Annotated in this window: 53 protein-coding genes and 1 tRNA gene (2 of these 54 running past the window's edge); 36 read left to right on the top strand and 18 right to left on the bottom strand. The window is 64.1% G+C overall.

Translation table 11 applies throughout. The annotated features are described in order from the left end of the window. The 3 genes in view from ACIPY3_RS13290 to xerD are tightly spaced (at most 27 nt apart) and all read left to right on the top strand, a layout consistent with a single transcriptional unit that may run on beyond the window. Positions 1–1074: the 3' portion of a CTP synthase gene (locus ACIPY3_RS13290; RefSeq protein WP_400334728.1), read on the top strand. 672 nt of this gene lie to the left of the window's left edge; the window shows 1074 of its 1746 coding nt (coding positions 673–1746); its start codon lies off the left edge, out of view; its stop codon occupies positions 1072–1074. A 27-nt stretch (positions 1075–1101) separates the two neighbouring features. Continuing rightward, a complete protein-coding gene (locus ACIPY3_RS13285) occupies positions 1102–1764 on the top strand; it encodes an NUDIX domain-containing protein (protein WP_400334727.1) in 663 nt (220 codons plus the stop codon). A 2-nt stretch (positions 1765–1766) separates the two neighbouring features. After that, a complete protein-coding gene (gene xerD, locus ACIPY3_RS13280) occupies positions 1767–2726 on the top strand; it encodes a site-specific tyrosine recombinase XerD (protein WP_400334749.1) in 960 nt (319 codons plus the stop codon). A 4-nt stretch (positions 2727–2730) separates the two neighbouring features. On the opposite strand, the gene ACIPY3_RS13275 is transcribed toward xerD, so the two are convergent. Further along, positions 2731–3543: a hypothetical protein gene (locus tag ACIPY3_RS13275; RefSeq protein ID WP_400334725.1), complete on the bottom strand. Its 813-nt coding sequence runs from the start codon at positions 3541–3543 to the stop codon at positions 2731–2733. Positions 3544–3599: 56 nt separating this feature from the next. Between ACIPY3_RS13275 and ACIPY3_RS13270 the strand changes: the two genes are divergently transcribed. Then, positions 3600–4094: an 8-oxo-dGTP diphosphatase gene (locus ACIPY3_RS13270; protein WP_400334723.1), complete on the top strand. Its 495-nt coding sequence runs from the start codon at positions 3600–3602 to the stop codon at positions 4092–4094. 101 nt (positions 4095–4195) lie between these two features. Here the strand turns inward: ACIPY3_RS13270 and ACIPY3_RS13265 are convergent, their stop codons facing one another. From ACIPY3_RS13265 to ACIPY3_RS13240, 6 genes are all read right to left on the bottom strand, one after another. Beyond that, the gene (locus tag ACIPY3_RS13265) at positions 4196–5335 is read right to left on the bottom strand and encodes a bifunctional 2-methylcitrate synthase/citrate synthase (RefSeq protein WP_400334721.1); all 1140 of its coding nucleotides are present in this window, start codon (positions 5333–5335) and stop codon (positions 4196–4198) included. A 73-nt stretch (positions 5336–5408) separates the two neighbouring features. Next, on the bottom strand, positions 5409–6314 hold the full coding sequence (prpB, locus tag ACIPY3_RS13260) for a methylisocitrate lyase (protein ID WP_400334719.1): 906 nt from the start codon (positions 6312–6314) through the stop codon (positions 5409–5411). Further along, the gene (locus ACIPY3_RS13255; RefSeq protein ID WP_400334717.1) at positions 6315–7835 is read right to left on the bottom strand and encodes an MmgE/PrpD family protein; all 1521 of its coding nucleotides are present in this window, start codon (positions 7833–7835) and stop codon (positions 6315–6317) included. 23 nt (positions 7836–7858) lie between these two features. Then, entirely contained in the window at positions 7859–8500 is a 642-nt protein-coding gene (locus ACIPY3_RS13250) for a GntR family transcriptional regulator (protein WP_400334715.1), read from the bottom strand. A 76-nt stretch (positions 8501–8576) separates the two neighbouring features. Further along, positions 8577–9290, bottom strand: a complete 714-nt coding sequence (locus tag ACIPY3_RS13245) for a response regulator (RefSeq protein WP_400334713.1) — start codon at positions 9288–9290, stop codon at positions 8577–8579. Beyond that, a complete protein-coding gene (locus tag ACIPY3_RS13240) occupies positions 9287–10951 on the bottom strand; it encodes an ATP-binding protein (protein ID WP_400334711.1) in 1665 nt (554 codons plus the stop codon). Before ACIPY3_RS13240 ends, ACIPY3_RS13245 begins: the two co-directional genes overlap by 4 nt. A gap of 141 nt (positions 10952–11092) precedes the next feature. Here ACIPY3_RS13240 and ACIPY3_RS13235 point away from each other — a divergent pair, with 141 nt between their 5' ends. The 10 genes from ACIPY3_RS13235 to ACIPY3_RS13190 all read left to right on the top strand — a co-directional run bounded on the left by ACIPY3_RS13235 (position 11093) and on the right by ACIPY3_RS13190 (position 20804). Further along, a complete protein-coding gene (locus tag ACIPY3_RS13235) occupies positions 11093–12436 on the top strand; it encodes a cation:dicarboxylate symporter family transporter (RefSeq protein ID WP_400334709.1) in 1344 nt (447 codons plus the stop codon). Positions 12437–12678: 242 nt separating this feature from the next. Beyond that, positions 12679–13578, top strand: a complete 900-nt coding sequence (locus ACIPY3_RS13230) for a ParA family protein (protein WP_397322929.1) — start codon at positions 12679–12681, stop codon at positions 13576–13578. A gap of 38 nt (positions 13579–13616) precedes the next feature. Beyond that, on the top strand, positions 13617–14483 hold the full coding sequence (locus tag ACIPY3_RS13225; protein WP_400334747.1) for a segregation and condensation protein A: 867 nt from the start codon (positions 13617–13619) through the stop codon (positions 14481–14483). Next, positions 14476–15132 (top strand): SMC-Scp complex subunit ScpB, encoded by a 657-nt coding sequence (locus ACIPY3_RS13220; protein ID WP_400334707.1) that lies wholly within the window; start codon positions 14476–14478, stop codon positions 15130–15132. Before ACIPY3_RS13225 ends, ACIPY3_RS13220 begins: the two co-directional genes overlap by 8 nt. A 134-nt stretch (positions 15133–15266) precedes the next feature. Further along, positions 15267–16478, top strand: coding sequence for a pseudouridine synthase (locus tag ACIPY3_RS13215; protein WP_400334706.1), 1212 nt, complete (start codon positions 15267–15269; stop codon positions 16476–16478). Positions 16479–16480: 2 nt separating this feature from the next. Then, positions 16481–17587: a prephenate dehydrogenase gene (locus ACIPY3_RS13210; RefSeq protein ID WP_400334704.1), complete on the top strand. Its 1107-nt coding sequence runs from the start codon at positions 16481–16483 to the stop codon at positions 17585–17587. Next, positions 17587–18300, top strand: a complete 714-nt coding sequence (gene cmk, locus ACIPY3_RS13205) for a (d)CMP kinase (RefSeq protein WP_400334702.1) — start codon at positions 17587–17589, stop codon at positions 18298–18300. Before ACIPY3_RS13210 ends, cmk begins: the two co-directional genes overlap by 1 nt. Further along, a complete protein-coding gene (locus ACIPY3_RS13200; RefSeq protein WP_400334701.1) occupies positions 18290–19024 on the top strand; it encodes a lysophospholipid acyltransferase family protein in 735 nt (244 codons plus the stop codon). Before cmk ends, ACIPY3_RS13200 begins: the two co-directional genes overlap by 11 nt. A gap of 11 nt (positions 19025–19035) precedes the next feature. Then, positions 19036–20586 (top strand): ribosome biogenesis GTPase Der, encoded by a 1551-nt coding sequence (der, locus tag ACIPY3_RS13195; protein WP_400334699.1) that lies wholly within the window; start codon positions 19036–19038, stop codon positions 20584–20586. 141 nt (positions 20587–20727) lie between these two features. Continuing rightward, positions 20728–20804: transfer RNA gene (locus ACIPY3_RS13190), tRNA-Pro, on the top strand. A 110-nt stretch (positions 20805–20914) separates the two neighbouring features. Here ACIPY3_RS13190 and ACIPY3_RS13185 read toward each other — a convergent pair. After that, positions 20915–21361 (bottom strand): MarR family winged helix-turn-helix transcriptional regulator, encoded by a 447-nt coding sequence (locus ACIPY3_RS13185; RefSeq protein ID WP_400334697.1) that lies wholly within the window; start codon positions 21359–21361, stop codon positions 20915–20917. A gap of 172 nt (positions 21362–21533) precedes the next feature. On the opposite strand from ACIPY3_RS13185, the gene ACIPY3_RS13180 reads away from it, so the two are divergent. After that, the gene (locus tag ACIPY3_RS13180) at positions 21534–22742 is read left to right on the top strand and encodes an MFS transporter (RefSeq protein WP_400334695.1); all 1209 of its coding nucleotides are present in this window, start codon (positions 21534–21536) and stop codon (positions 22740–22742) included. A gap of 106 nt (positions 22743–22848) precedes the next feature. Here ACIPY3_RS13180 and ACIPY3_RS13175 read toward each other — a convergent pair whose 3' ends face one another. Beyond that, positions 22849–23439 (bottom strand): hypothetical protein, encoded by a 591-nt coding sequence (locus tag ACIPY3_RS13175; RefSeq protein WP_400334693.1) that lies wholly within the window; start codon positions 23437–23439, stop codon positions 22849–22851. Between the two features lie 117 nt (positions 23440–23556). Between ACIPY3_RS13175 and gcvH the strand changes: the two genes are divergently transcribed. The 5 genes from gcvH to ACIPY3_RS13150 all read left to right on the top strand — a co-directional run bounded on the left by gcvH (position 23557) and on the right by ACIPY3_RS13150 (position 26632). Continuing rightward, positions 23557–23943, top strand: coding sequence for a glycine cleavage system protein GcvH (gcvH, locus tag ACIPY3_RS13170; RefSeq protein ID WP_400334692.1), 387 nt, complete (start codon positions 23557–23559; stop codon positions 23941–23943). A gap of 139 nt (positions 23944–24082) precedes the next feature. After that, the gene (locus ACIPY3_RS13165; protein WP_397322917.1) at positions 24083–24559 is read left to right on the top strand and encodes an FHA domain-containing protein; all 477 of its coding nucleotides are present in this window, start codon (positions 24083–24085) and stop codon (positions 24557–24559) included. Between the two features lie 23 nt (positions 24560–24582). Next, complete coding sequence (locus ACIPY3_RS13160; RefSeq protein WP_400334690.1) at positions 24583–25299, top strand: MerR family transcriptional regulator; 717 nt, start codon at positions 24583–24585, stop codon at positions 25297–25299. Beyond that, positions 25299–25802: a bifunctional nuclease family protein gene (locus ACIPY3_RS13155; RefSeq protein ID WP_397322914.1), complete on the top strand. Its 504-nt coding sequence runs from the start codon at positions 25299–25301 to the stop codon at positions 25800–25802. The genes ACIPY3_RS13160 and ACIPY3_RS13155 overlap by 1 nt, the downstream gene beginning before the upstream one ends. 236 nt (positions 25803–26038) lie before the next feature. Continuing rightward, positions 26039–26632 (top strand): MerR family transcriptional regulator, encoded by a 594-nt coding sequence (locus ACIPY3_RS13150; protein ID WP_387438600.1) that lies wholly within the window; start codon positions 26039–26041, stop codon positions 26630–26632. An 82-nt stretch (positions 26633–26714) separates the two neighbouring features. Here the strand turns inward: ACIPY3_RS13150 and ACIPY3_RS13145 are convergent, their stop codons facing one another. After that, positions 26715–27524, bottom strand: coding sequence for a ParA family protein (locus ACIPY3_RS13145; protein ID WP_400334688.1), 810 nt, complete (start codon positions 27522–27524; stop codon positions 26715–26717). Between the two features lie 307 nt (positions 27525–27831). Here ACIPY3_RS13145 and ACIPY3_RS13140 point away from each other — a divergent pair, with 307 nt between their 5' ends. Further along, complete coding sequence (locus ACIPY3_RS13140) at positions 27832–31227, top strand: pyruvate carboxylase (protein WP_400271606.1); 3396 nt, start codon at positions 27832–27834, stop codon at positions 31225–31227. Between the two features lie 78 nt (positions 31228–31305). On the opposite strand, the gene ACIPY3_RS13135 is transcribed toward ACIPY3_RS13140, so the two are convergent. Beyond that, entirely contained in the window at positions 31306–33117 is a 1812-nt protein-coding gene (locus ACIPY3_RS13135) for an AMP-dependent synthetase/ligase (protein WP_400334686.1), read from the bottom strand. A 186-nt stretch (positions 33118–33303) separates the two neighbouring features. On the opposite strand from ACIPY3_RS13135, the gene ACIPY3_RS13130 reads away from it, so the two are divergent. Beyond that, complete coding sequence (locus tag ACIPY3_RS13130; protein WP_400334684.1) at positions 33304–34362, top strand: ROK family protein; 1059 nt, start codon at positions 33304–33306, stop codon at positions 34360–34362. Positions 34363–34388: 26 nt separating this feature from the next. Here the strand turns inward: ACIPY3_RS13130 and ACIPY3_RS13125 are convergent, their stop codons facing one another. From ACIPY3_RS13125 to ACIPY3_RS13115, 3 genes are read right to left on the bottom strand one after another with little or no spacing between them, the layout of a single operon-like run. Further along, positions 34389–34916: a hypothetical protein gene (locus tag ACIPY3_RS13125; RefSeq protein WP_400334683.1), complete on the bottom strand. Its 528-nt coding sequence runs from the start codon at positions 34914–34916 to the stop codon at positions 34389–34391. Beyond that, positions 34903–35706, bottom strand: coding sequence for an alpha/beta hydrolase (locus ACIPY3_RS13120; RefSeq protein WP_400334681.1), 804 nt, complete (start codon positions 35704–35706; stop codon positions 34903–34905). The genes ACIPY3_RS13125 and ACIPY3_RS13120 overlap by 14 nt, the downstream gene beginning before the upstream one ends. Beyond that, the gene (locus ACIPY3_RS13115) at positions 35703–36491 is read right to left on the bottom strand and encodes an alpha/beta hydrolase (protein WP_400334679.1); all 789 of its coding nucleotides are present in this window, start codon (positions 36489–36491) and stop codon (positions 35703–35705) included. Before ACIPY3_RS13115 ends, ACIPY3_RS13120 begins: the two co-directional genes overlap by 4 nt. A gap of 106 nt (positions 36492–36597) precedes the next feature. Between ACIPY3_RS13115 and ACIPY3_RS13110 the strand changes: the two genes are divergently transcribed. After that, positions 36598–37389, top strand: coding sequence for a lysophospholipid acyltransferase family protein (locus ACIPY3_RS13110; protein WP_400334678.1), 792 nt, complete (start codon positions 36598–36600; stop codon positions 37387–37389). Between the two features lie 66 nt (positions 37390–37455). Next, on the top strand, positions 37456–38859 hold the full coding sequence (locus ACIPY3_RS13105) for a class II 3-deoxy-7-phosphoheptulonate synthase (RefSeq protein ID WP_400334677.1): 1404 nt from the start codon (positions 37456–37458) through the stop codon (positions 38857–38859). A gap of 67 nt (positions 38860–38926) precedes the next feature. Here ACIPY3_RS13105 and pknB read toward each other — a convergent pair whose 3' ends face one another. Both pknB and ACIPY3_RS13095 read right to left on the bottom strand, forming a co-directional pair. Next, on the bottom strand, positions 38927–40966 hold the full coding sequence (pknB, locus tag ACIPY3_RS13100; RefSeq protein ID WP_400334675.1) for a Stk1 family PASTA domain-containing Ser/Thr kinase: 2040 nt from the start codon (positions 40964–40966) through the stop codon (positions 38927–38929). Positions 40967–41041: 75 nt separating this feature from the next. Further along, positions 41042–42391: a LysM peptidoglycan-binding domain-containing protein gene (locus ACIPY3_RS13095; RefSeq protein WP_400334673.1), complete on the bottom strand. Its 1350-nt coding sequence runs from the start codon at positions 42389–42391 to the stop codon at positions 41042–41044. 260 nt (positions 42392–42651) lie between these two features. Here ACIPY3_RS13095 and ACIPY3_RS13090 point away from each other — a divergent pair, with 260 nt between their 5' ends. Next, positions 42652–43005, top strand: a complete 354-nt coding sequence (locus ACIPY3_RS13090) for an Rv2175c family DNA-binding protein (RefSeq protein ID WP_400334671.1) — start codon at positions 42652–42654, stop codon at positions 43003–43005. Positions 43006–43078: 73 nt separating this feature from the next. Here the strand turns inward: ACIPY3_RS13090 and ACIPY3_RS13085 are convergent, their stop codons facing one another. Both ACIPY3_RS13085 and ACIPY3_RS13080 read right to left on the bottom strand, forming a co-directional pair. Beyond that, on the bottom strand, positions 43079–44164 hold the full coding sequence (locus ACIPY3_RS13085) for a polyprenyl synthetase family protein (RefSeq protein WP_400334669.1): 1086 nt from the start codon (positions 44162–44164) through the stop codon (positions 43079–43081). Positions 44165–44172: 8 nt separating this feature from the next. Further along, positions 44173–44730, bottom strand: coding sequence for a hypothetical protein (locus tag ACIPY3_RS13080; RefSeq protein ID WP_400334668.1), 558 nt, complete (start codon positions 44728–44730; stop codon positions 44173–44175). Between the two features lie 74 nt (positions 44731–44804). Here ACIPY3_RS13080 and dinB point away from each other — a divergent pair, with 74 nt between their 5' ends. The 11 genes from dinB to ftsW form a co-directional block, all read left to right on the top strand. After that, entirely contained in the window at positions 44805–46067 is a 1263-nt protein-coding gene (gene dinB / locus ACIPY3_RS13075; RefSeq protein WP_400334666.1) for a DNA polymerase IV, read from the top strand. Between the two features lie 241 nt (positions 46068–46308). Continuing rightward, on the top strand, positions 46309–46677 hold the full coding sequence (locus ACIPY3_RS13070; protein WP_397322898.1) for a DUF3040 domain-containing protein: 369 nt from the start codon (positions 46309–46311) through the stop codon (positions 46675–46677). Positions 46678–47146: 469 nt separating this feature from the next. Continuing rightward, positions 47147–47578: a division/cell wall cluster transcriptional repressor MraZ gene (mraZ, locus tag ACIPY3_RS13065; protein ID WP_397322897.1), complete on the top strand. Its 432-nt coding sequence runs from the start codon at positions 47147–47149 to the stop codon at positions 47576–47578. A 164-nt stretch (positions 47579–47742) separates the two neighbouring features. Then, a complete protein-coding gene (rsmH, locus tag ACIPY3_RS13060) occupies positions 47743–48741 on the top strand; it encodes a 16S rRNA (cytosine(1402)-N(4))-methyltransferase RsmH (protein WP_400334663.1) in 999 nt (332 codons plus the stop codon). Beyond that, the gene (locus ACIPY3_RS13055) at positions 48738–49403 is read left to right on the top strand and encodes a hypothetical protein (protein ID WP_400334662.1); all 666 of its coding nucleotides are present in this window, start codon (positions 48738–48740) and stop codon (positions 49401–49403) included. The genes rsmH and ACIPY3_RS13055 overlap by 4 nt, the downstream gene beginning before the upstream one ends. A gap of 42 nt (positions 49404–49445) precedes the next feature. Next, positions 49446–51242: a peptidoglycan D,D-transpeptidase FtsI family protein gene (locus ACIPY3_RS13050; protein WP_400334660.1), complete on the top strand. Its 1797-nt coding sequence runs from the start codon at positions 49446–49448 to the stop codon at positions 51240–51242. A gap of 104 nt (positions 51243–51346) precedes the next feature. After that, the gene (locus tag ACIPY3_RS13045; protein ID WP_400334658.1) at positions 51347–52978 is read left to right on the top strand and encodes a UDP-N-acetylmuramoyl-L-alanyl-D-glutamate--2,6-diaminopimelate ligase; all 1632 of its coding nucleotides are present in this window, start codon (positions 51347–51349) and stop codon (positions 52976–52978) included. Positions 52979–52984: 6 nt separating this feature from the next. After that, entirely contained in the window at positions 52985–54475 is a 1491-nt protein-coding gene (gene murF / locus ACIPY3_RS13040) for a UDP-N-acetylmuramoyl-tripeptide--D-alanyl-D-alanine ligase (RefSeq protein WP_400334656.1), read from the top strand. Further along, positions 54472–55581, top strand: a complete 1110-nt coding sequence (gene mraY, locus ACIPY3_RS13035; protein ID WP_400334654.1) for a phospho-N-acetylmuramoyl-pentapeptide-transferase — start codon at positions 54472–54474, stop codon at positions 55579–55581. Before murF ends, mraY begins: the two co-directional genes overlap by 4 nt. Further along, positions 55563–57143, top strand: a complete 1581-nt coding sequence (gene murD / locus ACIPY3_RS13030; protein WP_400334652.1) for a UDP-N-acetylmuramoyl-L-alanine--D-glutamate ligase — start codon at positions 55563–55565, stop codon at positions 57141–57143. The genes mraY and murD overlap by 19 nt, the downstream gene beginning before the upstream one ends. A gap of 2 nt (positions 57144–57145) precedes the next feature. Continuing rightward, positions 57146–57268, top strand: the 5' end (the start) of a protein-coding gene (gene ftsW / locus ACIPY3_RS13025) for a putative lipid II flippase FtsW (protein WP_400334651.1). 1188 nt of this gene lie beyond the right edge of the window; only the first 123 of its 1311 coding nucleotides appear in the window; it begins with the start codon at positions 57146–57148; its stop codon lies beyond the right edge, outside the window.

Below are 57268 nucleotides of genomic sequence, written 5' to 3'. Positions count from 1 at the left end.
CGCTCCATCGGCATCCAGCCCGAAGCAATCGTGATCCGTTCGGACCGCGAAGTTCCCGAAGCCATGCGGGAGAAGATCGGCCGCATGTGCGACGTCGACATCGACGCCGTGGTCAACGCCGCCGATGCTCCGAGCATCTACGACATCCCCAAGACCTTGCACTCCCAGCAGTTGGACTCCTATATCGTCCGTGCCCTGGACCTGCCGTTCAAGGACGTGGACTGGAGCAAGTGGGACAAACTGCTTGAAGCCGTGCACAATCCGAAGCACGAGGTCGAGGTTGCCCTGGTGGGCAAGTACATCGACCTTCCGGACGCCTACCTTTCGGTGACCGAGGCACTGCGCGCAGGCGGATTCGCCAACGAGGCGAAGGTCAAGATCCGTTGGGTTCCCTCCGACGAATGCGAAACCCTCGCAGGTGCCACCAAGTCCCTGGCGGGCGTGGACGCGATCTGCGTTCCGGGTGGTTTCGGCATCCGTGGACTGGAAGGCAAGCTTGGCGCCCTGAAGTTCGCCCGCGAAACCAAGCTTCCTGTTCTGGGCCTGTGCCTTGGCCTGCAGTGCATGGTGATCGAGTACGCCCGCAACGTGGTTGGCCTGGAGGGTGCTTCCTCCAGCGAGTTCGAGCCCGACTCCAAGTTCCCGGTCATCGCCACGATGGAAGAGCAATTGGACATCGTGGACGGCAAGGGAGACCTCGGCGGCACCATGCGCCTGGGGCTCTACGAAGCCAAGCTCGACGAAGGCTCCGTGGTAGCCGAAACCTACGGCACCACGTCAGTGAGCGAACGCCACCGCCACCGGTACGAGGTCAACAACAAGTACCGTGACCAGATCGCGGCCGAGGGCCTGGTGTTCTCCGGTACCTCACCCGATGGCAAGCTGGTGGAGTACGTGGAGCTTCCCCGCGACGTGCACCCGTACTACGTCGCCACCCAGGCGCACCCCGAGCTCAGCTCGCGTCCTACGCGTCCGCACCCGCTGTTCGCAGGCCTGGTGAAGGCTGCACTGGATCGCCGTGAAGGTGGAGCTGTCGAAGCAAAGCAGGCCGCCGACGCGGTAGCTGCCAAGTAAACAACCGCACAAGCAAAGGACGGCGCGATGCCCGGTACTTCTGAAACCCCCAGCACAACACGGCAGGTTTCGGACGTGCCGAGCCCGCGCCGTCTTTTGTCGTCCAGCAAGGTCTATGAGGGCCGCATCTGGGATGTGGTCAGCGATTCCTTCCAGCTCGGCGAGGACACCGACACACTGGTGCGAGACTATATCGACCACCCCGGTGCCGTGGCCGTGTTGCCCATGAACGTGGACGGCGAAATTCTTCTGTTGAAGCAGTACCGCCACCCGGTGGGCATGGACCTCTGGGAAATTCCCGCAGGCCTCCTGGACGTGGAGGGTGAAGACTTCGTGGTGGGGGCTGCCCGTGAGCTGGCGGAAGAAGCGGACCTCACCGCGGCAACCTGGAACGTCCTTGTGGACTTCTTCAACTCGCCGGGCTCTTCCAGCGAGGCCGTCCGAATCTACCTGGCCCGCGGCCTCAGCGACGTTCCGGAAGCCGAACGCCATGTCCGGACGGACGAAGAAGCCGAGATTGAGCTGCACTGGATTCCGTTGGACGATGCCGTGCAGGCCGTCCTTGAGGGCCGGCTGCACAACCCCTCCGCGGTCCTTGGCATCCTTGCCGCGGCCGCTGCTAAAGCTGACGGCTTCCGCAGCCTCCGCCCGGCCAATGCTCCTTGGCCGGCACACCCGAGCCAGCGCTGAGCATGGCCGAGGCCGCCACCCGGACTGCCACAGCCATTGACCGTGGAATCACCGATTACCTGCAATACGTGGGAGTGGAACGCGGCTTGGCGGCGAACACCCTTGCCGCGTACCGCCGGGACCTGGGCCGCTATGCCAATTTCCTTGCCGCGCAAGGGGTCGGCGAGCCCGGCGGGGTAACCCGTCACCATGTCACGGCGTTTGTGCAGGCCCTGTCCGACGGCGCCGACGGTGCATCCGTCCTGGGTGTGCGTTCGGCGGCCAGGACCGTGGTTGCGGTGCGGGGTTTGCATAAGTTTTGGGCTCTTGAAGGCCTGACCGCCTCCGACCCCGCGGGCGACGTCCACCCACCCATGCCCGGGAAGAGGCTTCCGAAGGCCATCAGCGTGGATGAGGTGACCCGGATCCTCGAAGCTGCCGGCACGGAGACAGCCACTGGCCTGCGGGACCGCGCCCTCCTGGAGTTCCTCTACTCCACGGGTGCCCGCATCAGCGAGGCCGTGGGCCTGGACGTGGACGACGTGTCCCTGCAGGAAACGGGCCCCGGCCCGGCCATTGTCCGGCTGTTCGGCAAGGGATCCAAGGAACGCCTGGTACCCCTCGGCTCCTACGGCGCCCGGGCAGTCGGAGCTTACGTTGTCCGCGGCAGGCCGCTCCTTGCGTCCAAGGGCAAGGGCACGCCGGCCCTGTTCCTCAACGCGCGCGGCGGCCGGATCAGCCGGCAGAGCGCCTGGACCATCCTGAAGACCGCGGCTGAGAAAGCGAATATCACCAAGGATGTTTCGCCCCACACACTGCGGCATTCCTTTGCCACCCACCTCCTGGAAGGCGGAGCGGATGTGCGCGTCGTGCAGGAACTGCTGGGCCATGCCTCGGTGACCACCACGCAGGTGTACACCCTGGTGACGGCGGATACGTTGCGTGAGGTTTACGCTGCAGCGCATCCCCGGGCGCTCGGGTAGCAGCCTAGCCAATCACGCTGAACGTCAACTCTACAGCGTCCACGAAGACGGCCAGCAGCGATGTTCCCAGGCCGGCCACCAGGAGCAATCCGGGGTGGGCCAGGCCCACTACGACGCGCTTGAGGGCGGGCCGTCCGCGGAGGAACTTCTTGGGCACCCGGGTCTTCACCGGTATTTGCCGCCAACCACGCAGCCTCCGCAGGAACCAGGCACAGCGCACAATGAAGGCCATCCACAGCACGGACAACACCAACGGTACCGATGCCACCATCAGGTTGAAGCCCAAGGCCGTGACTTCCTTTTCGGAATCACCGATCACCGTTTGGACGGTGGTGGAGATGGAAGCGCTCATCACCACGGAGGCGGCCCACACCATGAAAGCGGCCACCAGCGCCAGGAAACGCACGAAGAAGTGGCCCAGCACGGTCGAGTCCACTGCTTTTAGGTGGCTGCGCGGGGTCGCGTGAAGGACCACCAACGTGGACACCAGCGTGGGCAGCGCGGCTACCAATACCAGCAGATACCAGGTCCAGCCAGCCAGGTCCACCACTTCGTCCAGGACGATCAGCCCGGACCACAGCACCGTCCAGGCCCACCCGGAGTACAGGGGGTGCGCCACCAGCCAGCGCGGCAACCACGCGTCGCGGTCCGGAGCGGCCGTGGAAACCGGACCATCCGTTGGAGCCTCTGGACCTGCCACTTGGGTCACCGGATCTGGTACAGGGACCACCGCTTCGGCCGGCGGGGTCCCGGGTACTACGGCAGCATGCTCGACGGCGGCCGTCGCCGCCCGCGGTTTACCCCCGGCTTCGTTCATGGGCTCACTGTAGCAATGGCGGCCGGACGGGGGGAGATCGGGTTAAGGTGGGCAGCATGACTGCAGCCCAAGTGACGTTGTGCTTTCTCCTCCGCGATGACGCGGAGGGCCAGTACGTCCTTCTCGGAACCAAGAAGACCGGATTCGGCAGCGGCAAGGTGGTGGGTGTCGGCGGCCATGTCGAGGCCGGTGAAACGGCCATCGAAGCCGCATGCCGGGAGGTTATGGAAGAGATCCACGTGGTGGTCGATGCCGCTGACCTCGTCCCCGCAGGAACCGTGGACTTCATTTTCCCCGCCAGGCCCGAGTGGAACATGGCCACCACCGTCTTCCTCACCCGGAACTGGGAGGGCGAACCGTCCGAGAGCGATGAAATCGCGCCCGGCTGGTACCCGGTGGAGCAGCTGCCGGTGGAGCGGATGTGGGCCGATGCCGAGCATTGGCTTCCGGCCATGATTTCCGGCCGCCGCATCGCCGTGCGGGTGGAACTCGCGCCGGACAACCAGAACGTGGCGGGCGTCCAGACCAGGGAATGGACGGGCGTCGAGTGACGGTACGGCGCCGACTCACCCCCACAGAGGCGCACGACGGCGGGCCGGTCACCCCAGGTGACCGGCCCGCCGTCGTGTGTCATGCCGTGGTGCTTGACCCGTTAGGGGACGTGCCGCTCTTCCGGTCCGTTGTATTCGCTCAGTGGGCGGATGAGTGAGTTGGACGCCAACTGCTCCATGACGTGGGCGGTCCAGCCGGTGATGCGGCTGGCGACGAACAGCGGCGTGAAGGTCTGGGTGTCGAATCCCATGAGGTGGTACGTGGGACCGGCCGGGTAGTCGAGGTTGGGTTTGATGGCCTTGGCCTCGTCCATGGCCTGCTCCAGGCCGTTGTAGAGTCCCAGGAGTTCAGGCCGTCCGTAATGGGCGATCATCTTGTCCAGGGCGGCTTTCATGGTGGGAACGCGGGAGTCGCCGTGCTTGTAGACGCGGTGGCCGAATCCCATGACCTTCTTCTTCTGCGCCAGGGCGTCTTCCATCCACGTACGCGCCCGGGCTGCGGCGTCCTCCAGGGATTCCTCCGGGCGGATGCCGATTTCGTCGAAGGTGTGCATGACGGCCTCGTTGGCGCCGCCGTGCAAGGGGCCCTTGAGCGCGCCAATCGCCGCCGTCACGGCGGAATGAAGATCCGAAAGGGTCGAGGTGACCACGCGGGCGGTGAACGTGGACGCGTTGAAGGAGTGCTCGGCGTAGAGGATCATCGAGACGTTGAAGGCCTCAACCACCTCGTCCACCGGTTCCTCGCCGAAGGTCATCCAGAGGAAGTTTGCCGAGTAGTCCAGATCGTCCCGTGGTTCCACCACGTCCTGGCCGCGCCGCCTGCGCTGGTCATAAGCCACCACGGCAGGCATGGCTGCCCACAGATCCACGGCCTTCTTCTGGTTGGCAACAGGTGAGGAATCCTCGGCAAGTTCGTGACGGGCGCCCAGGACCGAGGCCGCGGTCCGGCAGACATCCATGGGATGTGCGCTTGTCGGGAGCGTGTCGATGACCGACTTGACGACGGGATCCAGTGCGCGGCCGGCGCGCTCGCGGGCCGTGAACTCTGCCAGTTGCAACTCGTCCGGCAGTTCGCCGTTCCACAGCAGGTAGGCGACTTCCTCGAAACTGCACTTGGCTGCCAGTTCCTGCACCGGGTACCCGCGGTACAACAGGGAGTTGGTGTCCGGATTGACCTTTGAAACGGCGGTGTAGTCCACCACGACTCCGGCGAGGCCCTTTTTGATGTCTTCAGCTGCCATGCTGAACTCCTTCGTTCTTGTGCAGGCCACCGGAGGGATCCCGGTTGCCTGCGTCCCCTATGTTGATCCGGACCTAGCGGATGCCAGGAACCTGGAAGTTGAAAACGCCGGTATCGAATTGGTTGTATGCCTCGTAATCCACGAGGTCGTAGAGGCGAGCACGCGTAAGCATGGAGTCGACGTGTGCCTCTTGGGTCCCCGCAGCCTTGATCGATTCCAGAGTACGCTCTGCAGCGCCCATGGCAATGCGGAGGAGCGTCACGGGGTAAATCACCATGTTCACGCCGACGCCCTGGAGCTGTTCGGTGGTGAAGAGCTCGCTCTTTCCGAACTCGGTCATGTTGGCCAGGATGGGCACGTCCACGGCGTCGCGGATGGCCTGGAACTCGTTGAGGTCCCGCATCGCTTCGGGGAAGATCGCGTCGGCGCCGGCATCCACCAGGGCTTTCGCGCGGTCCTGCGCCGCTTGGAGGCCATCCACGGCCCGGATGTCGGTGCGGGCCATGATGAGGAAGTTCGGGTCCCGGCGGGCGTCGGCGGCGGCGCGGATGCGTTTGGTGGCGGTATCAAGGTCCACCACGTTCTTGCCGTCCAGGTGTCCGCAGCGCTTCGGGTTGAACTGGTCCTCGATGTGGCAGCCGGCCAGTCCCGCGTTTTCGAGTTCCTGGATGGTGCGGGCCACGTTCATCGGTTCACCGAAACCGGTGTCCGCGTCCACCAAGGCGGGCAGGTCCGTCATGCGGGCGATCTGCCCGGCCCTCGTGGCGACTTCGGTGAGGGTGGTCAGGCCGATGTCCGGCAGGCCAAGATCGTTGGCCAGGACGGCGCCGGAGATGTAGACCCCGGCGAAGCCCTTTTCCTCAATCAGCCGCGCAGAGAGGGGGTTGAACGCGCCGGGGAACTGCTGGACAGTCCCGGAGTCGAGCAGCTCGCGGAGCTTAACCCGTTTCTGTTCGGGTGTGGTCTTGGAGTACAGCATTTAGAACAGTCCCTTAGGCGCGTTATTGGGGTCGATGACGCCGGGGGCGGCGGTGATGTTGAGTTGGTCGAGTTCGCCTTCGCCGAGTTCGGTGACGCGTTCGACGGCGGCGAGGAACCGTTCGATTTCGGCCTCCTCCACCACACCGGCCGCAAGGGTGCGGAACTTGTTCACGTACTGCTCACGGGCGAAGGGCCGGGCGCCGAGCGGGTGCGCGTCGGCGACGGCGATCTCATCAGTGACCACGGTTCCATCCGTGAGTGTAATGACAACAGTGCCGCCGAAGGCCTTCTCGGCGATGTCCAGGGAGTGGTAGCGGCGGGTCCATTCCGGGTCTTCCACCGTGGTGACCTTGTGCCAGAGTTCCACGGTGTCCGGGCGTGTGGCGCGTTCGGGGGCGTAGGAGTCCACGTGGTGCCAGGTGCCGTCCTGCAGGGCGACGGTGAAGATGTAGGGGATGGAGTGGTCAAGGGTTTCCCGGGACGCCGTGGGGGAGTACTTCTGGGGGTCGTTGGCGCCGGAGCCGATGACGTAGTGCGTGTGGTGGCTGGTCTTGATCAGCACTGAGGCCACGTTGGCCGGGTCGGTGGTTTCGGGGTGTTCACGGTTGAGTTTGCGGGCCAGGTCAATCCAAGCCTGTGCCTGGTACTCGGCGGAGTGTTCCTTGGTGTACGTGTCCAGGATGGCGCGCTTGGCCTCGCCCTTCTCCGGCAGCGGTACCTCGTAGGAGGCGTCCGGGCCGTCGAGCATCCAGGCGATCACGCCGTCTTCGCCTTCGTAGATCGGCACGGGGGACGTTTGTCCACGCATGGCCCGGTCCGCTGCCTCAACGGCCATCTTTCCAGCGAAGGCCGGGGCGTGGGCCTTCCACGTGGAGATCTCGCCCTTGCGGGACTGCCGGGTGGCGGTGGTGGTGTGCAGGGCCTGGCCAACGGACTGGAAGATGGTCTCCACATCCAGGCCGAGCAGGGTGCCGATGCCTGCGGCTGCGGAGGGGCCGAGGTGGGCTACATGGTCGATCTTGTGCTTGTGCAGGCAGATCGCCTTGACCAGGTTCACCTGGATCTCATAACCCGTGGCGATCGCCCGGACCAGGTCGGCACCGTTGGAGCCCACGTGCTGGGCGACGGCCAGGATGGGCGGGATGTTGTCGCCGGGGTGGGAGTAGTCCGCGGCGAGGAAGGTGTCGTGGTAATCCAGTTCCCGGACAGCCACACCGTTGGCCCAGGCCGCCCATTCGGGGGAGACACGCTCTTCGATGCCGAAGACCTTGGCGCCCTTGCCGTTGGCAGAGGGTCCGTGGGTGAGGGCCTGGGCACGGGCGGCGACGATGGGCGCGCGGTTAAGCGAGGCGATCGCCACCGAGGCGTTATCGATGATCCGGTTGATCACCATGTCCGTCACCTCGGCCGTGACCTCCACAGGATCAGCCGCGACCACGGCGATCTTGTGGGCCAACTGCTCCTCGCGGGGCAGGTTCTCCTCGGACTTGTAAACACGGACGTGATGGTTCTGGACCATGGTGCTCCTTTGGGTTGGACGGTTCACTGGGCCGGATGTGCGGCTTTGACGTGGGTGAGGCTGCGGTGCAGGTGGACGATGGTGGCCGCTTCGGCCAACCGTGGGTTCCCGGCGGCGATCGCTTCGGCGATGGCTGCATGTTCCGCGGCCGCGGCGGCGAGTCGGGCGGAATCATCGACCGCGAGTCGCCGGATGCGGACCAGATGGACACGGAGGCTCCGCATGGCTTGGGCGAGGTAGGTGTTGGCAACAGCGGCATCGATGGCGTCGTCCAGGCGCCCCACGAGTGCGTAGTAATCGTGACGGGCCGGGTCCGATTCCCGGAGCAGCCCGGGCGCGCGGTCCAGTTGTGCCTGCAGTTCACTAAAAATGCCGGGATCGCCGCGTTCCGCGGCCAAGGCTGCGGCCCTGACTTCCAAGGTTTCACGCAGTTCGAAGAGCTCATCGATGCTCTCGAGGGAGATGTCGGTGACCACGACGCCCCGGCCGCCTGCCGCCGTCGTCAGTCCTTCAGCGGTCAGCCGGCCGAGTGCTTCCCTGACCGGCGTCCTGGAGACGCCGAGGCGTTCGGACTGCTCCACTTCCGCCAGGACGGTACCGGGACGGAGGCGCCATTCGATGATGTCCTCACGGAGGGCGGTGTAAGCCCGGTCACTGGCGCGCATGATTTCCAGTGTATACATACGGCTCAAAATAAGCCATGATGCGCCGTCCATGAGCCGTTAATGTATACACAGTCCCTCAGTTGCGGCGCCATCCGTATTCGTTTTCCGGCCGCCCAGGGGTTCCGTACCGCGGGGTCCGGGTGACCGTGCCGGCGTCGGCCAAGTACTCCAGGTAGCGCCGGGCCGTCACGCGGGACATTCCCACTGCTTCCATGACTTCGCTGGCGGACACCGGCAGTTCACGGGTGCGTACCAGGTCCTTGACTGCCTCCAGCGTGGAGGGGGAGAGCCCCTTGGGCAGGGGCAGGTCCGTGGGGGCGCGAAGGCTGGCAAAGGCCTGGTCCACATCGCTCTGCGAGGCGCCGGCGCCGGGGGTCCCTGTGGTGGAACCAGCCAATTGGTCGCGAAAAGCGCGGTAGCTGGTGAGCTTGTCCGCGAAGGTGGCATACGTAAACGGCTTGATGAGGTATTGCACCACGCCGATCGACACAGCGCTCCGGACAATGCTGAGTTCGCGGACGGCCGTAATGGCGATGATGTCCGCAAGGATTCCAGCGGACCGCATGCGTCGGGCCACGTCCAGTCCGTGGAGGTCGGGGAGGTTCATGTCCAGCAACACCAGGTCGACAGCGGAGCCGGAAGCGGCGAATTCGCCCAGGAGGCGGAGGGCCGACTGGCCGTCGGGGGCGGTGCCAACCACGGTGAAGCCGTCGATCCTCCCCACATAGACCGAGTGGGCATCGGAAGCGATCGGTTCGTCTTCGACCACCAGGACGCGGATATCTGTCATGCCTTCCCTTCCCCGGGAGCCGTTGTGGGCAGCACAATATGGAACTGCGCGCCGCCAGGGTTGTCTGTTGTCCTCGGATTATCGATGGACATCGTACCGTTGAGCCTTTGGATCGCTTGCCGCACCAGTGCCAGCCCGACGCCCCGGCCATGGCTGCCGCGCGGATCTCCCGTCGAGGACTTGGTGCTGTAGCCGTACTGCAGGACGTCGTCGATCGACGCCGGATCGATGCCGGCGCCGGAGTCCCGGACCACGAATTCGACGGCGGCACTTCCGGTCAGCACCTCAAGTTCCACCGATCGGGGGAGCCCGCCGGCTGCCGCTGCGTCGATGGCGTTGTCCAGCAGATTTCCCACGATGGTCACCAGGTCCTGGATTTCCAGTCCGCGAACGCCCGCGGTGCCGGACGTCCGGACCGTCAGATCCACGCCGCGTTCGTGGGCCTCGGCGGCCTTGCCCATCACCAGGGCGCTCATCACCGGTTCGTCCACTGCGGCCAGCATGTCGTCGGTCAGTTGCTGGCTCAGCTCAAGGTCCTTCGTGGCAAACTCAAGCGCCTGGGGCGTGCGGCCGAGCTCCAGGAGGGAAACGATCATGTGCAGGCGGTTGGCGTGCTCATGGGTCTGTGCGCGCAGGGCGTCGGAGAGGGTCTTCATGGTTTCCAGTTCCGTGCCAAGGGCTTCGATCTCGGTCCGGTCGCGGATGGTGGCCACGGTGCCGTAGACCGCCGGTTTCTGGCGGCTCCTGGGTGGGACGGGACCAACAGCCGGGGCCTGGTTTACCACCAGGATCCGGGAACCCGTCAGATGGATCTCGTCATGTGCCGGCCGGCCGGACTCGAACAGGGCGCGCAGGCTGCCGTCGAAGGGAAGCTCGGCGAGCCGCGGTGCCTGGTCGGGGGAGCGGTCCGCTTCGGACGGCTCCAAGCCGAGCAATTCGGCCGCCTGGTCGTTGTACATGACGGCGTTGCCGCGCGTGTCGATGAGGATGAGACCCTCGCGCACCGAGTGCAGGACCGACTCGTAGTAGGCGAAGAGCTGGGCCAGCTGCTCCGGTCCCCATCCACGCGTGACGGAGCGCAGGTATCGTCCGAGCAACCAGGACGCCACGGAACCAAAGAAGAGGACCCCCAGGGCAATGGCGCCGATGACGGTCAGCCGTTCAGCGAGATCGGTGTCCACCGTGCGCACCGTGATGCCCGCTGCCACCAGGGCTTTAACGGACCCGGCCGCGTCCTTGACCGGGGCGATGGTCCGGACCGACGGGCCCAAGGTTCCCGCAGTTACTTCGGTAAACGTTTGGCCCTGCAGGGCCGGCTCGATGGTTCCGATGTAGGGCTTGCCGAGTTCCTCGGGCCGGGGGTGGGTCCACCGTGTCCGGTCCGGGGCCATGATGGTGATGAAATCCGCATCCGCGGTGTCCATGACCTTCAAGGCATAGGGCTGCAGGGTGGCGGAAGGATCGGGGCTGGAGGCAGCCTGCAGGACCAAGGGGTTGTTGGCGATGGAAGCGACGATCGCCTGCATCCGGCTGCCCGCATCATCGTAGGCCCGGTTCCTGGCCTCGGCCACGGAGAAAGCGCCGAACGCCGCCGTCAGCACCATGACGAACAGCAGGTTCGCCACAAACAAGCGGCGGGCAATGCTCCAGCTATGAAACACGTGTGGGCCTCCCATGACCAATATGACCGCAACGGTGATGTATGTCACGAGCGGCTGAATGATGGATATCACACAAGGGCAGCGGAGCGGACACAAGTGCAGGACCGCAGCGCCTTACACAGTATCCAGAAGGAGATTCCCATGACCTCTCAACGAGGAGAGTCGGCATTGGCCGCCACCGGCGGGCGCAAGGGGCTCGACAAGTCGCACTACCTGTACATCGCTGTCATTCTCGCAGTCGTGCTCGGTGCCGTTGTTGGCCTGGTGTTCCCCGAAGTCGGCAAGTCGCTCAAGCCGCTCGGCGATGGCTTCATCAAGCTGATCAAGATGATGATCGCACCCGTCATCTTCTGCACCATCGTCCTGGGCATCGGCTCCATTGCCAAGGCCGCCACGGTGGGCAAGGTGGGCGGACTCGCCCTGGGGTACTTCGTGGCCATGTCCACGTTCGCGCTCGCCATCGGCCTGGTGGTCGGCAACCTGATCCACCCGGGCGAGGGCCTCAAGCTGACCCCCTACGACCCCAACAAGAAGGCCGCCACGGACAGCACGGTGGACTTCCTGCTCGGCATCATTCCCGGGGATATTCCGGTGCTTCCCACCTTGCTGGCAGCCATCCTGGTGGGCTTCGCGCTCCAGAAGATGGGCAAGCAGGGCCAGCCGATCCTCGCCGCCATCGGCCACGGGCAGCGCCTCGTGTTCCGCATCCTGATCATGATCATGTGGCTCGCCCCGGTAGGTGCGTTCGGTGCCATTGCCGCCGTCGTGGGCGCAACCGGTGCGCAGGCAATCCTCAGCATGTTCACCCTGATGATCGCGTTCTACATCACCTGCATCCTGTTCATCGTGGTCATCCTCGGCACCCTGCTCCGTGCAGTCGCCGGTGTGAACATCTTCAAGCTGATGAAGTACCTGGCCCGCGAATATCTGCTCATCTTCTCCACCTCGTCCTCCGAAGCTGCGCTGCCTCGCCTCATTGCCAAGATGGAACACCTGGGTGTTTCCAAGCCTGTTGTCGGCGTGACGGTCCCCACCGGTTACTCCTTCAACCTGGACGGCACGGCCATCTACCTGACCATGGCCTCCCTGTTCGTTGCCAACGCCATGGGGACGCCGCTTGACCTGGGCGCCCAGATCTCCCTCCTGGTCTTCATGATCATCGCTTCGAAGGGTGCGGCAGGCGTCACCGGCGCCGGCCTGGCAACGCTGGCCGCCGGACTGCAGGCACACAAGCCGGAGCTGCTGGGTGGCGTGGGCATGATCGTCGGTATTGACCGCTTCATGTCCGAGGCGCGGGCGCTGACCAACTTCACCGGCAACGCCGTGGCCACAGTTCTGATCGGTACGTGGGTCAAGGAAATCGATAACCGTCAGGTCAATGAGGTCCTCTCGGGCAATGCACCCTTCGACGAGCAGACCATGCTGGCCCACGACGAGGTGGCCGAGGCTCCCGAAGCCGACGCCCGCGAGAAGGCAACCGTCTAGCTCCACCGAATCCCGAGCCCGTCTGAAGGCCGGTGCCCGCAGGGGCGCCGGCCTTCTTTCGCGCGCGGGGGAGTGGGCAGACCCTAAACCTTCCACCTCTACTAGAGGGTCAAGGCTCAAAGGCCGGGCAATGTCAAGTTCCCCGGAATACCGTGTCGGTCGCTGTAGCCTAGGTGGGTAGCAGTGCTGGTCCCACGGGACCGGCGGCCGGGAAGATCGTCGTCGAAAGAGTGGTTGGATACGTGAGCATCGAACGGGGAACAGCAACCCTGGCAGGCACCGAGCTCGATCTGGAAGACGCAATCATGGGGCCCACGGGCCGCCCGCACCGCGACTTCCCGGAACCGGCTCCGCTTGCTTCGCACGGCCCGGCGAGAGTCATCGCCATGGTCAACCAGAAGGGTGGGGTGGGCAAGACCACGTCCACCATCAACCTTGCCGCCGCGCTCGCCGAGTACGGCCGCCGCGTGCTGTTGGTGGACTTCGACCCGCAGGGCGCCCTGTCGGCGGGGTTGGGCGTCAACCCCCATGAATTGGACCTCACCGTATACAACGTGCTGATGGACCGTAAGGTGAGCATCCGCGAAGCCATCCACCAGACCGGCGTGGAGGGCGTGGACCTCCTGCCGGCCAACATCGACTTGTCCGCCGCCGAGGTGCAACTGGTCAATGAGGTGGCCCGCGAGCAGGTACTGGACCGTGCCCTCAAGAGCGTCGAGGACGAATACGACGTCGTCCTGATCGACTGCCAACCGTCGCTGGGCCTGCTGACCGTCAACGCACTGACTGCCGCCCACGGTGTCATCATCCCGCTCATCTGCGAGTTCTTCGCCCTCCGCGCTGTCGCACTCCTGGTGGAAACCATCGAGAAGGTCCAGGACCGCCTGAATCCACGCCTGCAGGTGGACGGCGTCCTGGCCACCATGTACGACGCCCGCACCCTGCACAGCCGCGAGGTCATCTCCCGCCTGGTGGAGGCGTTCGGTGACAAAGTGTTCGAGACCGTCATCAAGCGTTCCATCAAGTTCGCCGACGCCACCGTTGCCGCCGAGCCCATTACCAGCTACGCGGGCAACCACGTCGGTGCGGATGCCTACCGCCGGCTCGCGAAGGAACTGATCTCGCGCGGCGGCGCACCCTAGCCGTCGGCGTGGGATCGCCTTCTGCCCCACCGCTCGCGGTGGACTCCTCCGTTTCAACGCCCGACGCCGGCACTTCCGAAGCGTCAAAGGGCGGCTTCGAGGTACGGCTGGCCAATTTCACGGGCCCCTTCGACCTGTTGCTGGGCCTGATCGCCAAGCACAAGATGGATATCACCGAAGTTGCCCTCGCAACGGTGACGGACGAGTTCATCAAATACATCCGCAGGTTGCAGGAACTGGGGGAGGACTGGGCGCTGGACGAAGCCAGCGAATTCCTGGTCATTGCGGCCACTTTGCTGGATCTGAAGGCTGCCCGCCTCCTGCCCGCCGGCGAGGTGGAAGACGACGAGGACATTGCGCTGCTGGAGGCCCGTGACCTCCTGTTCGCGCGCTTGCTGCAGTACAAGGCTTTCAAGGAAGTGGCCGGACTCCTCGGCGACCAGTTGGAAGAAGAAGGCCGCCGGTTCCCGCGCCAAGTGGCCCTGGAGGAACATTTTGCGGCCTTGTTGCCGGAACTCGTGTGGCGCCACAGCCCGGAGCAATTTGCCGAACTGGCCGCCAAAGCGCTCAAACCCAAAGATGCCCCGCCCACCGAGGTGGGCTTGGGCCATTTGCATGCCCCACCTGTCAGTGTGAAGGAGCAAGCCGGGATCCTCGGCTACCGCCTGCAGTTGGGGGCGCCGCTGACGTTCCAGGTGCTGATCGCAGATGCCGAGAGCACCCTGGTGGTGGTTGCCCGCTTCCTGGCCCTGCTCGAGATGTTCCGTGACCGCGTGGTCGCGTTTGAGCAGCCCACGCCCTTGGCACAGTTGGTGGTCCGATGGACTGGAAGCGACGCAGAATGGGACAGCTCAAACGTGAGCGAAGAGTACGAGGACCTGGGAGATGGAGCCGCAGATGACTGACCAGCCGGCAGGCACGGATGGCCTGACCGAACTCGAGGCCCTCCCCGGCGGCGCAAAGGCAGCCCTGGAGGCTGTGTTGATGGTGATCGACGAGCCGGCCACCGCGGAGGAGCTGGCCGCGGGACTGAACGTGACCGTCGCCGTCGTCGATGATTTGCTGCAGGAAATCCGGCGCGAGTATAGCGGCTATACTGTTAAAGCCCCGGACGTGGATGCTGATGGCTTTGCCGCTGCCAGCAACGCACCCCGGGGTTTCGAATTGCGGAACATCGCCGGGGGTTGGCGGATCTACTCGCGGCCGGATTTCGCCCACATCGTTGGCAGGTTCGTCCTTGAGGGCCAAACCACCAGGCTGACCCAGGCAGCACTGGAGACTTTGGCGGTCATTGCCTATCGCCAGCCGGTCTCGAGGGCCAGGGTGTCCGCAATTCGCGGCGTTAACGTCGATTCCGTCGTCAGGACACTGACCCAGCGTGGATTGATCGAAGACGCCGGTAACGATCCCGAGTCCGGGGCAATCCTGTACCGGACAACCTCCTATTTCCTGGAACGGATGGGCATCGGTTCAGTCGCGGACTTGCCGCAGCTGTCACCGCACCTTCCCGGCCTCGAGGGGATCGACGAGTATTACGACGCAAGCCGGATGTGAGCATTCGGCACAAATACATATTGGTTCACGGCGCGCAGGGCGTGCCGCAGCAGCGGGGGCAGGCGATTGCCTGCCGGGCTGGCTAGTGTTGATTGCAGCACGGCCGGCCGGCCAATACTACACAAGGACGGGTCATGACACAGGCGGGACGCCAGGGTTCACCACGTAACGGTTCGGGACGCAACAACTCCGGACGCAATGAGGCAAGGGGCGGCGCAGGGCGCTCCAACGCCGGCGGCTTTGCTGGCCGCGGCGGCAGTGCCGGCGCTGGAAAGCGCACCTTCAAGCAGGGCGAGGGCCGGCCGTTCAAGGCCGCAAAACCGCGGGAAGCGGCTCCTTTCGACCCCGACAACCCCACGACGGCCGGCGGTCGCAGCCAGGCGGCCAAGCCCGCCAAGCCCTTCCGCAAGCCCGGATCCAACAAGCCGGGTTACGGCAAGGCACCCGGCACGCCCGGCGCCCTCAAGCCCAAGCCGAAGCCCGGCAACGCCAAGCAGTACGGCTCCAAGGCCTTCGGCAGCGAGCGGTTTGGCCAAAACCTCGGTCCGGTCCGGAAGCCCGGCCGCAACCGCGGTCCGCGGGTGGACGTTCCCCAATCGGATCTGCATGACGTTGACGGGGTGCGCCTCCAGAAGGTCATGGCCCAGGCAGGCGTGGCTTCCCGCCGCGTGTGCGAGGAAATGATCCTGGAAGGCCGCGTCGAAGTGGACGGCCAGATCACCACGGAGCTTGGCATGCGGGTCGACCCCAAGTCGGCGGTCATCCACGTTGACGGCATCCGCATCCAGCTGGACGAAACCCTGGTCTACATGGTCTTCAACAAGCCCAAGGGTGTTGTGTCCACCATGGAAGACCCCGAGGGTCGTCCGTGCATCAGCGATTTCCTCAAGACCAACAAGAACAAGGGCGAACGGTTGTTCCACGTGGGGCGCTTGGATGTCGCCACCGAGGGACTGCTGTTGCTGACGAACGACGGCGAGCTCGCCAACCGCTTGACCCACCCTTCGTATGAGGTACCCAAGACCTACCTGGTCCAGGTGCGGGGACCGTTCCCGCAGGGCGTCGGAGCCCAGCTGAAGTCGGGCGTCGAGCTTGAAGACGGCATTGCGGCAGTGGACTCCTTCCGTCTGGTTGACTCAACGCCGGGCCACGTCCTGATCGAGGTTGTGCTGCACTCCGGCAAGAACCGCATTGTGCGCCGCATGTTCGACGCCGTCGGTTTCCCGGTGCAGCGGCTGGTGCGCGTCAAGGTTGGCCCCATCGGCCTCGGCGACCAGCGCCAGGGCAGCATCCGCAACCTCGGCAAGCAGGAAATCGGCCACTTGATGGCCGCCGTGGGACTCTAGGCATGTCGGCATTCCGCACGCACGGACGGGGCCATCTGGATGGCCCCGTCGTGGTACTTGGCACGGGCCTGCTCGGTGCCAGCATTGGCCTCGGCCTGCGTGGGCGCGGCGTCCCGGTTTTCCTGTTCGACACCTCGCCCACCAACCAGGCTGTGGCCGTGGACATTGGCGCGGGTCGTCCGCTTGACGAGCTGGATGCCCAGCCGCAGCTTGTGGTTGTGGCAGCTCCGCCGGATGTCACGGCAGACGTCGTCGAGAAGGCATTGGCTGACTACCCGGAAGCGGTGGTCGTCGATATTGCCAGCGTCAAGGCCGCCATCCAGGCCGACTTGCGTTCGCGGGGCGTGGATATGTCCCGCTACGTGGGCACCCACCCGATGGCGGGCCGGGAGAAGTCCGGACCCGTGGCTGCCAGGGGCGAGTTGTTCACGTCCATGCCGTGGGTCATCTGCCCGTCCGACGAAACAGCGGACGAGGCACGCCAAGTGGCGCGTTCGCTGGCGGGGGACCTGGGCGCGTTTGTTTCCCAGTTCAGCGCCGATGAACATGATGAGGCTGTGGCCCTGGTGTCGCACTTGCCGCAGATCATGTCCTCACTGCTGGCCAGCCGGCTCCAAGGCACGCCGCTCCATGCGCTGTCCCTTGCCGGCAACGGCCTGCGGGACACCACGCGTATCGCAGCGAGCGATCCCACCCTTTGGGTCCAGATCCTCGGTGGAAATGCGGACAAGGTCGTGGAAATTCTCCATGGCGTCCGCGAGGACCTCAACCGGCTGATCGGTACCTTGGAAGATCCGTTGGCCCCTGGTGCCAGGCTTGACCTCGCCCAACTGATCAGCGAAGGCAACGCCGGGCAGGCCCGGATCCCGGGGAAGCATGGAGGCCCGCCGCAGGCATATTCCTGGTTGACCATCCTGGTCGATGACAGGCCGGGCCAGATCGCGCAGCTCCTCACCGAGATCGGCGAGATCGGCGTCAACCTGGAAGACCTTCGGCTGGACCATTCGTCGGGACAGAACGTGGGCATGGTGGAAATCTCCGTCCTGCCCAGCAAGCACGACCTCCTTGTTGAAGCATTGACCGATCGTGGATGGCGGGTACTCCAGTAATGACGCGTGAATTCTTTGGCCCGGAGACGGTTGCCCGTCCCGGCAAGCCGCTCGTGATAGCGATCGACGGTCCTTCGGGATCGGGCAAATCGAGTGTCAGCAAGGAAGTGGCCAAGCGGCTGAAGCTGGCTTATCTGGACACGGGCGCCATGTACCGTGCGCTGACCTGGTACTGCCTTAAGACAGGGGTGCACCTTCACGATGGCGCCGCCGTTGAACTTGCTTCCAAGACCATGCCGTTGGAAATCAGCACCAGTGCCGCGAACGAGTACGTGGCTGTGGACGGAACCGACGTGACGGAGGAAATCAGGGATCCCCGGATTTCCTCGTCCGTGAGTGCTGTGGCCACCACCCTGGGTGCCAGGACGGAACTGATCCGCCGTCAGCGGCAACTGATCGACCAGCACCATCACCGCATGGTGGTGGAAGGCCGCGATATCACCACCGTCGTCGCGCCCGGAGCCGAAGTGCGCATGCTCCTGACAGCCAGCGAGGAAGCCAGGCTCCGACGTCGCGGAATCCAGTTGGGCGGGACCCAGAGCAACGAACAACTGGCCGCCCAGGTGCTCCAGCGCGATGCGAAGGATTCCACGGTGGTGAACTTCACGCAGGCCGCTGACGGCGTGGTGACCCTGGATTCTTCGGACCTCGACTTCGAGGAAACCGTCCAAACCGCGTTGGCGATTGTCAGCAAGGTCATCTATGGCGACTGAGCAGCAGCGGCTACCGGCATCCTGGAACCGCTTCTGGAGCCGCCCCATCGGGTGGTTCCTGGATCACGTTCTGTACAGGACGTCGGTGGCGGGCAAGAGCAATATCCCTGCCGCCGGTCCGGTCATTTTTGCCGCCAACCACATCAGCTTCCTGGACGGCCCAGTCATGTACGGAGCCGCGCCGCGGCCCATGCACATCATGGTCAAGAAGGAGATGTTCAAGGGGTTCCTGGGCAGGGTCCTGACGGCTTCGGGCCAGATCCCGGTGGACCGCAGCGGCGACCGTGCCGCCCTGCACCTGGGCAAGGAACTGCTCGACGGCGGCCGTTGCGTCGGCATCCTGCCTGAAGGGACGCGGGGGACCGGTGCCGCCGAAAGCATCAGCAGCGGAGTTGCCTGGTTGGCTGTCAACTCCGGTGCCACGGTGATTCCCGTGGCCATCCTTGGAACGCGGCACCCGGGCGAGCACCGTGACCATATTCCCCGCCTGCGCAGGAAGCTGTACGTCAGCTTCGGCGAACCCCTGACGGTGCAGCGCCGGAAGGGCGAACCGGGGCGTGTTTCAATGGACAGGGCGGCGGCGGCAATCCGCGATGCCTTGGCAGCACACGTCCAGGAAGCCGTCCGGAAGACCGGGCAGGCCCTTCCCCGGGAAGCGGCCCCTGAACCGGACCAACACCACCGCCACATCGAAGTAGCCGGAGCCCCGGCAGACCACCACTGAAGGAAAGTGCAATGAGCGATACGACTCAAAAATCCGGCCACCATGGTGCCGGCGACGACGAATACACGCCCACCGGCACCGACCAGGTGGCTGAAAACCTGGCTGCGCTGGACGACGAGGAGGCAGAGCTCCGGGCCGCCACCCTCCGTGCCGGACTCGATGATTACGAGCTCGACGAAGACGACGCTGCCCTGCTCAGCGGCGACTACGAGGACGAAGGCGACGAGGGACCACTCAAGCTGGATCCCGTCCTGGCCATCATCGGGCGTCCCAATGTTGGCAAGTCCACCCTGGTCAACCGCATCCTGGGCCGTCGCGAGGCCGTGGTGGAGGACACCCCGGGTGTTACCCGCGACCGTGTAATGTATTCGGCGCGCTGGAATGGCAAGAACTTCACGCTGGTGGATACCGGCGGGTGGGAGCACGACGCCAAGGGCATCCACGCCCGCGTGGCCGACCAAGCCGAGATGGCTGTCGAGCTGGCTGATGCAGTGCTGTTCGTTGTGGACTCCGCCGTTGGCGCCACGGCAACCGATGAGGGCGTCATGAAGATGCTCCGCAAGAGCAAGAAGCCGGTCATCATGGTGGCCAACAAGGTGGACGACTTTGCGCAGGAAGCCGACTCTGCCTCCTTGTGGGGCCTGGGTTTCGGCCAGCCGTATCCGGTTTCGGCCCTGCACGGCCGCGGGGTCGCCGACCTCCTGGACCATGTCATTGACACCTTGCCGGAGTTCTCGCTGGTGGAAGGCGTCGAGCGGTCCGGTGGTCCACGCCGCATCGCACTCATCGGTCGCCCGAACGTGGGCAAGTCCTCGCTGTTGAACAAGCTCGCTGGCTCGGAGCGTGTTGTGGTGGACCCGTTGGCGGGAACCACGCGTGACCCCGTAGACGAGTTCATCGAGCTCGGCGACCGTACGTGGCGCTTCGTGGACACTGCCGGTATCCGCCGCCGCCAGCACATGGCCCAAGGCGCGGATTTCTACGCCTCGCTGCGAACTCAGGCCGCGCTCGAGAAGGCGGAGGTCGCCGTCGTGCTCCTCGCAGTGGACGAGGTCCTCAGCGAGCAGGACGTCCGCATCCTGCAGTTGGCCATCGAGTCCGGCCGGGCGCTGGTCCTGGCCTTCAACAAGTGGGACCTCCTGGATGATGAGCGTCGCCGTTATTTGGAACGCGAAATCGAACAGGACCTGGCGCACGTTGAATGGGCCCCCCGGGTGAACATTTCCGCCAAGACCGGTTGGCACAAGGACCGTTTGGTTCCTGCGTTGGACACGGCGCTGGAGAGCTGGGACCGCCGTATTCCCACGGGACGCCTCAACGCGTTCCTGGGTGAACTGGTGGCAGCCCACCCGCACCCCGTCCGTGGCGGAAAGCAGCCGCGCATCCTCTTCGGCACCCAGGCCTCCAGCAGGCCGCCGAAGTTCGTGCTGTTCACCACTGGCTTCCTGGACCCCGGATACCGCCGGTTCATCACGCGGCGCCTGCGCGAAACGTTCGGCTTCGAGGGCACGCCCATCGAGGTCAACATGCGCGTTCGCGAGAAGCGCGGCCGGAAAAAGTAAATGAGACGCGCATCACAGCCAACTTTGGCTCGGATGGCATAAGCGGCCTCCAACTTCGTGTAAGCTTTTGGAGGTGGTTCGGCCGGACTGCTTAGGTAGGAATCTTCGGAGGAATACCTTGGCGGAGAACGGTGGAACCAGCGGGCTGTAGCGCAGCTTGGTAGCGCACTTGACTGGGGGTCAAGGGGTCGCAGGTTCAAATCCTGTCAGCCCGACCATAAAGGCCGGAGTCCCGTGGAAACACGGGACTCCGGCCTTTGGTCGTTAAGGCGTGCGGCCCCTCCTGGACGGCCCGGCGAAAGCCAGGCCACCCCTGGGGGTTCGTGCGTCAGACTGCCTGCAAAGCCCCGAGCGCCCGCACCAGCGGCTCGAGTTCCGGAACCCGTTCGGCCGCAGCCAGGGCAGACGCCAGCGTTTCGTCGTGGACGGGTTTGGCATCCAGGAGCAGCTTTTGTCCGGCCACTGTCAGTTCCGTGTAGATCCCACGCCGGTCATCGGCGCAGAGGATGCGGGTGAGGAGCCCGCGATCCTCCAAGCGGTTCACCAGCCGGGTGGTAGCGCTGCTGGAAAGTGCCGTGGCGCGGGCGAGTTGCTGCATGCGCATGTGCCAACCGTCCTGCCGGCTGAGCGCGTCCAGGACCGTGTACTCCACTACCGAGAGTTCGCTGGACGCCTGGAGTGCCTTCTCCAGTTCGGCCTCAATGCTCCCGTGCAAGGCGGCAAGCGTGCGCCAGCCCTGTGCCCGTACCTCGACGGCGTCATCCTTGATGCCCATGTCTGCTGTGCTCCTGACTTGGTGGTGGTCCGAATGCAGGCTCCGCAAGGTAGTTGCTTGCGCAAATACCTAGCGTGTGCAACTATATATACAGCGTCTGCAACTATTATTCTACGGTTCCCGGCGGCGCACTTCCACTCCAGGGGACCACCCCAATGAAGGAGCTCTCCACATGCCTGCAGGGTTGATTGCCCTTGCCCTGGGCGGTTTCGGTATCGGACTGACCGAATTCGTCATCATGGGCCTCTTGCCCGAAGTAGCGGCTGATTTCCGCGTCAGCGAAGCGTCGGCCGGCTGGTTCATCTCCGGTTACGCCCTGAGCGTCACTGTCGGAGCCCTCCTGGTGACGGCGGCCGTGACCAGGCTTCCCCGAAAACCCGTACTCATGGGCCTCCTGGTCCTCTTCATTGTTGGCAACTTCCTGTCCGCGGTGTCGGAAAGCTATAGCGCCATGCTGGTTGGCCGGATCATTGCCGCGCTGTGCCATGGAGCCTTCTTTGGCATCGGTTCGGTGGTGGCTGCGAGCCTGGTACCCGCACACAAAAAAGCCGGAGCAATCGCCATCATGTTCACCGGCCTCACCGCGGCCAACGTCCTGGGAGTGCCCTTCGGCACCTTGCTCGGCCAGAACTTTGGCTGGCGCTCCACTTTCTGGGCCATTACCGTCATTGGGGTCATTGCCTTGGCAGGGATTGCGCTCATGGTGCCCAAGGCCAGTGCCGAAGCCGCCAAGAGCCTGCGCACCGAAATAGGGGCTTTCCGCTCCGGCCAGGTCTGGTTGTCGATCATTGTGACCATCCTTGGGTTCGGCGGGATGTTCGGTGCGTTCACCTATATCGCTTTCACCTTGACCGAGGTCTCCGGGTTCGCGGCAAGCTCGGTTCCGTGGCTCCTGGTGCTGTTTGGTGCCGGCCTGTTCGTGGGCAACTTCCTGGGCGGCAAGGCGGCGGACAAGGCCCTCGATGCATCCTTGATGGTGATCCTCGGTGGCTTGGTGCTGGTCTTGGTGTTCTTCGCCCTGACGGCTTCCAACAGCATCGCCACCCTCGTCTCGCTTGCGCTCATGGGTGGGTTCGGCTTTGCCACGGTTCCCGGCCTTCAGATGCGCGTCATGCATTTCGCCACGTCGGCTCCCACCTTGGCGTCCGGGGCCAACATTGGTGCGTTCAACCTTGGCAACGCTCTCGGTGCCTGGCTCGGTGGCGTGACCATCAGCGCAGGCCTCGGCTACACATCGCCCATTTGGGCGGGTGCGGGGATCACGGTGGCAGCCCTGCTGGTCATGGTGGCAGCCGCAGTGACCGCCAAACGCAAGGCTCCTTCGGCGCCAAAGCCGGCGTCCGACGTCGAACGCGAACCCCGGGCGGCCACAGTCGCCTGACGCTGACGGCAGCATGGAAAAGCCCGCCGCGGATAGTCGTCCGGGGCGGGCTTCTTTCATGCTCTGTTGCCCTTGGGGCAGACTCCCGGGCGCAGATCGCCCGGGCTCATGGTCCGGCGGGCGTCCCGTTCCCCGCGTCTTCCGTCGACGCCGCAGCTTTGGCGGTACGCACGCGTTCCAGTTCGGCTTGCTTGAGTGCCTTCATTTGCTTGCCACGGCGACGCCACACCGCCCAAAGAATGGTGACTGCGGCGAAGATGACCGCGGCCGCCACTGCGGAGATCGCCGTCCACGTGGTGAAGAAGCCGGCATCCACACTGAGGGTGCGCTGGCCTGCGTGGGCGGATTCGCTGGAGCCGAACACGATTCCCGCCGTCAGGAGGTTGGGCGTCGCGACGGCTACCGCCACCAGGAGAATGACGACCTTGAGGGGCCACTTCACAGCTTTGTGCGTGGCTTGCCAGGCAATCACCAAGGGAACGAAGGTGAAGACGAACCCGTAGAACATGCCCACCAGGACGCTGGCACCAAGGTCACGCCGAATTTGTCCCGCGATGACGTCGGACCACCAACGGGGGAGTATTGCGCCCAAAACAAAGTAGGCTGCCACGGCAACAAGCAATGCCACAATGACCAGGATTATTTTGACGCCCCAATTGCCCTTTTTCCCGGGTGGTACTTGTGCTTGTTCAGTCATGGGTCAATCATGGCAGAGACCTCGCAGGGCGTAACGGAATTATGCCTATACTTTCAGCGGTGGCCGGATGCCCGGGCCGCCGTCGAGGTCCAATAAAGTCCCGATGAAAGGCGACCCATGAGCAATATTCCAGCCGATCTTTCCTATACCGCAGAACACGAATGGGTTTCGGCGCCGGACGGCGACGGAGTTGTCCGTGTAGGCATCACGGATTTTGCCCAGGATGCCCTGGGCGATGTGGTCTATGCCCAGATGCCGGAACCCGGAACCAAGATCACCGGAAATGATGTTGTGGGCGAGGTTGAATCGACCAAGAGCGTCAGCGATATCTATGCTCCGGTCAGCGGCGAAGTCATCAACAGGAATGACGCCCTGGACCAGGATCCTGCCCTCATCAACTCCGATCCTTACGGCGAAGGCTGGCTTTTTGAAGTCAAACTCGCCGAAGCTGACGCAGTGGATTCCCTGCTCAGTGCATCGGAGTACGAACAACAGGTAGGCTAAAGTTATCTGGCCCGCCCGGCTGTATTTCCCCGGAGGGGATTTACGGGAAGGGCGGGCCAGCAACCGATTTGCCCGGCGGTACCGGGAGGTGGATGTGGCCGGCAGGTTTTGGAATGCCGGCGGATGAGGAGGAAATTCCATGGTTGGCGGCGACAAGAACCAAGCCAATGTAGGGAACGGCGCGGAGGAGCAGCCCACGTCGGAGACCACCTCGATCAGCATCACGCCAACGTGGGATGAGCCCAGCATTGCCCCGAAGCTTGCGCCGGAGGAACGCGCCTCTGTTGACGCGCTGCCGCCGGATTCCGCACTGCTCATTGCCCACAGTGGCCCCAACGCCGGAGCGCGGTTCCTTCTCGATGCGGATACCACCACGGCCGGCCGGCACCCTGATGCGGACATCTTCCTGGACGACGTCACCGTTTCACGCAAGCACGTCGAATTCCACCGCACTTCCGCGGGCTTCGAACTCGTGGACATGGGAAGCCTGAACGGCACGTACGTCAACCACGACCGTGTGGACCGTGTTCAACTGAAGAGCGGCAACGAAGTGCAGATCGGCAAGTTCCGGCTGACCTACTACCTGAGCCCTGGCCGCCCGGCGGGCCAAGCCTGACCCCGGGGTACCTGCCTGTGGCAATGGCCCAGCCGGAACGTCGCGGACCGCAGGTCCTGAACATCGGGGAAGTCCTGGCTCAACTGAGTGACGATTTCCCCGGGATGACCGCGTCCAAGATCCGATTCCTCGAGGAAAAGGGCCTCATCAATCCCAAGCGCACGCCTGCCGGTTACCGGCAGTATGCGGACAGTGATGTGGAACGCCTGCGGTTCGTCCTGGCACTCCAGCGCGACCAGTACTTGCCGCTGAAGGTGATCAAGGATTACCTGGACGCGATCGACCGTGGGGAGCGCCCGGACAATCTTCCGCCGGGAGTCTCGGTCACCCCCCGGGCCGTCACTGCCGAGATGGCTGCTGAGGTCCATGGCCGTGCCCGGACGCTGACGGAAGAACAGCTTCGCGCCGAGTCCGGTGCGAGCGTCCCCTTGCTGGAGTCCCTCCTGAGTTTCGGGCTGATCAGCCACATTGGCGGCAAGTTCGACGAGCACGCCCTCCAGGTTGCCCGCGCCTGCGTCCAACTGGAAGTCCACGGCCTGGAGCCCCGGCACTTGAGGCCGTTCCAGGCCGCCGCCGACCGCGAGTTTGGCCTGGTGGAAAGGGCCGTGGCGCCGCTGACCTCGCGGAAGGATGCTGCGTCGCAGGCCCGTGCAGCCGAAGCCGCGCGTGAAATCAGCGACCTCTGCCTCACCCTGCACCGGGCGCTCGTCCACCACCGCATCTCACGGATGGACTCCTGATGATCGAAGTAGAAATCGTCGGCGTTCGCATCGAACTGCCCTCCAACCAGCCTTTGGTTCTGCTCCGGGAACTCAAGGGGGAGCGGCATGTTCCGATTTGGATCGGCACTCCCGAGGCCAGCGCCATCGCGCTGGCGCAGCAGGGTGTGGTCCCGCCGCGACCCATGACGCACGATCTCCTGATCGACGTTGTTGAGTCCCTGGGCCACTCGATCATCAGCGTCAACATCGTTGCGGTCGAGGACAACATTTTCTACGGCCAACTGCAGTTCGACGACGGCACGGTGGTCAGTTCGCGGGCGTCGGATGCCCTGGCCCTGGCTTTGCGGGCAAAATGCCGCATTTGGTGCGCCGACGCAGTCATGGAGGAAGCAGGCGTCCGTATCACTGAACACGACGAGGGCGAAGACTCCGAGCCGGATCCCAGCGTGGACGAAGAACGTGAGATGCGCCGCTTCCGCGAGTTCCTGGACGATGTGGAGCCAGAGGATTTCGAAGGCTGAGTCACCCTAAGCCTAAAGTTGAGGGTGAAAGTTTCGACACGCCTTTTTTCGCGGCCAACGTCTTTGACCTAGGGCTCTTACCGGCCTAACGTCGAAGTATCAAGTTCCCGTTGCATACACTGCCGGCGCAAGTCACACTGGAAGGTGCGGTCTTGTGGGAATTACACGGCTGAATTTCAGCGTTGTGTGTCAGTGATGTGCACCGTCCCCAAGGGAACTGTCAACAAGGAGGTCACGTGAGTCCGAAAGGCGAAGCAGGCGAGCTGAAGCAGGCCTCGACCGGCATTGCCGCGCCCGCATCCGGCGCCCAAGGTTTGCTCTTTACGGAGGACCTTCCAGTGCTGGACGAGGACGCAGGCTACCGCGGCCCCACCGCATGCAAGGCCGCGGGAATCACGTACCGCCAACTGGACTACTGGGCACGCACCGGCTTGGTTGAACCCGCTGTCCGCGGCGCCGCCGGTTCCGGTTCACAGCGCCTGTACGGATTCCGCGACATCCTGGTCCTTAAAGTCGTCAAGCGGTTGTTGGACACCGGAGTCTCGCTCCAGCAAATCCGGAGCGCCGTGGAGCACCTGCGGGAACGCGGTGTCGAAGACCTGGCACAGATCACGCTGATGAGTGATGGCGCCAGCGTCTACGAATGTACGTCCGCGGATGAAGTCATTGACCTGGTGCAAGGTGGCCAAGGCGTCTTCGGCATCGCCGTGGGCCGCGTGTGGCGCGAGGTCGAGGGGAGCCTCGCAGCCCTTCCGAGTGAGCATGCCGCCGAACAATCCTTTCCGGATGACGAACTCAGCAAGCGACGCGTAGCCCGCAAGATCGGCTGACCGCGCCCGGACTTTATGCAGTACCGAAGAAGCCGCCTCCCTCATCGGGAGACGGCTTCTTTGCCTTGGTCCAGTGGGTGGCTCAGCCTTGGCGGCGGGCCTGGGATGCTGATGGACCTGTGATGAGGTTCTGCAGCAGGGCATCGAAAAGCTTGGCGGAGTTCTTGGCCGAGTCGCCGGGCCAGTGATGCACCGAATGGGCTGCACCCTGGATCTGTTGCCAGTTTGCCTGTTCGGGAATGTGCGGGCTCAGCAGGAGTTCCCCGAACATGGATTCCATTTCGGCAAGCCTGAACGCGTGTTCCGTCGATCCTGTCCGGACACGATTGGCAACGATGCCCGCCGGGGCCAGGTTCGGTGCAAATTCCTGCTTGAACAATTGGATGGCGCGCATGGTCCGCTCGGTTCCGGCAACGGAGAACAGTCCGGGCTCAGCCACGAGCACTACGCGATCGCTGGCGCTCCAGGCCATGCGGGTCAGCCCGTTGAGTGACGGTGGGCAGTCCACCAGAACCAGGTCATAGCTACTGGTCCCCGCGAGGACGGCGGAGAGGCGCCGAAGATCCCTGCGGCCGAGGTCCGGCCGGTCATAGATGCCTGTCAGTGCCGAGCCGACGGCGACGTCCAGTGTCCCATTGCTGGAACCATTGGAAACCCAGCTGCTGCCGGAGACGTTCTCGGGGAGCCTGGCCTTGCGCGGGCTCTTGAGCATCCGCCCGATGTCCAGCTTTCCGTTGGGCTGGACGCCAAGGGCGGTGGTGGCATCGGCGTGGGGATCGAGATCCACCACCAAGGTGGAAATTCCTGCTGCGAGGGCCGCCGAGGCGAGGCCGGTTGTCACGGACGTCTTTCCCACGCCGCCTTTAAGGCTGCTGATGCTGACTACTTGCACTTGAAAACCCAAAACCTAACGCCGGTTGCCGTATCGCGCTGTTTTCCGCTCCTGCAGAGCTGGAGCCCGGGACTTGCCGAAGCCCCTTGAACATCATATGGTGCACGGCCCCCGAATCCCGCTTTCTACGCGCCCGGGGGACTCCTGCGAACGGCCTGACATATCACGCCTTATGGTCCTCCGTACCCACATACAGCGCACATGACGAATACTGTTGTGATGGTTGCCACAAAGATTTGTGTTTGATGCTGGCGGCACTACACACTGTGACCACCGACCGATCCACCCGCAATGATGCAGGAGAAGTATGTTTTCGAAAATTCTGGTGGCCAATCGCGGAGAAATCGCGATTAGGGCGTTTCGCGCTGGTTATGAACTGGGCGCAAAAACCGTTGCCGTCTTCCCGCACGAGGATCGTAACTCGATCCACCGGCAGAAGGCTGACGAGGCCTACCTGATCGGTGAGGTGGGCCACCCGGTCCGCGCCTACCTGGACGTGGAGGAGGTTGTCCGCGTCGCCAAGGAAGCCGGCGCCGACGCCATTTACCCCGGTTACGGTTTCCTGTCCGAGAACCCGGACCTCGCCCGCGCGGCAGCGGCCCAGGGCATCACTTTCGTCGGCCCGCCCGCCGAGGTGCTCGAGCTGGCAGGCAACAAGGTTGCTGCCCTCGAGGCTGCCCGCAAGGCCGGCGTTCCCGTCTTGAAATCGAGCAAGCCGTCCAAGGACCTGGATGAGCTGATCGCGGCAGCGGATGAGATCGGTTTCCCCATCTTCGCCAAGGCAGTCGCCGGCGGTGGCGGCCGTGGCATGCGCCGCGTCGAAACCCGCGAAGCGCTCCCCGAAGCCCTTCAGTCCGCCATGCGCGAGGCAGATGCCGCCTTCGGCGATCCCACGATGTTCCTTGAACAGGCCGTGCTGCGTCCCCGCCACATCGAAGTGCAGATCCTTGCCGACGCCGAGGGCAACGTCATGCACCTCTTCGAACGTGACTGTTCGCTGCAGCGCCGCCACCAGAAGGTGGTGGAAATCGCTCCGGCGCCGAACCTGGACGAAAACATCCGCCAGGCCCTTTACCGCGACGCAGTCGCTTTCGCGAAGGCGCTGAACTACGTCAACGCCGGAACCGTCGAGTTCCTGGTGGACACCGAGGGTGCCCGCGCAGGCCAGCATGTCTTCATCGAGATGAACCCACGCATCCAGGTTGAGCACACGGTCACCGAAGAGATCACGGACGTGGACCTGGTCCAGGCCCAGATGCGCATTGCCTCGGGCGAGACCCTCGCCGATCTTGGGCTGAGCCAGGAAACCGTCGCGATCAAAGGCGCCGCACTGCAGTGCCGCATCACCACCGAGGACCCCGCGAACGGTTTCCGTCCGGACGTCGGAAAGATCACCGGCTACCGGTCGGCCGGGGGCGCCGGTGTCAGGCTCGACGGCGGTACCGTTTACTCCGGTGCCGAGATCAGCCCGCACTTCGACTCGATGCTGGTCAAGCTCACCTGCCGCGGACGTGACTACCCGGCTGCAGTCGCCCGCGCCCGCCGCGGCCTCGCCGAATTCCGTATCCGCGGCGTATCCACCAACATCCCGTTCCTGCAGGCTGTCCTGGCGGACCCGGACTTCAACGCCGGCAACGTGGCCACTGACTTCATCGACAAGCGCCCCGAACTGCTCAAGTCCCACATTTCGGCGGACCGTGGCACCAAGCTCTTGACCTGGCTGGCAGACGTTACGGTGAACAAGCCCAACGGGGAACTGACGGTCCAGTCGGACCCGGCCGACAAGTTGCCGGTTATCGATGGCCCAGTGCCCACCTCGGGTTCACGTCAGCGCCTCCAGGAACTTGGTCCGGAAGGTTTCGCCAAGGCCCTTCGCGAACAGCAGGCCCTCGCCGTCACGGACACCACGTTCCGTGATGCCCACCAGTCCCTCCTGGCCACCCGCGTGCGCACCCGCGATCTTGTTGCTGCCGGCCCTGCGGTCACGGCTTTGCTGCCGGAACTGCTTTCCGTCGAAGCCTGGGGTGGAGCCACGTACGACGTCGCGCTTCGCTTCCTCGGCGAAGACCCATGGGACCGCTTGGCTGCTTTGCGCCAGGCACTGCCCAACACGTGTATCCAGATGCTGCTCCGCGGCCGGAATACCGTTGGCTACACACCGTACCCGGAAGAAGTCACGGAAGCGTTCGTCAACGAAGCCGCTGCCACCGGCATCGACATTTTCCGCATTTTCGACGCGCTGAACGACGTGAACCAGATGGCTCCTGCCATCCGCGCCGTCCGTGCCACGGGGACGGCAGTCGCCGAGGTGGCTCTCTGCTACACCGGCAACCTGCTTGACCCCGAAGAGAAGCTGTACACGCTCGACTACTACCTGGACCTCGCCCAGAAGATCGTCGACGCCGGTGCCCACATCCTCGCGATCAAGGACATGGCCGGCCTGTTGCGTCCGGCCGCGGCGGCCAAGCTGGTTTCCGCGCTGCGCGAGCGGTTCGACCTCCCGGTCCACCTGCACACGCACGACACCGCCGGAGGACAGCTTGCAACGCTGCTCGCCGCTGTCGACGCCGGTGTGGACGCCGTCGACGTTGCAGCCGCTTCGCTCGCTGGTACGACGAGCCAGCCGGCAGCTTCTGCCCTCGTGGCAGCCTTGGCCAATACGCCGCGGGACACAGGCCTCAGCCTGGAGAACGTGGGGGCCTTCGAACCGTACTGGGAAGCCGTGCGCCGTGTGTACGCGCCCTTCGAGTCCGGCCTTCCGGGACCCACAGGCCGGGTTTACCAGCACGAAATCCCGGGTGGCCAGCTCTCCAACCTCAGGCAGCAGGCGATCGCCCTGGGTCTCGGTGAGCAGTTCGAGGCCATCGAGGACATGTACACGGCTGCCGACCGGATCCTTGGCCGCCTCGTCAAGGTGACCCCGTCGTCCAAGGTGGTGGGTGACCTCGCCCTGCACTTGGTGGGACTGAACGCCGATCCTGCCGACTTCAACGAGAACCCGCAGAACTACGACATTCCGGATTCCGTCATCGGTTTCCTCTCCGGCGAACTCGGTGATCCTCCCGGAGGCTGGCCTGAGCCGTTCCGCACCAAAGCCCTCCAAGGCCGCAGTGTGAAGGTGCGCGACGTCGAGATCAGCGCAGAGGACAGCGCCGCGCTGAAAGCGGATTCCAAGACCCGCCAGCAGACGCTTAACCGTCTCCTGTTCGCCGGTCCCACCAAGGACTACCAGAAGAGCGTTGACACGTACGGCAACATCTCTGTCCTTGATACGCGCGACTACCTTTACGGCCTGCAGCGCGGTGCAGAGCACATCATCGAACTGGAGAAGGGCGTCCGGCTCATCGCGCAGCTGGAAGCTGTTTCCGAAGCCGATGAAAAGGGCATGCGTACGGTGATGTGCACGCTCAACGGACAGTCCCGTCCGGTGGTTGTCCGTGACCGTTCCGTGGTGAGCAACGTCAAGGCCGCCGAGAAGGCCGATCCCGCCCAGCCGGGCCAGGTCGCGGCACCGTTCGCCGGTGCCGTCACGGTGACCGTGAAGGTTGGCGATGAAGTCAAGGCCGGCGATACCGTTGCCACCATCGAAGCCATGAAGATGGAAGCGTCAATCACCACACCCGTGGCAGGAACGGTTTCCCGCCTCGCCATCTCCGCGGTGGAGCAGGTCCAGGGCGGCGATTTGCTGCTCGTGGTCGGCTAGCCACTGAACTGAAAGAACCCCGCCGGGAAATTTTCCTGGCGGGGTTCTTTGCTGCTATGGACTTTTTACCGGGAGGTCCTAGGAGGCCCGCGGGGCCGAGTACATATCCTCGATCACGGTGTCGAAGTCCTTCATGACCTGTGCGCGCTTGACCTTGAGCGAAGGAGTCAAATGGCCGGACGCCTCGGTAAAGTCCGAGGGAACGATCCGGAACGACTTGATCGCCTCGGCCTGCGAGACGGACTGGTTGGCCTTGCTGATGAGTTCCTGGACTGCTGCCTTCACTACGGCGTTGTCAGTTGCTTCTTCCAGGGTGGTGGAACCCGGGAGTCCGTGGCGTTCAAGCCAGCCCGGCAGGGCTTCCTCATCGAGGGTCACCAAAGCCCCAATGAACGGGCGGTTGTCGCCCACCACGAGCACTTGGGAGACCAGTGCATCTGCCCGGATCTGGTCCTCAAGGAGTGCCGGGACCACGTTCTTGCCACCGGCGGTGACAATGATTTCCTTCTTGCGGCCGGTAATCTTCAGGAAGCCGTTGCTGTCCAGTTCACCGATGTCTCCGGTCCGGAACCAGCCATCAACGAAGGTCTCGTCGGTGAGGTCCTCGCGCTTGTAGTAGCCGCGCATCACGCAGACGCCTTTGGTGAGGATCTCGCCGTCGTCCGCAATCTTGACCGCGTTGCCCGGAAGCGGCGCTCCCACTGTGCCGATCTTGATCATCGACGGCGTGTTCACCGAGATCGGTGCCGTGGTTTCGGTGAGGCCGTAGCCTTCCAGGATCTGGAGGCCAATGCCTTGGAAGAAGTGGCCAAGGCGTTCGCCGAGCGGGCCTCCTCCCGAAACTGCGTGGGCAACATGCCCGCCCATGGCCGCGCGGAGCTTGCCATACACGAGCTTGTCGAAGACCGCGTGTTTGATCTTGAGGCCGAATCCCAAGGAGCCGGACTGGCGTGCCTTGGAGTACTCGATCGCGGTGTCCACCGCACGGTGGAAGATGGCACCCTTTCCGCCGTCCTCTGCCTTGGTCAGTGCCGAGTTGTAGACCTTTTCGAAGACGCGGGGTACGGCGAGGATGAACGTCGGCTGGAAGCTCTGGAGATCGCCGAGGAGGTTCTTGATATCCGGGGTGTGCGCAACTTGGACGCCGCCGGCTACCGCCAGGACGGAAATGAAACGGGCGAAGACGTGTGCCAGCGGAAGGAACATGATGGTCTTCCCCGACTCGTTGATGATCTCGCCGAGTGCTGCACGGGCATTCTCGGAAAGTTCCACGAAGTTGCCGTGGGTCAGTTCGCAGCCCTTGGGGCGGCCTGTGGTGCCGGAGGTGTAGATGATGGTGGCGAGGTCGGAGAGGCCGGCCGCCGAGCGGCGGGTTTCCAGCTCGTCATCGCTGACGTCAGCCCCGGCGGCGCGAAGGGCGTCCAGCCCGGATCCTTCAAGCTGCCAGACGTTCGTGACAGTGCTGATGTCCTCGGCAGCGACGGCCTGCCGGATGATGTCCTCGTGATGGGCGGCTTCGCCGAACGCTGCCACGGCTCCTGAATCACCTAGGTTCCAAGCAACCTGCGACGGCGAGGATGTCTCGTAGATCGGCACGGAGACGGCGCCGGCGAACCAGATGGCAAAGTCCACCAGGGACCATTCGTAGCGGGTGCGGGACATGATGCCCACGCGGTCGCCCGCGCCTACGCCGCTGGCGATCAGGCCCTTGGCCAGGGCTTTGACGTCGGCGAGGAAATCGGTGGCACGGATGTCCTGCCATTGGCCTTGGCTGTCCAGCTTGGAAAACAGTGCGGGGTTGGATGCCTTCGCGGCCTCCCGGACAACGAAGTCCGTGATGTTGGTTTCGGGGGCGACATTGACGAGGGGAGGAACACTGATTTCACGCACGGCAGCTCCTTTGATATCCACGGGCCACAAGGGGCACTGTCCACTCTAGTATGCCCACTCATGGAGGTGTGTCCGATTTCACCTACTGGCGAGTAACTTTACGGATCGCCCGCCATTTTGGGCAACTTGGCGCCACGATCGACGCCCGATGCCGGGCTGCCCGGGGCAGCGGAATAGGATGAGGGGATGCCTCGAATTCGGTCAAGCTCGCGTCCCCGGCTCCGGCCTCCTGTTGCCGGTTGGACAGACGTTCCGTGGGGCGCCCGCCGCAGCCACCTTGGCCGGCGTGGGCTGGCCATCGGCATCGACATCGGCGGAACCAAGGTGGCCGCCGGCGTGATCGACGCCGACGGCCGGGTGCTGGCCGAAGCCCGCCGTGCCACTCCGGGGGCCGATGCCCGGGCCGTCGAGCGGACCATCGTGGAACTGGTGGACGAGCTCAGTGCCGATCACCGGATCGCTTCCGTGGGTATTGGGGCCGCCGGATGGATGGACCTCGACGGCGGAACGGTCCTGTTCAGCCCGCATCTGGCCTGGCGCAACGAGCCCCTGCGCGAAAGCCTCCAGAACCTCTTGCGGCGCCCGGTCCTGTTGACCAACGACGCCGATGCCGCCGCGTGGGCGGAATGGCGCTTTGGCGCCGGCCAAGGAGAGAGCCGCCTGGTGTGCATCACCCTGGGCACCGGGATCGGCGGCGCCATGGTGATGGACGGCCGCGTGGAGCGCGGCCGCTTTGGCGTGGCCGGCGAGTTCGGCCACCAGATCATCTTCCCCGGCGGCCACCGCTGTGAATGCGGAAACCGGGGCTGCTGGGAACAGTACGCTTCAGGCAATGCCCTGGGCCGTGAAGCCAGGCAACTCGTCAAGACCAACTCACCCGAGGGCCGGGGCCTCCTTGAAAAGGCCGGCGGCGTGGCGGACAGCATCACCGGAGCTGCAGTGACCACGTTGGCACTGAACGGTGACGCCACTTCCAAGGAACTTATTGCCGATCAGGGTGAGTGGCTGGGCCTTGGGCTCGCCAATCTCGCAGCGGCCTTGGACCCGGGTATGTTCGTCATTGGCGGCGGATTGTGCGACGCCGGCGATCTCTTGGCCGATCCGGCGAGGGCGGCGTTCGCCAAGAACCTGACTGGACGCGGCTTCCGGCCGATGGCCCGGATCGAACTCGCTGCGCTGGGGCCGCGGGCCGGGATGATTGGCGCAGCCGATCTGTCGCGGGTCAGCGGACGCGCTCACAGCTAGGCATTCAACCGCAGGAGGCTGCGCGCCTAGATGCGTGCGCCGTCGTCGTCCTCGTTCTTTTCGCGCGGAAGCCGCATGATGAGGTAGACCACCGAGGCAACAAAGGCTGCCACGATCCCCAGGATCGCTGCCAAGGGTGCCGAGCGCCAGAACATGGCCGTGAACAACAGGGCGAGCGGGCCTCCGACGGCGCCGAACCACGCCAGCATGGTCAGCGGCTCCGTTCCCGCCAGGCTCGGCGGTTCCTCCGGAACGAAGGCGCCGTCGTCGTCGGCCACATCGTAGTCCCGGGGACCTGAGGGGAAACCGGAACCATGCTGCTGGCGAGGTGCATCAGTGCCTGGTGCGTCCTGCCCTGCACCCGGAGCCGAGAGGCCCAGCGGGTCGAAATCCTGGAAGGATTTACGGTCGGCTCCGGGATCCGGGGCGCCCGCGGGTTCCGCGTCCGAAGGCGAAGATTCGGTCGCCTCCAGGCGTGCTACCAGGTCCAGCCATACGGCGTCGTCGTCCTTATTGGCGCTTTGGTCGGCTGAGTTGGGATCAGGCCTGTTCATTGGCTTTATCCTTTTCGAGCGATGGCCCGCTGCCGGCCAGTGCCGCCAGGGTTTTCTGGATGAACCCAACAGTGCCCGAGAAAATTTCCGGAGCGTCGTTGTCGAGGGTTGCCACATGGTAGCTGTTCCTGAGGTAGCTGACATCCACGTTGGCCTGTACCCGCGATTGCAGGATGGCCAGGCTGGCGTCGGACACGATGTTGTCAACCGTTGAACGGAACACCCGGACAGGGGCGTTGATCCGGGGGAGGAGGCGCACCGTGTCCTTGTACATCAGTTTCAACTGGTGGGCTGCCGCAACCGGCGTCCGCGGATAGGCGCCCTCGTCCTGGTCCGGTTTGAGGATGTCGTTGGCGATCGCCGGTGTGCTTTTCAGGACGTACTTCAACGCGCCCACGATCACTGCGCGGGGATCATCCAGCACCATCCCCGGGTTGACCACGATGGTGCCCGCCACAGGTCGGGTGGCGGCGATCCGCAGGGCCAAGGTGCCGCCCATGGACAGTCCTGCGGCGAAGACGTAGTCGCACTCTTCGGCAAGTTCCAGATAGGCGTGGTCCACTGCCCGGTGCCACTCGTGCCAGGAGCGCGTGGCCATGTCCTGCCACGTTGTCCCGTGGCCGGGCAACAGCGGAAGATTGACGGCATAACCGGCGTCCGCCAAGTGCTCCGCCCACGGCCTGATGCTGCGGGGGCTTCCGGTGAATCCGTGGGACATGACCACGCCAATGCGGGGTCCGGAGCCCATGGAGGCGCTGCGGAACGGAGCAGAATCGGGAAGCTTGTTCATGATGTCTCCGAGGCTACTCTGTCGCCGGCATGACGGCGGAAAAACTGAGCGGATTCTTCAAAAATAGTGGGGGCATCCACATCCAAGGTGGCCACATGTCCACTGCCGGGGAGGGAGACCACCCGGAGCCGGGACGGATCCAGGTGCTTGGCAATCGTGGCCACGGAACTTGGCGGGATGACGCCGTCCACAGCCGACTTGAACACCAACGCGGGTGCGTGGACCTGGGGCAAGGCGCGCGTCGCGTGCCTGAAAAGCTTCTTGAGTTCGTGGACGGACTGCAACGGCGTCTTCGAATAGTCGCCGTCCTCCGTGGCGGCCGCTGTCGGTTTCTCTTCCTCAATGGGGGACGTGGTGCGCATGACGTACTTCAGGGCACCCACGTAGCGCACCCGGCGGTCATAGAAGCTCAAACCGGGGTTGACCAACACCAGGCCTGGAACAGGGTGGAGTGAAGCCACGCGCAGGGCGACGGCCCCGCCCATGGAGAGTCCGGCAACGAAGCAGGCATTGGTTTGTCCGGCGAGATCCAGGTAGCTCCTTTCGAAAGCCCTGTACCAGTCCTGCCAGCGGGTCGTGGCAAGATCCCGCCAGTTGGTTCCATGTCCCGGGAGAAGCGGCACCGAGACGGCGAAGCCCCGATCCGCCAAGTACTCCGCCCAGGGGAGTACGCTCTGGGGACTACCGGTGAATCCATGGCAGATGGCGATACCCGTGGAGGCGTTTTCCCCGTGGCCCGGGTGGTGGAAAGCCAGTGGGGCCGCCGCTTGATGTGGTTCCGTCATGGCTCCATCGTGTCACTGTTCCGGGCATTTCTCACTGGAGTAGGGTTGCTGTTGAATCCTGGCCGCAGCCGGGAGGGCATCTGCCATCGGCCGTGAGAGGACAACCGTGTTCTATTGGGTCATGAAGAGGATCTTCCTCGGTCCCATCGTCAAACTCCTGTTCAGGCCCTGGGTCAAAGGCCTGGACAACGTTCCAGCGGACGGTGCCGCCATCCTGGCATCGAACCACCTGTCATTTTCGGACTCGATCTTCCTTCCGTTGATGGTGCACCGGCCTGTGGTCTTCCTGGCCAAATCGGAGTACTTCACGGGCAAGGGCATCAAAGGCAGGTTGACGGCCCTTTTCTTCAGGTTGAGCAACCAGTTGCCCATGGACCGGTCGGGCGGCGCGGCCTCGGAGACGTCGCTGCAGGCAGGCAAGGATGTGCTGGCCGCTGGCGGCCTGCTGGGGATCTACCCCGAGGGGACACGCAGTCCGGATGCCCGGCTCTACCGTGGCAAGGTGGGCGTCGCCCGCCTGGCCCTCCAGACGCGGGTTCCCGTGGTGCCGGTGGCCATGATCGGAACGGAAAAGGTGCAGCCCATTGGAAAGAGGCTGCCGAACATCCGGCGGATCGGCTTGATCTTCGGTCAACCCATGGACTTCAGCCGGTACTACGGCATGGAGGAAGACCGGCACATCCAGCGGGCCGTCACGGACGAAATCATGTATGAACTCATGAGGTTGTCCGGGCAGGAATATGTGGATGAGTATGCGGCAGTGGTCAAGGCAAGGCTGGCAGGCAAGGGCCCGGAGCCGGTACGGAAGGTCGAAGCCGCGGAGGAAGCCCCCGGTGGGATCGAGGAAGACCGGGACGAGCCCGGCAGCGGCATGGGCCCCTCCGGCGGGACACTGTGACGCATCCGGCAAGATGGGTTACGGGTGCTGTGCCCCAAGACCCGCCCGGGCTACTACTCTTGTAGGGTGACTGAGCTAACCGCGAACACCGCACCATCTGTAGCAGATCCGCTTGCCAGCACCGCCCAGAGCGGTGCCGCGAACTATCCCGGACTCGATGCCTGGCGTGACCTGCCCATCTCGCAGCAGCCTTCCTGGGCCGACGCAGAGGTCTTCAAGGCCTCCGTCAGGGAGTTGTCGATCGTTCCGCCCCTGGTTTTCGCCGGTGAGGTAGACGTCCTCCGGGACCGCTTGGCCGCTGCCGCACAGGGGCAGGCTTTCCTCCTGCAAGGTGGCGACTGCGCCGAAACCTTCGAGGCTGCCACTGCCGACAAGATCAGCGCCCGCGTCAAGACCATCCTCCAGATGGCAGTGGTCCTCACCTATGGTGCCGCGATGCCCGTCATCAAGATGGGCCGCATGGCCGGCCAGTTCGCCAAGCCGCGTTCCTCGAACGATGAAACCCGTAACGGCGTCACCCTGCCCGCCTACCGCGGAGACATCGTCAACGGTTACGACTTCACTCCCGAGTCCCGCGCCCACGACGCCGGCAGGATGCTTCAGGCCTACCACACCTCGGCTTCCACGCTGAACCTGATCAGGGCTTTCACGCAGGGCGGTTTCGCTGATCTTCGCCTGGTCCACCAGTGGAACAAGGGCTTCACGGAAAACCCTGCCCACGCCCGGTACGAATCCCTGGCCCGTGACATCGACCGCGCCATCAAGTTCATGGATTCCTGCGGCGCGGACTTCGAGGCGCTCAAGCGCGTGGAGTTCTTCGCCAGCCACGAGGCACTCCTCCTGGACTACGAGCGCGCACTGACCCGCATCGACTCGCGCACGGGACTTCCGTATGACACCTCCGCGCACTTCCTGTGGATCGGCGAGCGGACCCGCGAACTGGACCACGCCCACGTGGACTTCCTGTCCCGTGTCCGCAACCCGATTGGCGTCAAGCTCGGCCCCACCACCAGCGGTGACGACGCGCTGCGCCTGATCGACAAGCTGGACCCCAACCGCGAACCGGGCCGCCTGACGTTCATTACCCGTATGGGTGCCAAGAACATCCGCGAGAAGCTGCCCGCCGTCGTCGAGCGTGTCACGGCTTCCGGCGCCCAGGTGCTCTGGGTGACCGACCCGATGCACGGCAACACCGTCACCTCGCCCAACGGCTACAAGACCCGCAACTTCGACGACGTCATTGACGAGGTCCGCGGGTTCTTCGAGGTCCACCACGCCCTCGGAACCGTTCCCGGTGGCCTGCACGTGGAGATGACCGGAGACGACGTCGCCGAGTGCCTCGGCGGCGCCGACCCGATCGACCAGGATGCCTTCCTGGACCGCTACGAGTCGGTCTGCGACCCGCGGCTGAACCACATGCAGTCCTTGGAGATGGCTTTCCTGGTGGCAGGAGCCCTCGCCAAGCGGTAGACGTCCCCCTACGAAAAAGGCGCGGTCCGGATTTCCGGGCCGCGCCTTTTTATGCTTGGTTGGTCTCCTAGACCACGGTCAGCGTGATGAGGGAACCCTCGGGAACCTCGCTGTTGACCGGGTTCTGGTCCCGGACCGTGCCGAAGAAACCGCCCAGGATCTCGTTGACTTTGACCTCGAACCCCAGATCCTCGAGCTGCTTCCGGGCGTCCTTGGCCTGCTTGCCAACAAAGCTCGGAACCTTGACCAACTTGGGGCCCTTGGAAACGGTCAGCGTCACAGAGTCGCCCTTGATGAGGGTTCCGTTGGCTGGGGACTGCGTCACGACCGATCCCTTGGGCACGGTTTTGTCATTCACGGTTTCCGGCGCGATCACGGCCTTCAGCCCGGCGTCCTGGATCGCCTTGACGGCGGCGTCCTGCGGTTGGCCTTTGACATCCGGCACCGGGATGGGCTGCGGACCCTTGGAGACAACCAGTGCTACTGGCGTGCCGTGCCGGACTTCGGTGCCTTTGGCCGGGTCCTGTGAGAGGACGACGCCGGCAGGTGCCTTGTCGTCGAAGGCCTGGGTTACGTTGCCCAGGGCCATTTGCGCGGTGTTGAGGGCGTTTTTGGCGTCATCGAGTGTTCCGCCCGTCAGCCCGGGAAGCGCGAACAGTTGGGCGCCCTTGGACACAAAGAGCGTGATGGGCTGGAACTTCCTCACCTGCGCACCGGATTCGGGCTGGGTTCCCACAGTGAGGCCGGCCTTGATGTCGTCGTCGAAGACGTCCTGCGGTTCCGACTGGAATCCGGCGGTGCGAAGGAGTTGTTGTGCTTCGGCAACGGTCTTGTTCTTTACATCCGGGACGGTACCGGGAGATCCCGGACCCATGCCGAAGAACCATCCCGCGGAACCTGCCAGGAGCGCCAGGATGACGATCACGATCGCCCAGATCACCCCACGGCGCCGTGGATTTCCCTCGCGGAGGGGCCGGACCGGAGTGGCCGCCGCCCGGGCACGGTCCTTGGATTCCTGCTTTTCAAGCCGTTTCGCTTCGCGCTTTCCGGGCGTGCGGACGGGATCGTCAACGCCGGGTATGGTGGCGCGTCCCTGGGGAGCGGCCGAGGCCATCACGGTTGTCGGGTTGCTCTGGTGGGAAATGAACTCCGTGGGCGAAGACGTGGCCGGGATGGCCTCCGTTGGGTGCTCCCCGTAGCGCACCGGGGCCGTCGCCGGCAGATGCCCGTTCGAGGACGCCTGCTTGTGGTCGAGTTGCTCGTCGCTGAGCGAGGTGCGGATATGGCGGAGCTCGGACAACAGCGCGGTCCCGTCCACTGGGCGGTTCTCGGCGTCCACCGCAGTGCACCACTGGACCAGTTCGTCCAGGTCCTGAGCCAATCCGGGCGCGGCCTCGGAAGGCCGCGACACGGCGGAGTTGACGTGCTGGTAGGCCACTTGGATGGGGGAGTCGCCGGCGTACGGCTGCTTGCCCGTCAGCATCTCGTAAAGCATGATCCCGGCTGAGTAAATGTCGCTCCTGGCATCGGCGGCTTTACCCAGCACCAGTTCGGGAGCCAGATACGCGACGGTGCCGATCAGGGCGCCGGTGCTGGTGGTGGCGGTGACAGCCCTGGCCAGTCCAAAGTCGCCCACCTTGATCCGGCCGTCGTCGGCAATGAGCACATTCTCGGGCTTGATGTCCCGGTGGATGAGGCCGGATCCGTGGGCTGCCGCCAGTCCCTCAATGACCGGATCGATCAGGGCCAGGGCCAGCCGGGGAGGGAGGGCGCCCTGCTCGTCCAGCACATCGCGGAGCGTGTGGCCCTTGACGTATTCCATCACCAGGTAGGCGATGTGGCCGTCTTCGCCTTGGTCCAGGACACCCACCACGTGGGGGTGGGACAAGCTTGCGGCTGCCTTGGCCTCGCGGCTCAGGCGTTCCAGGAAAGTCTGGTCATTGGCCAGGTGGGGGTGCAGGACTTTCAGGGCCACATCGCGTTCCAAGCGCTGGTCCGTCGCCAAGTAGACCGTGGACATTCCGCCTCTCGCGAGGCGTGAGCGCACCAGGTAGCGCCCGTCCACGGTTGTTCCGATCAGGTGGTCCTGCTGAGGTTCTTGCACCATACGATCCTAGTCGAGGCGTGGAAGAGGCCCGAATTCCAGCGGAATCCGGGCCTCTTCACGTGCTTGGCAGGGCTCTCAGGCGAAGGTGCGCTGGCGGGCCTTGATCGACTCCACATATCGCTTGGTGTCGTCATACATGCCGTACTTGCTCACCGAGTACTGACCTTGGTAATAACCGGCGATGGCGGTGTCCAGGTCCTTGGACGTGGCAACCAGGGCGCGGATGATGGCTACGCCGGCAGTGGCGTTGTCATAGGGGTCCAGGAGGTTCAGTTTTCGTCCTACCAGGTCCGAGGCCCACTCGCCCGACGACGGGATGACCTGCATGGTGCCGATGGCGTTGGCGGGAGAGACAGCGCGCTGGTCGAAACCGGATTCCTGTTCCGCGAAAGCCAAGGCCAGCGAAGGGCTCACGCCCATGCGACGGGCAGTGTCCGCCACGATCGTCTTCATTTCGGCACGGCTGGGCACCGGTGAAGCGTTGAGCAGGGCCTTGTTTTCGTTTGCCGAACTCACCACCGCGGGCGGGTAAGTGAAGCCAAGGAAGGAACTGGGCACCAAAGGCGTGGTGCTCGACGCCGGCGCCAGGCTGTTGCTTCCCGGAATGGTCAGCTTCTGGCCGGGGTAGATGACAGTGGTGGCGGTGACGTTGTTGGCGCTCATGAGCGCGGACAGGGAGACGCCCTGCCGGGATGCGATGGAGCTGAGGGTGTCACCGGCCTTGATGGTGTAGGTGCCGGAGCCCGACGCCGGCGCGGATGGAGCCGGGGCAGGTGCCGGAGCGGACGGGGCGGGTGCGGAGGAACCAGCGCTGACCTTGATCTTCTGGCCGGGGTAGATGATGGAACTTCCGTTGAGGTTGTTCCAGCTGAAGATGCTGGACAGGGGAACTCCATGCCGGGCCGCAATGGCCCCCAAGGTGTCGCCGGACACCACTGTGTACGTCGCAGCAGCATCCGATGAGACAGCCGGGGTAGGCGCAGCGGCAGGTGCCGGAGCGGGAGTGGCCGCGGGCGCCGTGCCCTTGAGCTGGATGGTTTGGCCTGGATAGATCAACGTGGTGGCCGTGAGCTTGTTCAGCTTCAACACCTCGTTGGTGTCCAGGCTGAACCGGTGGGCAATGGCACTGATGGTGTCGCCCCTGACGATCTTGTATGTGTCCGGGACGGACGGTGCCATGGGGCGCAGCGCTGCGGGAAGCGCTGACGCGACGGACTGCGCGGGGATGACATGTGCGGCCTGGGCAGCCTGGGCCTGGATCGCGGCGGCCAGCGTAGCCGGAATCTTGCGCGGCTGCGGCAACGGGGCTGCCGTGGCGGGCTGGGCCACTGCAAGCGAGGACAACACCACTGCAGGAAGCGCAGCCGTGGTTGCCGCGATGACGGGCATGCTCATGGTTCGTTTCGTCGAGCGGGGCGTGGTCATGAAGTGAGTCCTCATCTCGGCAGCGGGGGATGGTTGGGTATTGCCGCTGTTACCAATGTTACTGATGTTATCAATGATGCAGTTGTTATCAATGGTGCAAGTGTGATCAAAGTGAATCTCTCATACTTATTCCATCGGCACAACAATTCCTCGCGATTGACGAAATCAGGCGGGAAAGCCGTGGAGGGTGAAACAGGAATGCCCGCTCCCTGAAAGCATTCGGCTAGGCGGGAGGTGGGGCGTCATGGCACCCTTGATCCGTGAGTAATCTTGAAAACCTTGTAACCGACTGGCTGCCCCTGCCCGATGTCGCCGAGTTGTTGGATGTCACCATCACCAAAGTCCACGGACTGCTCGACGAGCGCGCGATGGTGGCCGTCAGGCGGGGTGAACGGAATATCCGTTCCATCCCGGCACTGTTTATCCAGGATGGACACGTCGTGGACAGCCTTAAGGGGACCGTTGCCGTCCTCAGCGATGCGGGCTACAGCGACGAGGAATTGATTGTCTGGCTGTTCACGCCGGATGAGTCCCTGCGCGGCCGTCCCATTGATGCACTGCGTGAAGGACGAAAGACGGAAATCAGGCGCAGGGCCCAATCCCTGGCCTGGTAGCAGGACCAAACAAAAGGAATCGACGGCGGTGCCACACCGCCGTCGATTCCTTTTAAGTACCTTGCCTGATGGGTCAGGCCGCGCGGCTAACGGCCGCCTCGGCCAGATGGCGGAGCGCCGAAAGCGGCAATTCCGCCAGAGGCAGCTGTTCGAGCGCCGCGAATGCCTGGTCGCTGAGTTCCGCAATGAGCGACTCAGTGGCGTCCAAGGCGCCGCATTCGACAATAATGTGACGGATGCGGTCAACTTCCTCCGCGCTGAGGTCCTGCTTTCCCAGGAGTTGGTCTACGTGGGCCGCGTCTGCAGCGGACGCCATATTGATGGCAAATCCCACCAGGACCGTACGTTTGCCTTCGCGGAGGTCGTCGCCTGCAGGTTTGCCAGTGGTTTCCGGATCGCCGAACACGCCCAGGACATCGTCACGCATTTGGAAGGCCTCGCCCAGTGGCAAGGAGAAGGCCGAGTAGCCCCTGAGCAATTCCGCGGGTGCACCGGCGAGGGCGCCGCCCAGCGCAAGGGGATGCTCTGTTGAATACTTGGCCGACTTGTAACGGATGATCGCCTTGGCCCGATCCACTGATCCCGCACGCTCCCGGACCGGACCGGCCACTTCCTCAAGGATGTCCAGGTACTGTCCGGCCATCACTTCGGCCCGCATGAGGTTGAAGATGGACCGGGCCTGGGAACCGGCTGCCGCCCTGGGGCCGATCCGGGTAAACGATTCTTCACTGAAGGAGAGGCAAAGGTCTCCGGTCAGGATGGCGGCCGCCTGGCCGAACCGTTCGTTGTCCAGGGCCCAGCCGTTGACCTCGTGCAGTTGGCTGAATCGCTTGTGCACACTGGGGCCACCGCGGCGGGTGTCTGAACGGTCGATGATGTCGTCGTGGATCAAGGCGGCAGCCTGGAAGAGTTCCAGGGCGCAGCCTGCCGTCAGGATGTCCTGGTGGTTTTCGGCGCCGCCGGCCCCCCGCCAACCCCAATAGCACATGAGGGCACGCAGCCGCTTGCCGCCCGTGACCAGGCTCGAGATTGAGCCCAGCAGGGGCTCCACGTCGGGGGACACTGTCGCCATGATGTCCTGCTGTGAGGACAGGAAGGCTTCGAGATGGTCCGCCACGCCCAGGATGAACCGGGACTGTTCCGCCTGGAGCTGTTGCACGTGCGCGGTCACTTGACGGAACCGGCCGCCACATTGGCGCCGATGGTAAAGGTGGAGACGCCTTCCTTCTGGCGGACAGAAAGATTAACTGTTTCGCCGTCACCCCGGATGAAGTCGATCGAGGTGACGTTGCCCACCGTTCCGGATCCGGGAACTTCTTTGAAGCCCTGGGCCTCCAAGGATGCCTTGTAGTAGTCCACCACGCCTTCCGGCGGAGCCTTGACGGTTCCGACCAAGGCCACCGTGGCCGGGGACGCCGTCTTGTCGAAGCTGCTGGAACGGACGGACGTTTTTGGCATCACCGGAATCAGTTGCTGGGGGAAGCCTTCAACCAACGCTCCGACAGTGGCAGTGGCGCTGGGGGCAGGCGTGGCCGGACTGCTGGCAGGGGATCCCGTGGTGCTTGCTGTAGGCGTGGAGGACGCCGGGGCCGCTGAGGTAGAAGAGCTGGAGGCCGACGGAGCAGCGGACCCCTGGGGGGCAGGGGTGCAGGCGGAAGCCGCCAGGGCGACGGTGATTGCGATCAGGGCAAGTCCTCGCACGTGGGCAGTTCCAGGGAGCTTCACAGGGGTATCCTTCCGTTGGCTGACGCCGGGGCGTTCCTCCAGTTTAGTCAGTGGCCGGGCATAGTATTGCCGTTGTGAGGCAGGATGCAGTTGGCGGCGGCGCGGAAACGGACCACGGGTCGGCCCGCAGTGCTGCGGACGCCTTGCGCGAACTTCGGCGCACCAGCATCCTGCATGTGGACATGGACGCCTTTTTTGTTTCAGTGGAACTCCGGAACCGGCCGGACCTGCGGGGCAAGCCGGTGATTGTCGGTTTCCCGGCCGAACGCTCCGTGGTTCTCTCCGCGTCCTATGAAGCCCGCGCAACGGGAGTGAAGTCAGCCATGCCCATGGCCATAGCCATGAGGACGTGTCCGGCTGCCGTTATAATCCAACCCCGCCACAAGCTGTACTACGAGGTTTCCGGGCAGATCATGGACATCTTCGCTTCCATCACGGATCTCGTCGAGCCGTTGAGCGTGGATGAGGCCTTCCTGGATGTGGGAGGTGCCATCCGTCGATTGGGTCCGCCGCTGGAGATCGGCCAGCTGATCCGCCGTCGCGTACAGTCCGAACTCGGCATCACTGCATCGGTGGGAATTGCCGGGACCAAATTCGTGGCCAAGATCGCATCAACGCGCTGCAAGCCGGACGGCATCCTGAAGATCGACGCCGCGGACACGGTGGCCTACCTGCACAGTTTGCCGGTGAATGCGCTGTGGGGCGTCGGCGGAAAAACCGCGGAGGTCCTGGCGCGCCTCGGGATCCGAACGGTAGCCGACGTCGCCGCAACTCCGCGCGCATCACTCAAGAAGGTTCTGGGTGCCAGCGGCGAACACGTGCATCGGCTGTCCATGGGTGTGGACCCCCGCCCGGTGACTCCCACCCGGCTTGAAAAGAGCATCGGGGCCGAGGAGACCTTCACCACGGACACGGCGGATCCTTCACTGCTGAACAGGGAGTTGCTCAGGTTGTCGCACCGGGTCGCCGGACGGCTGCGGAGCGCCGGAATGCTGACACGTACGGTGGCCCTGAAACTGCGTTATTCGGACTTCTCCACCGTGACCCGTAGCAGGACCGTGCAGACTCCCATGGACAGCGCCCAGCTCATTTACCAGGTGGCCGTCCAGCTCCTGGACTCGCTGGGTCCCCGTCCGCTGAGTGTCAGACTGGTGGGCGTCCGCGCGGAGCAATTGGAGGCTGCCGGCCAAACGTCCATGCAGCTCAGTTTTGATCGCCGGGACGACAATTGGAGGGCGGCCGAGCAGGCGTTGGACCGGGTTGCCGAGCGGTTTGGTTCCAAGACACTCCTTCCAGCGCGGTTACTGGAGCCCGGCAAGCCTCCCGAGGAGCCCTGAGCCGCGGCTCGGGGCTCCATTCGAGCTGTTTGCCCGTCTTTCAGAACGGCGCTGGACAAACTATCCTAAGGAGTACAGATATTTAGATCGTCTGGACTGCTGTTTCCTGAGCTATCGGCCCCGGGAAGCCTGCTTACCTTCGCAGGAATTCATGGGGAACCAATTCTCGGATCCGTTCGTTCTGGAAACAGACGCAAAGGCCGCGGTCCGTCCAGACGCTGGCTGACTTAAGGAGGTCGGGATGCCCCTCTCGGAGCACGAACAGAAGCTGCTGGAGCAACTCGAGAAGCAGCTTCACGAGGACGATCCGAAGTTTGCCAACACCATGGGGTCTGATCCCATTCGCAGTTGGTCCACCCGACACGTCATCATCGGTGTGCTGGGTGCCATTGCGGGCATTCTTCTCTTGCTTGTGGGAGTTTCACTCCAGCAGATATTTGTGGGCGTCCTCGGTTTCGTGGTGATGGGCGCGGGCGTCTACTTCGCAACGCTGCGTGGAGCCGCCTTCGGTAAGGGACGCAAGGGCAAGCCCGGCAAGGCCAAGTCCAAGAGTTCCTTCATGAGCAGCCTGGAAGAGCGCTGGGACGAGCGTCGCCGCGACGACAACTGAGCGTTCTGGCGTGAAATGACGTCCGGCACCAGTGGCCGGTCTTTTACCCAACCAAGAGTTTGACGTGTGGCGCCCCCGAAGGGAGCGCCACAACAGCGTCCGCCATAAGACCCGAACAGGGTCTTTTCGTGTTTAACGGGCCCGGGGCGCTCCCGCCCCTCCACTTTCCACCCCTTTCCGGATTTCCCTCCATTTCCCTCCCGTCGGGCTGATTCCTGGCGCGATTCCGCCCGCGGGACCTTTCCGACGTAGGACAAGGGGAGGCGAATCCGCCGCGGCTTCCCTGAACCCTCCACTTCCCACCACGCCCCGAATTCCGCGTCATTCCGGCCTTCGGGAATCTCAAAGTGGTGGAGAAACGCCGCGGCGTGCGTTGACTGTGGTGCGTTGTGGAGTAAAGTGGAGCGCATAAGAGGGTAATGGCAGGGCTGGGTATGTGCGGGCACCTTGATTGAGGGGCGGTGGGCCGGTGTTTCTGGGCACCCATTCGCCGCGTCTCGATGAGAAGGGCCGGATCATACTTCCCGCCAAGTTCCGCGAGGAACTGGCTGAGGGCTTGGTTCTTACAAGGGGCCAGGAGCGCTGCATTTACGTCTTCAGCCAGAAAGAATTCGAACGCATTCACGAGTCGATGCGGGAGGCTCCACTGTCCTCCAAGCAGGCACGCGATTACATTCGGGTTTTTCTGTCTGGAGCCTCTGACGAGGTACCTGACAAGCAGGGGCGCGTGACGATTCCGCCGGCGCTCCGGTCTTACGCAGGGCTCGGCAGGGAACTGGCAGTCATCGGCGCCGGTACCCGCGCTGAGATCTGGGATGCCGAAGCTTGGGAGGAGTACCTCGCCGAGAAGGAAGCCGCCTTCTCGGAGACCGACGATGACAATCTGCCCGGGTTCTTCTAGCCCGACAGAACAGGCAGTACCGGTTCTTGGATGGGATCTCCAGCCGCCCATCGATCCGCTTTCCTGGCTCACCTTCCCCGGAGCCAGGCCGGCGGGGCGATAGGCGCGGATGGGGATCCGGTTCAAGAACCACCAGCAGGGCCAATGAGGAAAGAGGAGGCAGCGTGGAGGAGCAAGACGCGGCAAAGCCCACATCGGAACGCCACGTACCCGTCCTTAAAGACCGCTGCATCAATCTCCTCGCTCCAGGCTTCGAGGCTGCCCGGAAGCGCGGCCAAACGCCCGTGGCCATCGATGCAACGCTGGGCATGGGCGGACACTCCGAGGCCATGCTGCAAAGATTCCCGGACCTGCACCTCGTGGGCATTGACCGCGACGAGGAAGCGCTGGCGTTGGCAGGTGCGCGCTTGGAGCCTTTCGCAGGTCGGACCGACCTGGTCCACGCCGTGTATGACGAGATCGAGGAGGTCCTGGCGGATCTCGGGATCGACGAGGTGCATGGCATCCTGATGGACCTGGGTGTGTCCTCCCTGCAGCTTGATGAGCGCGAACGTGGCTTCGCGTACTCCTACGATGCCCCGCTGGACATGCGGATGGACACGAGCCGCGGACAGACGGCCGCCGATGTGGTCAATGAATACAGCGAAGAAGACCTGGTGCGGATCATCCGCAAGTGGGGCGAGGAGAAGTTCGCCGGCCGTATCGCCAACAGGATTGTCAGCGCCCGTGCGCAGAAGCCGTTCGCTACCACGGGGGAACTCGTGGAACAGATCCGGGCCGTGGTTCCCGCAGCGGCTGCAAAGAGCGGTGGGCACCCTGCCAAACGTACGTTCCAGGCCCTGCGGATCGAAGTCAACGAGGAGTTGGACGTCCTGGAACGCGCGGTCCCTGCCGCCGTGGCTTCCACGGCCCTGGGCGGTCGGGTGGTGGTCATGTCCTACCACTCCCTGGAAGACAAGATCGTCAAGTCGGTCTTCCAGGCAGGATCCAAGTCTTCGGCACCCTTGGGCTTCCCCGTTGAACTGGAAGAACACAAGCCCGAGTTGAAGACACTGACCAAGGGCACCGAGGTGCCAACTGCAGAAGAAATTGCCGAGAACCCACGCGCGGCGTCAGCCCGCTTGCGGGCCGTGGAGCGCATCAAGCCAAGGAGAGCCGTATGAGCAACGCCGCAGCGAAGTCATTGCCCTCCACGGTGGGCAACACGGCCCGGGCACTTCCGTTCCCGGCGGGAAAGCCTGGGGAGGGACGCAAGCAACGGACGCCACTCTCGGTGGTCCGCAACGCGCCCCGGAAACGTCGAACGCCCGTTGTTGTGCTTTGCCTGGTTGCCTTGGCGGCTGCCCTTTTGACCGTGCTGGTACTGAACATTTCCGTGTCCACTGCCCAGTACCGCTTGGTGCAGTTGAAGGCTGAAGCCGCAACGCTCACCAAGGAAAACCAGGATCTGACACAGAAGAAGCAGAACTACGAGGCTCCGCAGAATCTGGCAGCGAAAGCGGCAGAATTGGGAATGGTACAGTCCACCGTCAAGGGCCAGATTGATGTCAACACCATGACGGTCACCGGAAAGGCAACGCCGGCCGTGAAGGGAGACAATCCCTCGGCCCTCATTGCCCCTCCGGCGATTGCCGGACAGCTCGACGTGGTTCCGTCGGTGACAACCAAGGATCCGTTGGAGAACCTCAAGCCGGCAACCCCCGCAGCCCCGGAAAACCCGGCGCAGGCAACAACTCCGGCAGCACCGGCAACCGGAACGGCTGCGCCGGCTGAACTGCACGGCGGGTCCGTCCCGGCTCCCCAGCAAAAGACTCCAGGGCAGTAAACAAACCGACCACTGAGCCAAGGCCAGCAGCAAGGAATCAACGTGGCGCAAAACCCCGGCAAATCGAAGAAGACGAAAGTGCCGGCGGCGAGGAAACGCCTGCGGGTTGGTTTGGGCATCATGCTCACCTTGCTGCTGGTGGTGGGTGGCAAGCTGTTTATGGTCCAGGGCCTGGATGTGGGCGGTATGGCCGAGGCTGCCCTCGCCAACCGGCTGACGCCCCAGGTGCTGCCTGCAGAGCGTGGGAAGATCGTCGATGCCAACGGGACCGTTCTGGCCAGCAGCGTCATACGCTACAACATCGTGGTGGACCAGGTCCTGAACACGGCAACCACCGAGTTCAAGAGGTACAACCAGCAGACTGAGGCCGTAGAGACCATCTCCCGGGACCAGGGGATCACGGAATTGGCCACCTTGCTTGGCACCGATGCGGCAAAGGTCCGCGAGTCAGTGACGGGCGACAAGAAATACTTCGTTGTTGCCAAGGACGTCAAACCAGAACTCGAGGACAGGATTTCCAAGCTCCACGTTCCGGGTGTTGCCGCGGAAGGCGTCAGCAAACGCGTGTATCCCAACGGAAGCGTGGCGGGTGGGGTGGTCGGTTTCCTCCAGGACGGAACCACGGGTCAGGCCGGCATTGAGCAGACCCAGGACGAGGTGCTGCGGGGCACGGAAGGCAAGCGCGTCTTTGAGATCGGCGCTGACGGCCTGCGCATCCCCGTTGCCACGGACGAATTGACACCCGCGGTGGATGGCAGTGACGTCAAGCTGACCATCAACACGGATATCCAGTACTTCGCCCAGCAGGCCATCCAAAGCCAGGTCAACAAGCTCAATGCCGAGTGGGGCGTGATTGTGGTGATGGACACCAAGACCGGCAACCTGATCGCCCTGGCGGACACGAACGCACCGGATCCCAATGACCCCGGCAAGGTGGATGCCAAGGACCGCGGCGTGCGCGCCGTGACGGCGGCCTACGAGCCGGGCTCGGTGGAGAAGATGATTACTGCGGCGGCCGTGATCGAGGAAGGCAAATCCAATCCGCTGGACCACTTCACCATCCCGCCGTCCTACACGATAGATGGGCAAACCTTCACGGACGCTTTCGAACACGGCACCGAGGAACGGACGCTGGCCGGCATCCTTGGCTGGTCCATGAATACCGGCACCGTCATGGCCGGCAGCAGGCTGAGCAAGGAACAGAGATACGACTGGCTGAAGAAGTTCGGCATCGGTGAACAAACGGACATCGGCTTGCCGGCCGAGGCCACGGGTATCCTTGCCAAACCGGAGCAGTGGGACGATCGCCAGCAGTACACGGTGCTCTTCGGCCAAGGCGTCTCGCAATCGACGCTCCAAACGGTCCGCGCTTACCAAAGCATCGCCAACAACGGCGTGATGCTGCAGCCACGGCTCATTGACAGTTACGTCAGCCCGGACGGAGTGGAACAGAAGGTTCCCGCCAAGGACACACGGCAAGTTGTGACCAAGGAAACGGCGCAACAGGTCCGGGACATCCTCGAGAGCGCAGTCACCGAGGGCCAGATCAAGGACGCAGCGATCGATGGCTACCGCGTGGGAGCCAAGACGGGAACGTCGCAGGCGCCGCGCGAGGACGGACTGCCGGGCTTTGATGGCTATACAGCCTCGATGGTAGGCATGGCTCCCATGGATGACCCACGGTTCATCGTGGAGGTTGTCCTCCAACGCCCCAAGGGCAGCATCTACGGCATCACCAACGGGCCGGTCTTCCGGTCCGTCATGTCGCAGGTGCTGAGGACCTACAACGTGGCTCCGTCCACAGGAACGCCCGCGCACTTGCCGCAGTTCGTCAAGTAAGCTTCTTGGGCGCCTGTTTCGGCCCCAAGTTTCGATCCAGCACGACCGGTCCGGTGCCCTTGGCAGCCGGCCGGTCGTTCCACTGAGCACCAATGGAGAACCACGTGTCAGAGCAAAATGAGGCAGCTTCCACCGCCACGCCGGAGGCCGGGTCCGCGTTCCGCCCCGCATCCGTTGCTTCCGTGCCCCTCGAGGTCATTGCCGAAGCTCTTGGTATTACGGCGCCGGAGGCCACCGAAGGTGGGGGAGTGACAGGCATATCCCTGAACTCCCGTGCGATCGAAGCGGGAGACCTGTACATGGCGCTCCCGGGGGCCAGCCGCCATGGTGCCGACTTCGTGGACCAGGCGGTTCAAGCAGGTGCTGTTGCGGTGGTGACTGACGACGCCGGTGCGCGCCAACTCGCGCTGGCAGGCGAGCAGCCCGTTCCTGTCCTGGTGGTTGACCAGCCGAGGGCCGCCGTCGGACGTTTGGCCGCCCTGATTTACCGCAGCCAGCCGGACGAGGGCGGGCACCCCACCTTGTTCGGCGTCACGGGCACCAATGGCAAGACCACCACGACGTATTTCATCAATTCGTTGCTGCGGGCTTTGGGCAAGGTCCCGGGCCTCATTGGCACCATCGAAATCCTGGCGGGCGGGGAACCCATCCCCAGCCTCCTGACCACACCGGAGTCCACGGACGTCCACGGCCTGCTTTCGCTCATGCGTGAAAGGGGCCTCGACGCCGCTTCCATGGAGGTCTCGTCGCATGCGATCTCCTATCAGCGGGTGGATGGCGTGATGTTTGACGTGGCCGGCTTCACCAACCTCACCCAGGACCACCTGGACCTCCACGGCAGCATGGAGGAGTATTTCCGGACCAAAGCCGAGTTGTTTACCGCAGCTCGCGCACGCCAGGCCGTCGTGACGGTGGACGATGCGTGGGGCCGCCGGCTCGCGGAGTTGGCGGACATCCCGGTCACCACCCTCGCGGCGGCTTCGGACGACTTCGACGCCGATTGGCGCGTTTCGTCCGTGAAGGCCCGCGGCTTGGGGAGCGAATTCGAGCTCCGCCATCGCGACGGCCGTGTCCTGCAGGTCCACACGGGGCTCCCTGGCGATTTCAACGTGGCCAACGCGGCCCTTGCCACGGCCATGGTCGCCGCTTCCGGAGTGGACACGGAAACCCTGCAAAAGGCCTTGGACCAGCAGGATCCGTTGACCGTCGCGGTACCGGGCCGCATGCAGTTGGTGGCAACGGAGCCCGCTTCCGTCGTCGATTTTGCCCACAACCCCGATGCTTTGGCCCGCGCCCTGAAGGCAGTACGGTCGGCGGAGGAAGGATCGCGGGTGATCGTGGTGTTTGGAGCCACAGGACAACGCGACCAGGGCAAGCGCCCCACCATGGGCGCCATCGCGGCACAACTCGCTGACATCGTGGTCATCAGCGACGATGATCCCCACGACGAAGACCCGGCGGCCATCCGCGCCGAGGTCCTTGCCGGCGCCAAGGCAGCACGGGACAAAGACGGCCTGAGCTGCGAGATCATCGAATCCTACCCCCGCGACGCCGCCATCCGGCGGGCAGTGGACCTGGCCACGGCCCGGGACACCATTCTCGTCGCGGGCCGGGGACACGAGGTCTGGCAAGAGGTCAAGGGTGTCAACCTGGCGCTCGACGACAGGGTGGAACTGCGGAACGCCTTGACATCCAAGGGATTCAGCGTTTCAACGGACCAGCGGATAGAGTCCTAAACCGAGATGATTGCATTTACTGCGGCGGAGATCGCCGACATCACCCATGGCCGCTTGACCGGGAGCGGGGACATCGTGCCCGTTTCCGTGGTCACCGATTCAAGGGAAGCAACCCAGGGTTCGCTCTATGTTGCCAAGCCCGGAGAGCACGCAGACGGCCACGACTTCGTCAACGCGGCGTTTGAGCGCGGCGCCGTCCTGGTCCTGGGCGAACGCGAAGTCACCGGACCCGACGGCAAGCCGTATCCCGCCGTCGTGGTTGACGATGCTGTGCTCGCCATGGGCGCCTTGGCTGCTGAAGCCGTCCGCCGCATCCGGGCCGAACGCACCGGGCGCGGTGAGGACTTTACGGTCATCGGAATCACCGGGTCAGCTGGAAAAACCACCACCAAGGACCTCCTGGCCGGCATCCTGTCCCAGGCCGGGCCCACGGTGGCTCCGCAAGGCTCCTATAACGGAGAGGTAGGCGTTCCGCTCACTGTCTTCACCGCAACGGCAGACACGCGGTTCCTGGTCATCGAGATGGGGGCCACGGGCCTGGGCCACATCAAGTACCTCGCTGACATGGTGAAGCCGGACATCGGGGTGGTGCTGGTAGTGGGTACCGCCCACGCCGGCGAATTCGGCGGCGTCGAGAACATCGCCAAGACCAAGGGTGAACTGGTCGAGGCGCTCGGCGGGAACGGCACTGCCGTCATCAACCTCGACGACGGCCGCGTGGCCGCCATGCGTTCACGGACCACAGCCCACGTCCTCGGATTTACCTCCTCGCCGGCCACAACGGAAGAAGTGGAAGCCCGCAACGTGGTGGTGAATTCCGAGGGGCACCCGGACTTCCAGCTGGTACTGCCCGACGGCGGTCCGGCCGTCGAGGTGCGGAGCAAGCTCATCGGTGGACACCACATCACCAACCTCCTCGCCGCTGCGTCCGCGGCATTTGCGGCGGGCATTCCTGCCGCTGACATTGCGGCGTCACTCAGCTCACAGTCGGCTGCCAGCCGGTGGCGGATGGAGCGGACGGAACGGCCCGATGGCGTCACCATCATCAACGACGCCTACAACGCCAACCCGGAATCCATGCGTGCCGCCCTGCGGACGCTCGCTGACTTGGGCCAGGGACGCCGTACGTGGGCGGTCCTGGGTGCCATGCTCGAGTTGGGGGAGGACTCCATCCGCGAGCACACAGCGGTGGGCACGCAGGTAGTCCGGCTGAACATCTCCCGTCTGGTGGTGGTAGGCCGCGAAGCCCGCGCCCTGTACGTCTCCGCCATCCAGGAAGGATCCTGGGGAGACGAATGCTCGTTCACGGAAACCGCGGATGAAGCCTACGAACTGCTGCAACGGGAACTCCAACCCGGCGACCTCGTCCTGTTCAAGTCCTCCAACGGCGTTGGGCTGCGGCACTTGGGCGATCGGATAGCATTACCCCCACGGGCCGAGCCCACCGGGGAAGACGCGGCGAACAAAGCCGCAAGCGAAGGGAACGAGCTGCTGTGATTGCACTTTTGATCGGCGCCGGCGTCGCCCTTTTGGTGGCCCTCATAGGCACGCCCCTCTTCATCCGGTTCCTCGTGGCCAAGAGCTATGGCCAGTTCATCCGCGACGACGGACCCACCTCGCACCATACAAAGCGCGGTACGCCCACCATGGGTGGCACCGTGGTGGTGGCGGCAGTCCTGGTGAGCTACTTCGTCACGCACCTCATCATGTGGTTGATGAACCCGCGGTCACCGGGACCGTCCGCTTCGGGATTGCTTCTGCTGTTCCTCATGGTGGGCATGGGTTTCGTAGGATTCCTGGACGACTTCATCAAGATCTCCAACAAACGCAGCCTCGGACTGAACGCCCGGGCCAAGCTGATCCTGCAGGCCGCCGTCGGCATCATCTTCGCGATCCTGGTGCTTCAGTTCCCCAACGAAGACGGGCTGCGGCCGGCCTCCACCCAGATTTCACTGGTACGCGACATACCCTGGCTGGACCTTGCCTTTGCGGGGACAGTGGTAGGTGCAATCCTCTTCATCATCTGGTCCAACCTGATCATCACCGCCGCTACCAACGGCGTGAACCTCACCGATGGGCTCGATGGCCTCGCGGCGGGCGCCTCCATCATGGTCTTTGGCGCCTATACCATCATGGGTATCTGGCAGAACAACCAGGCCTGCGGGTCCCCCCGGGAAGCCGGGAGCGGGTGCTACCAGGTGCGCGACCCCATGGACCTCGCCCTCCTTGCCGCGATCCTCAGTGCGGCCCTGGTGGGTTTCCTGTGGTGGAACACCTCGCCCGCCAAGATCTTCATGGGGGACACCGGCTCACTGGCGATCGGTGGTGCCGTAGCCGGCTTCGCCATCCTTTCCCGGACGGAACTGCTCCTGGCTTTCATCGGCGGCCTCTTCGTGCTGATCACGCTGTCCGTGATCATCCAGGTGGGTTTCTTCAGGTTGTCCGGTGGCAAACGCGTCTTCAAGATGGCACCGCTGCAACACCACTTTGAACTCAAGGGCTGGGCGGAAGTCACGGTGGTGGTCAGGTTCTGGATCCTGGCCGGCCTGTTCGTGGCCGCAGGCCTGGGTATTTTCTACGCTGAATGGGTGGTGCTGCTGTGAACCACGGCCCCGAAACAACGCAAGCGGACAACGAGAGGCTCAAGGACCTCACCACCTGGGATTCGGCCTGGAGCGGACTTCGCGTCGTAGTTACCGGCATCGGCGTGTCGGGATTCGCCGCGGCGGATACGCTGATTGAACTCGGTGCCCGGGTAGTGGTGGTGGATGCCGCCACTTCGGCGAAGGCCAAGGCACAGGCCGACACCCTGAAGATCGTGGGGGCCGTGGACGTGCTCCTCGGCGAAGACGCCGTCAGCGTCCTGCCGTTGATCGACGGTGAAAAACCCGAACTCGTCGTCACCTCTCCGGGATGGCGGCCCGACCAAGCCTTGTTGGCTGCAGCCAAACGCAAACACATCCCGGTCTGGGGCGATGTGGAACTGGCGTGGCGCCTCCGTGTGCGCGAGGGCCGGAAAACGGCGGACTGGCTGGCGATCACGGGAACCAACGGCAAAACCACCACGGTGGGAATGACCGAGTCCATGCTGCAGGCCGCGGGGCTCAAGGCCATTGCCGTGGGGAACGTAGGCACGCCAATTCTGGACGCCCTGCGCGATCCCGTGGAGTACGACGCCTTTGCCGTGGAACTGTCCAGTTTCCAGCTGCACTGGAGCCACTCCCTCTCACCTGTGGCCAGTGTTTGCCTCAACGTCGCCGAGGACCATGTGGATTGGCATGGTTCCTACGAGTCCTACCTTGCGGACAAAGCCAAGGTGTATGAGAACACCCGGATTGCAGCCATCTACAACGCCGAGCAAATCGAAACCGAGCGCATGGTGGAGAATGCCGACGTCGTGGAGGGGTGCCGTGCGGTCGCCTTCACCACCAACACGCCGTCCATCAGCATGGTCGGCGTGGTGGAGGGCCTTCTCGTGGACCGGGCCTTCATCCCGGAACGGAAGGACTCGGCCGCGGAACTCGCTGCCATGTCGGATCTCGGCCCGGTGGCTCCGCGCCACATGGTGGCCAATGCGTTGGCGGCCGCCGCACTGGTCCGTGCTTACGGAGTTGAGCCGTCCGCGGTCAAGCAAGGCCTGGTCAACTTCCTTCCAGGTGCCCACCGGATCCAGGCCGTTGCCAAACACAACGACGTCCTGTGGATCAACGACTCCAAGGCCACCAACCCCCATGCCGCGGCTGCGGCCCTCTCCGCTTTCCACAACGTGGTCTGGATTGCCGGTGGCCTGTCCAAGGGAGTCAACTATGACGACCTCGTGAAGGAACAGGCTGCGCGGCTCAAGGCCGTGGTGCTCATCGGGATCGATACCGAGGCCTTGGAGGGGTCCCTCAGGCGACACGCACCCAATGTCCCCGTAATAGCGCAACCGAAGAGCGAAACTGAAAAGGTGGAGACCGCAGCTGCCTCACCGATTTTTGGTGAGACCATCATGGCCCAGGCCGTGGCATCGGCAGCGGGTGTGGCACAGCCGGGGGACACCGTCCTCATGGCACCTGCTGCAGCCTCCATGGATCAGTTCTCTTCCTACGCTCACCGTGGCGATGCTTTCATCCAGGCAGTCCGCGAGCTCGTGGAAGGGCAGGCACAGACCACCGAGGAGTAGCAATGGTCAGCACGCCCACCCGTAGCCGCGGCGACGCCGGCGGTACCGGGAAAGCCAAGACCCCCGGGGCTCCCGGCAATCAGCCCAAGGGACTCCGCGGACACCTCCGGAAATTTTGGGAGGGC

This window comes from Paenarthrobacter sp. NPDC089714, from assembly GCF_044748905.1.
Classification (GTDB): domain Bacteria; phylum Actinomycetota; class Actinomycetes; order Actinomycetales; family Micrococcaceae; genus Arthrobacter.
This window is presented reverse-complemented; position numbering and strand designations above follow the sequence as displayed.

Coding starts and splice junctions, on each gene's coding strand:
- ACIPY3_RS13250 (WP_400334715.1), bottom strand. CDS start 8,500: ATGCGCGCCAGTGACCGGGCTTACACCGCCCTCCGTGAGGACATCATC.
- ACIPY3_RS13160 (WP_400334690.1), top strand. CDS start 24,583: ATGGCCCAGCCGGAACGTCGCGGACCGCAGGTCCTGAACATCGGGGAA.
- ACIPY3_RS13125 (WP_400334683.1), bottom strand. CDS start 34,916: ATGAACAGGCCTGATCCCAACTCAGCCGACCAAAGCGCCAATAAGGAC.
- ACIPY3_RS13200 (WP_400334701.1), top strand. CDS start 18,290: ATGGCGACTGAGCAGCAGCGGCTACCGGCATCCTGGAACCGCTTCTGG.
- der (WP_400334699.1), top strand. CDS start 19,036: ATGAGCGATACGACTCAAAAATCCGGCCACCATGGTGCCGGCGACGAC.
- ACIPY3_RS13245 (WP_400334713.1), bottom strand. CDS start 9,290: ATGACAGATATCCGCGTCCTGGTGGTCGAAGACGAACCGATCGCTTCC.
- pknB (WP_400334675.1), bottom strand. CDS start 40,966: ATGGTGCAAGAACCTCAGCAGGACCACCTGATCGGAACAACCGTGGAC.
- xerD (WP_400334749.1), top strand. CDS start 1,767: ATGGCCGAGGCCGCCACCCGGACTGCCACAGCCATTGACCGTGGAATC.
- ACIPY3_RS13210 (WP_400334704.1), top strand. CDS start 16,481: ATGTCGGCATTCCGCACGCACGGACGGGGCCATCTGGATGGCCCCGTC.
- ACIPY3_RS13095 (WP_400334673.1), bottom strand. CDS start 42,391: ATGACCACGCCCCGCTCGACGAAACGAACCATGAGCATGCCCGTCATC.
- ACIPY3_RS13275 (WP_400334725.1), bottom strand. CDS start 3,543: ATGAACGAAGCCGGGGGTAAACCGCGGGCGGCGACGGCCGCCGTCGAG.
- ACIPY3_RS13175 (WP_400334693.1), bottom strand. CDS start 23,439: ATGACTGAACAAGCACAAGTACCACCCGGGAAAAAGGGCAATTGGGGC.
- ACIPY3_RS13270 (WP_400334723.1), top strand. CDS start 3,600: ATGACTGCAGCCCAAGTGACGTTGTGCTTTCTCCTCCGCGATGACGCG.
- ACIPY3_RS13130 (WP_400334684.1), top strand. CDS start 33,304: ATGCCTCGAATTCGGTCAAGCTCGCGTCCCCGGCTCCGGCCTCCTGTT.
- ACIPY3_RS13115 (WP_400334679.1), bottom strand. CDS start 36,491: ATGACGGAACCACATCAAGCGGCGGCCCCACTGGCTTTCCACCACCCG.
- ACIPY3_RS13255 (WP_400334717.1), bottom strand. CDS start 7,835: ATGGTCCAGAACCATCACGTCCGTGTTTACAAGTCCGAGGAGAACCTG.
- ACIPY3_RS13165 (WP_397322917.1), top strand. CDS start 24,083: ATGGTTGGCGGCGACAAGAACCAAGCCAATGTAGGGAACGGCGCGGAG.
- ACIPY3_RS13285 (WP_400334727.1), top strand. CDS start 1,102: ATGCCCGGTACTTCTGAAACCCCCAGCACAACACGGCAGGTTTCGGAC.
- ACIPY3_RS13055 (WP_400334662.1), top strand. CDS start 48,738: ATGAGCAACGCCGCAGCGAAGTCATTGCCCTCCACGGTGGGCAACACG.
- ACIPY3_RS13140 (WP_400271606.1), top strand. CDS start 27,832: ATGTTTTCGAAAATTCTGGTGGCCAATCGCGGAGAAATCGCGATTAGG.
- murD (WP_400334652.1), top strand. CDS start 55,563: ATGGGTGGTGCTGCTGTGAACCACGGCCCCGAAACAACGCAAGCGGAC.
- ACIPY3_RS13220 (WP_400334707.1), top strand. CDS start 14,476: ATGACTGACCAGCCGGCAGGCACGGATGGCCTGACCGAACTCGAGGCC.
- ACIPY3_RS13155 (WP_397322914.1), top strand. CDS start 25,299: ATGATCGAAGTAGAAATCGTCGGCGTTCGCATCGAACTGCCCTCCAAC.
- prpB (WP_400334719.1), bottom strand. CDS start 6,314: ATGCTGTACTCCAAGACCACACCCGAACAGAAACGGGTTAAGCTCCGC.
- cmk (WP_400334702.1), top strand. CDS start 17,587: ATGACGCGTGAATTCTTTGGCCCGGAGACGGTTGCCCGTCCCGGCAAG.
- ACIPY3_RS13185 (WP_400334697.1), bottom strand. CDS start 21,361: ATGGGCATCAAGGATGACGCCGTCGAGGTACGGGCACAGGGCTGGCGC.
- ACIPY3_RS13265 (WP_400334721.1), bottom strand. CDS start 5,335: ATGGCAGCTGAAGACATCAAAAAGGGCCTCGCCGGAGTCGTGGTGGAC.
- ACIPY3_RS13180 (WP_400334695.1), top strand. CDS start 21,534: ATGCCTGCAGGGTTGATTGCCCTTGCCCTGGGCGGTTTCGGTATCGGA.
- ACIPY3_RS13215 (WP_400334706.1), top strand. CDS start 15,267: ATGACACAGGCGGGACGCCAGGGTTCACCACGTAACGGTTCGGGACGC.
- ACIPY3_RS13235 (WP_400334709.1), top strand. CDS start 11,093: ATGACCTCTCAACGAGGAGAGTCGGCATTGGCCGCCACCGGCGGGCGC.
- gcvH (WP_400334692.1), top strand. CDS start 23,557: ATGAGCAATATTCCAGCCGATCTTTCCTATACCGCAGAACACGAATGG.
- murF (WP_400334656.1), top strand. CDS start 52,985: ATGATTGCATTTACTGCGGCGGAGATCGCCGACATCACCCATGGCCGC.
- ACIPY3_RS13070 (WP_397322898.1), top strand. CDS start 46,309: ATGCCCCTCTCGGAGCACGAACAGAAGCTGCTGGAGCAACTCGAGAAG.
- ACIPY3_RS13120 (WP_400334681.1), bottom strand. CDS start 35,706: ATGAACAAGCTTCCCGATTCTGCTCCGTTCCGCAGCGCCTCCATGGGC.